The sequence below is a fragment of the Curtobacterium sp. MCBA15_016 genome (assembly GCF_001865105.1).
Taxonomy (GTDB): Bacteria; Actinomycetota; Actinomycetes; order Actinomycetales; family Microbacteriaceae; genus Curtobacterium.
On the sequence record NZ_MJGR01000028.1, the window covers coordinates 1 to 42,203 of the forward strand.

Genomic DNA, 42,203 nt, shown 5'->3' on the forward strand with positions numbered 1-42,203 from the left:
CGGAAACGTGGTTCGACGTGCGCCCGGCCCGCCCAGCCGCCGCGCGAGCCGCCAGCTGGCGCGCGGCGCGCAAGCGCGCGCCGCGCGCGCCCCGCTACGCGGACTTCTCGACGCGCTTCGCCCTCGGCCGCGGGACGATCGTCGGCGCAGCGTTCTCGAGCACCGACTCGCGGGTGATCACGACGCGTGCGACATCGTCGTCCGACGGCACGTCGAACATCACCGGCCCGAGCACCTCTTCGAGGATCGCCCGGAGCCCACGAGCACCCGTCTGCCGCAGTACCGCGAGGTCCGCGATCGCCTCGAGCGCACCCCGATCGAACTCGAGCTCCACCCCGTCGATCTGGAACATCCGCTGGTACTGCTTCACGAGCGCGTTCTTCGGCTCGGTCAGGATCTGCATGAGCGCCGACTGGTCGAGCTGCGACACCGTGGTCACGACGGGGAGACGCCCGATGAACTCCGGGATGAGCCCGAACTTGTGCAGGTCTTCCGGCAGGACGTCGGCGTAGAGGTCCTGCTGGTCGAGCGGGCTGTGCAAGGGTGCACCGAAGCCGATGCCCCGCTTGCCGACGCGCGACGAGACGATGTCCTCGAGCCCGGCGAACGCCCCCGCCACGATGAACAGCACGTTCGTCGTGTCGATCTGGATGAACTCCTGGTGCGGGTGCTTCCGACCGCCCTGCGGCGGGACCGAGGCGACCGTGCCCTCGAGGATCTTGAGGAGCGCCTGCTGCACGCCTTCGCCCGAGACATCGCGCGTGATCGACGGGTTCTCGGCCTTGCGGGCGATCTTGTCGACCTCGTCGATGTAGATGATGCCGGTCTCGGCACGCTTCACGTCGTAGTCGGCTGCCTGGATGAGCTTGAGCAGGATGTTCTCGACGTCTTCGCCGACGTACCCGGCCTCGGTCAGGGCAGTGGCGTCCGCGACGGCGAAGGGCACGTTGAGCCGCTTCGCGAGGGTCTGCGCGAGGTAGGTCTTGCCGCAGCCGGTCGGCCCGATGAGCAGGATGTTCGACTTCGCGATCTCGATGTCGTCGCGGTCTTCGGCTGCGGTGATCTGCCCCTGCGCGCGGATGCGCTTGTAGTGGTTGTAGACCGCCACTGCGAGGGAGCGCTTCGCCGGGTCCTGCCCGATGACGTACTCCTGCAGGAAGTCGAAGATCTCGCGCGGCTTGGGGAGCTCGAAGTCACCGCTGGCGGTGTCCTCGCCGGCTTCGGCCAGCCGCTCTTCGATGATCTCGTTGCACAACTCGACGCACTCGTCGCAGATGTACACCCCGGGACCGGCGATCAGCTGCTGGACCTGCTTCTGGCTCTTGCCGCAGAAGGAGCACTTGAGCAGGTCAGCGCTCTCTCCGATGCGTGCCATGTCGGTGCCCTCCTTGGTAGACCGATGCAGGTCGACGACCTGCCCGACTCGTACCGAGCCTAATCGCAACCGGTGACACCGACCGCGACGCCGAGCCGGTTTCGCCCGGCGCGTTCGCCCAGGGCGTTCGATCCTGCTACCGTGTCCACGACTTCTCTACAAGTTGTAGAAGCCGCAGTCGCGGGTCGGAGGACCCGCAGTCCCGGAAGGAACCCCATGTCCAAGCGCCTCGCCGTCGTCGGCACCGCGACCCTCGGCGTCACCGCTGCGATCGTCCTCGGCACCGCGGGTGTCGCCAGCGCCCACGTCTCGGCGACGGCCACCTCGACCGCGGCGAACTCGTACACGACGGCCACCTTCTCGGTCCCGCACGGCTGCGACGGCTCCCCCACGACGAAGATCGAGTTCCAGGTGCCGGAGTCCGTCATCGAGGTCACGCCGACCGTCAACCCGAACTGGACGATCACGAAGGCCACGGCGCCGTACACGAGCCCGTCGGCCTCTGCGGACGACGAGTCCGCCGAGGACGCGGGCGAACGCGTCACGAGCGTCACCTACACGGCGAAGACCCCGCTCCCCGCCGACGAGCGCGACACCTTCGCGCTGTCCTTCTCGCTCCCGGACGGCAAGCCCGGCGACCTCGTCGAGTTCCCGGCCCTGCAGACCTGCGAGAAGGGCTCGGTCGAGTGGAACCAGGAGCAGAAGGCCGGAGAAGCCGAGCCCGAGCACCCCGCGCCCTCGATCACGCTGACCGCGGCCGAGGCCACCGACGACGACGGTGACCCCGTCGCCGCCACCCCCACGGCCGCAGCGGCAGCGGAGTCCACGCCCGCCGACCCCGACCTCGTCGGACGCTTCCTCGGCCTCGGCGGCCTGGTGCTCGGAGCAGCCGCCCTGGTCGTCGCCGTCGCCGGCACCCGCCGTCGGAGCGCCTCCAAGTGACGGAGCGCGACACCTCGACGAGGCGCGTCACGACGACGGACCGCGTCACGTCGACGGAGCGGTCACCGCGCCTCCGGCGGGCCTGGAGGCGCGGTGCCGGTGTCGCCGCCACCCTCGCCATCGCAGGCGGTGCGGTCCTCGGCCTGGCCGGCCCCGCCAGCGCGCACAACTACATGATCGCCTCGACCCCGAAGGTCGACGGCACGCTGACCGCGCTGCCGAAGGCCTTCGAGATCACGACGAACGACAAGCTGCTCGACATCGACGACACGAACTCGGGCTTCGCCTACCGGATCGTCGGCCCCGACGGGAAGTACTACGAGGACGGCTGCCTCGACGTGGACGGCCCCTCGATGACCACGACGGCCGCACTCGGCGCCTCGGGGAAGTACACCGTCGAGTGGCAGATCGTCTCCGCCGACGGGCACACCGTGTCGGACGAGTACCGCTTCGCGTGGGACGCCCCCGCCGGGTTCACCCCGTCGAAGGGCTCGTCCACCCCGCCCGTCTGCGCCACGGCCGGCAGTGCGGCGAGTGCCAGTGCCGACACCACGGGCACCGCCTCGGGCGACACCGACTCCACGACGTCCGACGCCCTCTGGATCGGTGCCGGCGGCGTCGTGCTCGTCGGGCTCGTCGTCGCGCTCCTGCTGCTCCTGCGTCGTCGCCCCGCCCCCGCGGCCGACGACGACCCCACCGACGACTGACCCCATCGCACGACGAAGGCCCCGCACCGATCGGTGCGGGGCCTTCGTCGTGCGGGTCGCCGGTACTACTTGACGAGCGCCGGCAGGTTCTTGCGGCTCGTGAGGACCTGGTCGATCAGGCCGTACTCGAGCGCCTCTTCGGCGGACATGATCTTGTCGCGCTCGATGTCGTTGTTGACCTGCTCCGGCGTGCGGTTCGAGTGCTTCGACAGGGTCTCCTCGAGCCAGGTGCGCATGCGGAGGATCTCCGCTGCCTGGATCTCGATGTCGGAGGCCTGACCGCCGCCCTGCTGGACCGCCGGCTGGTGGATGAGCACGCGGGCGTTCGGGAGCGCCAGACGCTTGCCGGGGGTACCGGCAGCGAGGAGCACCGACGCCGCCGAGGCAGCCTGACCGAGGCAGACCGTCTGGATCTGCGGACGGATGTACTGCATCGTGTCGTAGATCGCCGTCATCGCGGTGAACGAGCCACCGGGCGAGTTGATGTACATCACGATGTCGCGGTCCGGGTCCATCGACTCGAGCACGAGCAGCTGGGCCATGACGTCGTCGGCCGACGCGTCGTCGACCTGGACGCCGAGGAACACGATGCGGTCCTCGAACAGCTTCGCGTACGGGTCCTGCCGCTTGTAGCCGTAGGCCGTGCGCTCTTCGAAGCTCGGCAGGATGTACCGATCAGTGGGGGCCGGGACGTTCTGCGCGCCACCGAGCATGGGGAGATGCATTCTCGTTTCCTTTTCTTCGGTGGGTGGGGTCAGGACTGGGCGTCGGGCTCGGCCGCGTCGGTGGGGGTCTCGCCGTCGCCGACGGTGCCACCACCGCCGATGACCTCGGTCGACGATGCACGGAGGTGGTCGACGAAGCCGTACTCGAGGGCTTCCTGCGCCGTGAACCAGTTGTCGCGGTCGTTGTCCTTGAGGATCTGCTCGATCGACTTGCCGGTCTGCTCCGCCGTGAGCTCGGCCATCCGCTGCTTCATGTCGAGGATGACCTTCGCCTGCGTCTGGATGTCGGCGGCCGTACCGCCGAACCCACCCGACGGCTGGTGCAGGAGCACGCGCGCGTTCGGGGTGATGTAGCGCTTGCCCGGGGTGCCCGACGAGAGCAGGAACTGCCCCATCGAGGCGGCGAGGCCGATGCCCACCGTGACGATGTCGTTCGGCACGAACTGCATCGTGTCGTAGATCGCCATACCGGCGGTGATCGAGCCACCGGGCGAGTTGATGTAGAGGTAGATGTCCTTCTCAGGGTCCTCGGCGGCGAGCATCAGCAGCTTGGCTGCGATCTCGTTCGAGTTGTCGTCGCGGACCTCGGAGCCGAGCCACACGATCCGGTCTCTCAGAAGGCGGTCAAAAACACTGGGGTTCAGTGTCGCTTCGGCCATGGAAAAGCTCCCGTTCAGTTGTCGCTTGTTGTCGAACTTATCGGGTGCAACGCACCACTTCTCGTCTGTTCGCTGTCGGCAATGCGGTGGTGCCGAAATACGGGACGGGAGGCGCGGTGCCAGCTGGCACCGCGCCTCCCGTCCGTCGTGCTGGTGGCGTCGAGATCGTTACTCGGCGTCCTCCGCAGGCGTCTGCGCGACCCCCGCCGTGAAGGCGGAGAGGTCGACGTCGTCACCGTTGGTGTCCTTGACGGTCACCTTGGAGAGGACGGTCGCGACGGCCTTGGAGCGCGCGACCTCGCCGACCATGCCCGGGATCTGCCCGTTCTGGTCGATGACCTTGATGAACTCGCCCGGCTCCATGCCGTACTGCGCAGCGGCCTGGATGAGGTACTGCGTGAGCTCTTCCTGCGAGACCTGGATCTCTTCCTTCTCGGCGATCGAGTCGAGGAGGATCTGCGAGCGGAAGGCCTTCTCGCTGGACTCGGAGACCTCCTTGCGGTGCTCGTCGTCCTCGAGGCGGTTCTCCTGCTCGAGGTGGCGGTGCACCTCGTCCTCGATGAGCTGCTCCGAGATCGGGATGTTGACGTCCTCGATGAGCTTCTCGACGAGCTTGTCGCGAGCCGCGGCGCCCTGACCGAAGGTCTTGGACTTCGCGATCTGCTCCTTGAGGTCCGCCTTGAGCTCGTCGATCGTGTCGAACTGGCTGGCGATCTGCGCGAACTCGTCGTCGGCCTCGGGGAGCTCGCGCTCCTTGACGGCGGTGACGGTCACGGCGATCTGGGCGATCTCGCCTTCGCGGTCGCCACCGACGAGCTTGGACTCGAAGGTGGTGGACTCGCCGGCGGTGAGGGACTCGAGCGCCTCGTCGATGCCCTCGAGCAGGTCGCCGGAGCCGATCTCGTAGGAGACGCCGGTGGCCGAGTCGACCTCGTCGTCGCCGATGGTGGCGGTGAGGTCGATCTGGGCGAAGTCACCCGTGGTCGCCGGGCGGTCGACCGTGACGAGCGTGCCGAAGCGGGTGCGCAGGTTCTGCAGCTCCTCTTCGATCTCGTCGTCCGAGACCTCGACCGCGTCGACGGTGAGCTCGTACTTGTCGTACTCCGGCAGGTCGAACTCGGGGCGGACGTCCACCTCGAAGGTGAGGACGAGGTCGCCCGTGAAGTCCTTGACGTTCGGGAGCTCGGCGACGTCGGCCTCGGCGCGACCGAGGATGCGCAGCTCCTGCTCCTCCACCGCCTGGCGGTAGAAGTTGTCGATGGCGTCGCCGACGGCGTGGTTCAGGACCTCGCCGCGGCCGACGCGCTGGTCGACGATCGCCGGCGGGACCTTGCCCTTGCGGAAGCCGGGGATGTTGATCTGCTCGGCGATGTGCTTGTACGCGTGGTCGATGCTCGGCTTGAGATCTTCCGGCGTCACGTTCACGGTGAGCTTGACGCGGGTGTCGCTCACCTTGTCGACGGTGCTGGTGGCCAAGGGATGTTCTCCTGTTGGTTGACGTTCGTGTGGTCCTGGTCGGGGCGACAGGATTTGAACCTGCGACCTCCCGCTCCCAAAGCGGGCGCTCTACCAAGCTGAGCTACGCCCCGTTTGACTGGGCCAGGGGTGTCCGCGCACGCCGGTGGGGCGCATGCGACGCCGATGAGTCTAGCGGTCCCCGGGCGCGCGGTTCCCGGCAGGTTCGGAGCCGTCGTCGGCGGCGCGTCGCAGGCCCGTCCGCCACCGCACGCCGACGACGACCTGCACGCCGAGCGCGGCCACCGCGAGCAGGATGCCGGCGACGATGCGCCACGCGTGCAGGAGCGCGTGCGCGGGCTGGGCCTGCGGGTCCCCGAACAGCTCCGGCCGCAACGAGAGGACGGTCGCGGCGAGGACGACCAGCACGTAGGAGAGCACCCGCGAGCGCTTGATCCGCCGGGCATCCCGGTCGCTCGGCGGGAGCACGACCCGGGACGACACGGTACGTGGTGACATGTCGGTGCTCGTTCGTCCGCTACGATGGTCGGGCTGCGCCTGGTGCGCAGGCGCGGGGATGTAGCTCAATGGTAGAGCCCCAGTCTTCCAAACTGGCCACGCGGGTTCGATTCCCGTCATCCCCTCCACTCCTCGCTCGCGGCCCTTCCGGGCCGTCGATCGGTGTGCGGTCAACCGACTGCAAGGAAATGTTTGCAAAGAACTGTTTGCAAACATCTCTTTGCGGTGTACGGTCGAGTCATGACCGACGAGACCCGCATCCTCGACGTCGCCGCCCTCAAGGCACTGGCGCACCCGCTCCGGGCGCGCCTGCTCGACCTGCTCTCCCAGAACGGCCCCTCGACCGCGACGTCGCTCGGCGCGAAGCTGGGCGAGTCGAGCGGCTCGACGAGCTACCACCTCCGGCAGCTCGAGCGCCACGGGTTCGTCCACGAGCTCCCCGACCGCGGCAACGCCCGCGAGCGCTGGTGGGAACGCACCGCCGGTCGGATCAGCATCGGCAGCCCCGACGAGGGCCCGGCCTCCCCCGCGCAGCAGACGGCGACGCAGCTCGCGAGCCTCGCCGTGATGGACGCCGAGAACGACCTGGTGCGCGAGTGGACCACCCGTGACCCCGACACCGTCCCGGCCGACTGGCGTGGCGTCTCGGGGTCGTCGACCTACGTCGCGCTCACTCCCGACGAGTACGGCGCGATGTGGCGGGAGTTCGAGGCCGTCATCGAGCGGTACCGCGCCATCCGCGGGCAGGCCGCCGATCTGCCCGAGGGCGTCCGTCGTGTGTTCGCCCAGGTCCGCAGCGTCCCGATCATCGACGAGGAGCCGACACCGTGACCATCTACCAGCCCCGCACGCTCCCGGTCCCGCCGATCTCGCCGGTCGAGGTCCTGACCAACCGACTCGGCACCGCGCTCGTCCGCTGGAGCCTTCGACACGCCGAACGCCGTGCCCTCCGAGCCGTCACGGCCCGCGAACGCGCTCTCCGTCGCGCGCTCGGTGAGCGGGCCCCGGCGATCACGAGCACGACGACCGACCTGGTCGCGGCCGAGCTCCGTCGGCGCTGGTGACCCGGCCGGCACGACCACCGTCCGCGGACCTCAGGGACCTGCGAGCTCGAGGGTGATCGCCGGTTCGTCGCCCAGCTCGACACCCGCGCGACGACGTTCCGCGGCCCGGAGGGGCACGAGGTACCCGCCGTCCCTCGGGAAGAGCGAGGTCGTCCAGGTCACCGACCCGATCGTCACGCGGGCGGGGATCACGCCCCAGCCGTAGGTGAGCATCGGAGCGAGGTCGTGGATCACCTCGGCGGCGTCCGGCGGCACGACGGCGTAGAAGAACGGCGCCGGGCCGCGCCACTCGATGACCTCGCCGGTGAACTGGAGCTCCACGTCGCGATCGTACGGCGCACCGCACGCGGACGGGCGGGTTCTGCCGCGTTCGTGACCGTTCCGGTTCACGATCCCCGGGTTCTGCGAACCAGAACGGTCAACGCGCACGCGCGAATCCTGCTCCAGCGACGGGAGGCGAGGGACGGGACGGACGCGCCCCGCGCCTCCTGGACCGTGCCGAGGAGACGCGGGGCGCGAGCCGCCGCACCGGACGCGACGTCAGTGGTACGTCGCGGCCTGCCCGTAGAGCACCTGCGTCATCGACGACACGTACGACGAGACGTCACCGTCCGGCAGGTTGTACGTCATGAAGACGCCGTACCCGTCGGCCTTCGTGCGCTGTGCGAGCGACACCGCGGTGGACTGCGCCGTGTTCTGGATGTCGACCGCGGCGGCGGACAGCTTCGCCTTCCCGAGGCCCGGGATCGACGGCGCCGAGTAGGTGCCGTAGTACGGGTTCCAGGCGTAGTCGAGCTTCGAGCCGATGGTGCTGCTCGACGACGAGAGCGACGAGGACGCCGGGCCGATGTCGTAGAACGAGATGAGCTTGCCGGGCATCTGGGCACGGAGCGCGGTGATGAGCCAGCCGATCGACTGCTGGTTCGGCTGCGGCGTGCCGTTCGTGCCGTAGTCCGAGTACTCGTCGTCGAGGTCGACCCCGTCGAGGCCGTACTTCGTGACCGTGGCGGTGACCTGGGACGCGAAGTCCGCGGCGGCTGCCTGGGTCGGGAAGTGGGCGATCCCGGCGCCCTGGTGGTTGCCGAGGATCGACAGCGAGACCTTGATGCCCTTGGCCTGCAGCGGCTTGATCTGCGTCGCCGCGGCGTCGAGCGTCGCCTGCACCTTGTCGTTGTTGTACAGAACGGCCTTCGAGCCGTTCCAGTTGATGTTCGCGGCGAAGATGATCGCCACGTCGAACGCGTTCGCCCCGTTCGCCAGCTGGTAACGGCCGACGTTCGCGAGCTGGTCGTTGTTGACCTCCACGTACGCGATGCTCGTGGGCCCGGACTTCGTCGCGCTGGTCGCAGACGCGGTCGCTCGCGCCGGGTCAGCCGACGCTGCAGACGGCACGAGTGGTGCCGCCACCATCGCGGCGATGGCCGCCACGATGCCGAACTTGATCGTCTTCTTCATCACATTCCTCCTTGAATGGGTCGGTCGTTCAGTTGTGTGGGAAGCGGAAGGTGCGGACCTCGTAGGCGTCGACGGCGAACGAGGACGCGTCGACGGTCCCGGCCGAGGCCAGTGGCTCTTCGAGCAAGGTGACCTCCGCCCCCGGACCGAACGGGCCGTCGACCACGATCCCGCCGGTCCCCCTCCGCCCGGACGGCTCGTACACCCGCACGACCAGGTCGCCGGACCGGTCGTCGGCGAGCTTGACGCTCGACAGCACGACGTCCCCGGAGACCTGCACGAGCGGGTCGAACCCGTGCCCACCGGTGGTCACCCGCGCAGCGGCGTTCATGACCAGGCCGGCCGCCGTCGCCCCGAGCTGGTCGGTGCCGATGACGAACCCGTACCGGTGCGTCTGCACGCCCTGGTCGGTCTCGGGGTCGGGGAACCGCGGTGCCCGCAGCAGTGAGAGCCGCACGGTGGTGGTCACGTGCCCGTCGACGGAGTCGCGCGTGGTGTCGAACCCGTGGATCGAGTCGTTCACCAGGGCGACGCCGAAGCCCGGCTCGGACACGAGCACGTAGCGGTGCATCGAGGTCTCGAACTTCGCGGCCTCCCACGAGGTGTTCGTGTGCGTCACCCGCTTCTGCGCCCCGAACTGCGTCTCGGCGACGGTGTGCTCGGCGCGGACGTCGAGCGGGAACGCGACCTTGAGGAACTTCTCGGTCTCGTGCCAGTCGGTCGTCTGGTCGAACTCGAGGGTGCGGGAGTCCGGCGCGAGCACGAGCTCCTGCCGGACCGTCGAGTCGCCGAACGCCCGCTCGACGACGACGCGCGCGACGCCGTCAGCGTCGACCGAACCGTGCAGCCCGGTGACCGACACGAGGTCCTCGACCCGGTTCCGGTAGTAGCGGTCGACGTCCCACGCGTCCCACATGTTCGGGAAGTCCTGGTGCAGCTGCAGCAGGTTCGCCGCCTGCCCCGGAGCGATCGCCTCGCGCCCGGTCGCCCGGTCGACGGCACTCGTCACGAGCCCCTGCGCGTCGACGACGACCCGGACGAGGTCGTTGGCGAGCACGTACCCGCCGTCCTCCTCGGTCAGTGCCACGGCGGTCGGCTCCGGCACGTCGGTCGCCAGGACCGCGCCCTGCGCGGGTGCGCCGGCCTGGAGGAACGGGGCCGGGTTCACGACGACGGCCGCATCCCCGGTACCGGCGAGCGCCGACAGCGCCTGGTCGATGATCGTGGTCAGGGCGCGGTCCGTCTCGGCGTACTTCGCGACCGCTTCGCGGTGCACCCACGCGATCGAGGTCCCCGGCAGGATGTCGTGGAACTGCTGGAGCAGGACCTGCTGCCAGAGCGCGTCGAGCTCGTCGTACGGGTACTCGAACTCGGTCCGGGATGCGGCGGTCGTGGCCCAGAGCTCGGCCTCGATGAGGAGCTGCTCGGAGCGGCGGTTGCCCTGCTTCGTGCCGTGCTGGCTGGTCAGGGTCGCGCGGTGCAGCTCGAGGTAGAGCTCCCCCACCCACACCGGCGGGTCGGGCAGCTCGGACTTCGCCCGGTCGAAGAACGTGTCCGGGTGCTCCCATCGGACCTTGGCACTCCCCTCGAGGTCGGCGAGGCGCTTCGCCGTGCCGGTCATCTCGCGGGTCGTGCCACCGCCGCCGTCGCCCCAGCCGACCGGCGCGATCGACCCCGAGGCGAGCCGGTTCTCGCGGAACTGCCGGGAGGCCTTCGCGACCTCGCTGCCGGACAGCCGCGAGTTGTACGTGTCCATCGACGGGAAGTGCGAGAACACCCGCGACCCGTCGATGCCCTCCCAGAGGAAGGTGTGGTGCGGGAACTTGTTCACCTGGTTCCACGAGATCTTCTGCGTGAAGAACCACTCGAAGCCCGCGCGACGCATGAGCTGCGGCAGGGCCGGGGAGTACCCGAAGCTGTCCGGCAGCCAGACCCCCTTCGGCCGGATCCCGAACTCGCGCTCGAAGAACCGCTGCCCCTGCGAGAACTGGCGGACGATGCTCTCGCCCGTCGGCATCACGGTGTCGGACTCGACCCACATGCCGCCGATCGGCAGGAAGCGTCCGGCCGCCACGGCGGCCTTGACCCGGGCGTAGACCTCGGGCCGGTGCTCCTTGATCCACGCGTACTGCTGCGCGCTCGACATGCCGTACAGGAAGTCGTCGGTCTGGTCGATGAGCTCGGTCATCGTCGAGGTGGTGCGGGCAACCTTGCGGATCGTCTCGCGGACCGGCCAGAGCCAGGCGGAGTCGATGTGCGCGTGCCCGACGGCGGAGATCGTGTGGGCGGAGGCCTCGGCGGGCGCGGCGAGGACGTCCGCGAGGGCCGCTCGGGCCTCGGGGGCGGTCGCGGCGATGTGCTGCAGGTCGAGCCGGTCGAGGGCGTCGTCGAGGGCCTGCAGGATCCGCATCCGCCGCGGTCCCTCCGGGAGCTCGGCCTGCAGTTCGAGCAGGACGTCGATGTCGAGCGCGAGTTCGTGCACCTCGGACTCGAAGACGGCGAGGTCCATCCGGCGACTCGTGTAGAGGCGCGTCGACGACGAGGTCTGGACGTCGCCCTCGTGCGTCGGGAGGAAGGGGTGGTAGTCGAGCAGGACGGGGTTCGACGCCGCCTCGACGAAGAGCTCGACGGTCTCGCCGCCGACGGCCTCCTCCGCGACGAGCACCCACTGGTTCCGGGGGTTGATCGACTTCACGGGCGTGCCGTCCGCGCGGTAGACGAGTCCCTCGCACTGGAACCCGGGCATGTTCTTGTCGAAGCCGAGGTCGACAACGGCCTCCACACGGCGGCCGGCCCACTCGTCCGGCACGGTCCCGGTCAGCCGGAACCACGTCGTCCCCCATGCTGCACCCCACGTCGTGCCCACCTCGTACGGCGTGAACTCGAGCGCGAGCCCGGCCGCGGGCGGGATCGGCTCCCCCGGCAGCTCGTGCCACGCGGTGTCGAGCGGCGTCGCGGTGGCGTGCACCGCCGGCAGGATGCGTTCGTCGAGGACGCGTCGCGCCCGGCCGGTGGTGAGGGGGATGTCGTCGTGCATGGGGACCTTCCTGTCGTGCGGTGGTGCTGGACGTGCGGGTGTGCGGGGTGTGCGGGGTGTGCGGCTCAGGCCATCGTGGCCGGGTGGGCCACCGACAGGAGCTCGGTGTGGGTGTCCTCGGGGACGTCGACGCACCGGGTGATGCCCCGGGCGGCGAGCAGCGCGTGGTCGTCGACCCGCGAGCGCAGGACCACCTGGGGACCGCGTCCGTCCGGGGCCGTCGAGGCGAGGGCGAGCCAGGCCGCGGCGAACCGGCCGCCCGGCGCGCAGTCGGCCCGGAGCCCGCCACGTGCGGCGCCGTCCGCGAGCACGTCGTCCAGCACGAGGGCGGTGGCCGGCGGCCCGGACACGGCACCGGTCGTGTCGGCCCGGCCGCGGGTGCCGTGCTCGCGGGCGAGAGCGGCGAAGGCCTCCCCCGCCGGCTTCAGCCGACCGTCGTTCGTGAAGAGGCCGAGGTCGTACTCGAGCTCCGGGAAGTCCGCGAGCGACCGCGAGACGTCGTGCGAGCACCACCACGTGACACCGAGCACGTGCTGCGCGTCGAGCACGTGCCGGATCGTCTGCTCGGTGAACGCGGCGGCGTCGGCGGGGTCGACCACGTTCGTCGGGGCGCCCACCTCCTGCAGCCAGTTCGGGCGCTCGGGGTCGCGGTTCCACGCGCTCGCGAGCTGCAGCAGGTACTCGCCGTGGCGGACCGAGCCGGCCCCGAGTGCGCCGTGCAGGGTCGCCGAGCCGTTGAACACCCACGAGTGCGTGACGGTCGCGTCGCCGTGGTCGGCCGCGTGTTCGGGGCCGAACGGCTGGGCGTCGTCGTACCAGGCCGCGTCGTACTGCGCGACGGTGACCAGGGGCCGTGGACGCGACCCGGTGCCGGGGCGGGCGGGCGGTGCCGAGCCGAGCCGCGCCTCCAGGCCGACCGGACTCGACAGCCCGGCCCGCGCCGCCGCGACCATCGCTGCCGCCCACGCGTGCCCCTGCTCCGCCGTGATGTCGTGCGGCGTCGGGTGCGGCGCGTGCGCGAACTGGTTCACCTCGTTGCCGATGGTGATGCCGAGCAGGTTCGGTTTGTCGGCGACGGACGCGGCGAGCGCCTCGACGTAGGCCGCCGTCGACGCGACCACGTCGGGGTCGGTGAACATGTTCCGGCGGTGCCAGCTCTCGAGCCACGAGGGCACGAAGTCGAAGCTCGACAGGTGCCCCTGCAGCGCATCGACGTTGACGTCGAGCCCGAACGAGCCCGCGATGTCGACGACCGTCGCGACGTCCCGGAGCGCCGACTGCCGGATGAGCGTCCGGTTCGGCTGCACGACCGGCCAGAGCGGGAAGATCCGCACGTGGTCCGCGCCGAGCGACGCGATCTGCTCCATGTCCCGCGCCGTGTCCGACGGCGAGAAGTCGAGCCACGAGTGGAACCAGCCGACCGAGGGGGTGTGGTTGACGCCGAAGCGCATCAGCCCTTCACCCCGCCCTCTTCGACGCCCTTGAAGAAGAACCGCTGCAGGATCGCGAAGATCACCGCGATCGGGATGAACGCGATCATCGTGCCTGCGGCGATCATGCGCTGGTCGGTCGCGAACGTGCCCTGCAGGTACTGCAGCCCGACGGTCAGCGTCAGCTTGTCCGGCGACTGCAGCACGATGAGTGGCCAGAGGAAGTCGTCCCACGCGCCGATGAACGAGAAGATCGCGATGACGGCGATGGTCCCCTGCACGGCGGGCAGCGAGATGTACCGGAGGCGCTGCAGGGCGTTCGCGCCGTCCATCACGGCTGCCTGGTCGATCTCCTCGGGGATCTGCCGGAACGCGTTGAACATGAGCAGGACGTTGAGCGCCGCGATCATGCCGGGCAGGGCGACGCCGACGAGGGAGTCGGCGAGGCCGAGGTCCTTCACGGTGACGAACTGGGAGATGATCGTCGCCTCGCCGGGGAGCACCAGGGTGGCCAGGAAGAGCCCGAGCACGGCCTTGCGGAAGCGCCACTGCAGCCGGGCGAGCGCGAAGCCCGCGAGGGTCGCGAACACGATGTTGCCGAGCACGTCGATCGCGGCGACGACGAGGGAGTTGCCGATGTACCCGAACACGGGGATCGCCTCTCCCACCCGCAGGTAGTTGCCGAAGGTCGGCTGCGTGGGGATGAAGGACGGGTTCGCCGTGTAGATGTCCTCCCCCGTGCCCTTGAGCGAGGTCGACAGCTGCCAGAGGAACGGGCCGATCGTGATGAAGAGCACCACGACGAGCAGGACGTAGCGGAGTACCTTCTCGCGGGTGGACATGACGCCCCACGCGGCGCGGCGCCGCTTACGTCCGTTGCGTCCGTTGCGCCCGTTGCGTCCGTTCGGTCGGGAGGCGCGGCTCCCGTCGGTCGCGCCGGTCACGTCCGGCGCGGGTGCGGCCGCGCCGGCGGCGCCCCCGAGGACGGGTTCGGTGGTCGAGGTCGTGTTGGTCACTTGTCCGCCTTGCTGTTCATCCGGGCGAGGGCGAGCATCGGGATGAGCGTCACGACGAAGAGCAGGAGGCTCAGGGCGGACGCGTAGCCGAGGTTGCCGGTGAAGCCGCGGGCGTACTGCTGGATGAGCATGACGAGCGAGTTGTCCTGCCCGCCCGGTCCGCCGGTGCCGTTGGTGAGGATGTAGAGCTCGCTGAACACCCGGAGCGCGCTCACGCACACGAGGATGCCGACGAGGGTCATGGTCCCCCGGACGCCGGGCATGGTCACGGACCAGAACCGGCGGACGGAGCCGGCGCCGTCGAGGGCCGCGGCTTCGTGCAGGTCCTTGCCGACGTTCCCGAGGGCCGCCAGGAAGATGATCATGTAGTACCCGAGGCCCTTCCAGACCGTCAGGCTGATCGCGCTGAAGACGAGCAGCCACCGGTCGGTGAGGAACGGGATGGAGCTCTGCACGATCCCGAGGGACTGCGCCATCTCGTTGATGACCCCGCGGTCGTCGAGGATCCAGTTCCAGATGAGCCCGACGACGACGGCGCTGGCGATCACCGGCGTGTAGTACGCGGTCCGGAAGAACGCGATGCCGGGGAGCTTCCGCTCGACGAGCACCGCCATGAGCAGCGGGAGCACCGTCAGCAGCGGCAGGCACACCGCCATGTAGATGACGCTGTTGAGGAGCGCCTCCCACACCTGCGGGTCGGCGAGCAGCGTCTCGAAGTTCTCGAGGCCCACCCACTGGCTCACGCCCCCGAGCGGGCTGGCGTTCGTGAACGACAGCCGGACGGTGTTGATCGACGGCCAGAGACTGAACGCGAGCAACCAGACGAGCGCCGGCAGGACGAGCAGCCAGGGCGTGAACCAGCGGTTGGCGCGCATCAGCTGTTCGCCAGCAGGCTGTTCATCTTGCTCTGCGCGGTCTGCAGCGCCTGCTTCGGCGTCGTGCCGCCCTTCATGGCCAGCGCGATCTGCTGGTCGAGGAAGTCGGTCATCGCCGAGTTCGCCTCGACCGGGTTGAGGTTCTTCGCCGTCTTCAGGGCGTCGTTGGCGAGCACGCGGGCCTTGGCCTCGACGGTGCCGTCGTCCTTCGAGAAGTACGGGTCGGACTGCGACGAGGTGGTCGACGGGAAGATGTTGACCAGGTGCGCGAAGGCCTCCTGGTTCTTCGCGTTCGTCATGAAGGCGGCGAGCGCCTCGGCCGTGGCGATGTGCTTGCTCTTCGCGCTGACGCTGAGGCCCTGCACGTAGAGCGGCGGGTTGTCGAGGGCCGACGACACGACGATGTTGCCCTTGAGCGAGGGGTTGTTCTTCTCGAAGTCGCTGATCGCGGTGGCGCCACCGGTGGTCCAGGCGACCTTGCCCTGCGTGAACAGGGTGGAGTTGCCGAGGTAGTCGGTGTTCAGGACGGACGAGGGCATCAGGCCCTCCTTGTAGGCCTTCGCGTACTTCGCGATGAGGTCGGCCGCCTTCGACGAGTTCGCGAAGGTGAACTTCGTGCCCTGGTCGTTGATGATCTTGACGCCGGCGAGCGAGAAGTCCGACAGGCCGGGCTTGCGGCTCATCAGGTAGTCGTCCGGGCACTTCTGGTGCATGGTCTCGGCCTGCGCGAAGAGCTCGTCCGTCGTCTTCGGCGGGTTGGCCGGGTCGAGGCCGCACTGCTCGAACATCGTCTTGTTCCAGTAGTCGACGTCCGTGTTGAGGTACCACGGGTAGCCGAAGGTGCCGTCGACGCCCTTGTAGTTGTACGCGGCGAGCGCGCCCTTGACGTAGGTGCTCGAGAGCTTCGAGTCGTCCTTCGCGACGTCCTGCAGGAAGCCGCGCTTGGCGAGGGGCAGGGCGATGTCCGGCGGCAGGTTGATCACGTCGGGCAGGGAGTTCGACGACGCCTGGCTGAGGACCTTGTCGGCGTAGCCGTCGCCGGGCTGGTCGACGAGCTTCACCTTCGCGTCCGGGTACTTCGCCTCGAAGTCCTTGATCACGCCGTTGAGGTAGTCCGTGTAGGTCGGGGTCAGCGCCCAGGTCTGCAGGGTGATCGATCCGTCGACCTTGCCGCTCCCGCCGCCGCTGCCGGCGCTGCTGCCGCTCGAGCAGGCGGTCAGCGCGAGGGCCGTGACGGCCGCTCCGGCGAGGATCGCGAGGGCGCGTCCCGTCGTCCTGCGTGTGGTGTTCTTCATCGCTCGTGACTCCTTCGTCGTGGTGCGCGTCGTGCTGAACCGGTTCAGTCCCCGTCACCGATCCGTGTGAATGGAGCGATGATTTCCGACTAAAGCGTTATAGTCAACCCCGTGGCCCAGAACCGTCGCACGACGATCGCCGACATCGCCGCACGAGCCGGCGTGTCCATCAGCGCGGTCTCGTTCGCGCTCAACGACCGCCCCGGCGTGTCCGACGAGACCCGAGCGCGGGTGCAGGCCATCGCCCGCGAACTCGACTGGCAGCCGCACACCGCCGCACGCGCCCTGGGTGGTGCGAAGGCCGGGTCGATCGGCTTCGTGCTGAACCGGCCGGCCCGGACGCTCGGCACCGAGTCGTTCTTCGGCGACCTCATCTCGGGGATCCAGCTCGGGCTGGCCGGCAGTCACGTCGGCATGAACCTCCTCGTCGCGCGGGACGCCGCCGAGGAGCTCCAGACCTACCGGGACTGGTGGCGCGGACACCGGGTCGACGGCGTGATCGTGATCGACCCCCGCCGCGACGACGACCGGCTCACGCTGCTCACCGAGCTCGGGATGCCCACCGTCGTCGTCGGGTCGCACCCCTCGGCCGAGCCCGCGGCACCGACGGTCTGGATCGACGACTCCGACGCGACCGACACCGTGCTGCGGTACCTGCACGCGCTCGGGCACCGGCGGATCGCGCACGTGGCCGGACGACCGGAGTTCGAGCACACGGCGATGCGGATCGACCGCCTCCGCGAGTTCACCGCGACCGAGGGGCTCGAGGACGCCGTGTCGATCCCGACCGACTACTCCGCCGAGGCCGGGGCGAGCGCGACCAGGTCCCTGCTCTCGCGGAGCGTCCGCCCCACCGCGATCGTGTACGACAACGACGTGCTCGCGGTCGCCGGGCTGGGCGTGGCGAGCGAGATGGGCGTGCGCGTGCCGGGTGACGTCTCGATCGTGTCGTTCGACGACTCGGCGATGGTCCGGCTCGTGCGGCCGTCGATCACCTCGCTCACGCGTGACACGGTCGAGCTCGGGCAGCGGGCGGCGACGCTCCTGCGCGAGCAGATCGACGCCGGCTCGCCGCTGCCGTCGCGCCCGGGGCCGTCGCTGACGCTCAGCGTGCGCGAGTCGACCGGCCGCGTGCGCCCCTAACCCCTCCGCCCCGCCGGCCCCGTCGACACGCCGATCTCGGGCGCCGCGTGCGCACGGGCAGCGCGGCCGACTTGACGCCGGTTCGAACACACGTTCGAATACTCTCGTGGGACGGCGTCGCGAGAACCGGTGGCAGCCCCCGGAACACCCGGAGGTCGAGCGTCCGCGCGCCTACTCCCTCTCCGAGGACGCCCGCGGTCCGGACGTCTGCCACGCCGTCACCCCCGTGCCGGTCTGGGCGTGGATCCAGTTCCCCACGTTCCACGTCCGCGTGAAGGCCTTCGCGAAGAGCTGGACCCGCGACGCCGTCCTCGTCGAGTGGGCGCAGTTCGGGCAGCAGGCGAACGCGTGGGTGTGGCGGTCCGCGGTGAAGCACCGCACCCTGCGTGCCGACGCGGCGCGGCGCAGTCCGCAGAACGCACCACGTTGACTTCCCCCGACATCGCGAGGATCGTTTACGGAACACCGGTACAGCAAGTAACTCACTGATCGAGACATTCGGTCCGAGTGCTGACGCTGGGAGGAGGCACCATGAAGAAGAGCGAGGTGCCGTCCTGGGTCGCCCACGTGCTCACCCCGCCCGAGGTCATCGCGGCCTACGTCGAACGACGGGTCAACGACCCGGCGTTGCTGACGGGTGAACACACGGAACCCACGTACGCGGACTTCCTGCGCGACGAGTAGACGGTCTTTCCGGAGGCGCGGCACACGTTCCGGACTCACGGAACGGGATCCGCGCCTCCCGTTCGACCGCCCCGACCACGACGCGCGGACAGCGTCACGCCCACGCTCGCGGCGGTGACGCACGCGAGGGCGACGACCTCGAGCAGCGCGAGCGCTTCGTGCAGGATCAGCAGGCCCGCGAGGGCCGCGATCGCCGGCCCGAGGCTCTGCAGGACCCCGAAGACACGGGTCGGCATCCGCCGGAGCGCGAGCATCTCGAGCGCGTAGGGCAGGACGCTCGACAGCACGGCGACGCCGCCGAACACGAGGAGGAGCACCGGTTCACGGACGACCCCGTCGACCGCCGACCGGAGCCCGAACGGCAGCGACACGAGCATCGCGACGAGCATCGACACGGCGAGCCCGTCCACGCCGGGGATCGCGGCGCCCACGTGCCGGTTCATGACGATGTAGCCCGCCCAGCACACCGCGGCGAGGACGGCGAACACGACACCGCCGACCGCGGTCACCGCCGCCGGACCGACCCCGAGCAGCACGACCCCGGCGAGCGCCAGCACCGCCCAGAGCACGTCGCGCCACCGTCGGGTGTGCACGAGGGAGAGGGCGAGCGGGCCGAGGAACTCGATCGTCACCGCGACCCCGATCGGGATGCTCGCGAACGCCACGTAGATGAAGACGTTCATGCCGCCGAGCGCCAGCCCGAGGCCGATCGCACCGAGCCACTGCGGCCGGGTCCAGTGCCGGACGCGCGGCCGGACCACGAGCGCGAGGACGACGGCCCCGATGACGAGCCGCAGTGTGGCGGCGCCGACCGAGCCGACGTCGTCGAACCGGGTCTTCGCGATCGCGGCGCCGAGCTGCACGGACACCATCGCCGCGAGGGCGAGGAGCGGCGCCGGGACGCGGTTCACCGGTGCGCCGTCACCCGAGGTAGGCGAGCACGGCGAGGACCCGCCGGTGGTCCTCGCCCGTGTCCTCGAGCGCGAGCTTGCCGAAGATGCTCGAGACGTGCTTCTCGACCGCGCCGGTGCCGATCACGAGCGCGCGGGCGATCGCGGCGTTGGTGCGGCCCTCGGCCATCAGCCCGAGGACGTCGCGCTCGCGCGGCGTGAGCGCTGCGAGCGGGTCACGGCGGCGGCTCATGAGCTGGGTGACGACCTCGGGGTCGAGCACGGTGCCGCCGGTGGCGATGCGGCGGACGGCGTCGTCGATCTCCTCGAGCCGGGTGACGCGGTCCTTGAGCAGGTAGCCGATGCCGGTCGCGCCCGCCGCGAGGACGTCCTCGGCGTAGGTGGCCTCGACGTACTGGGACAGTAGGAGCACGCCGGTGCGCGGAGCCCGGCGCCGGGTCTCGACGGCGGCGCGGACGCCCTCGTCGGTGAAGGTCGGTGGCATCCGCACGTCCATCACCACGACGTCGGGGGCACCGTCGGGGAGCGTGGCGAGGAAGGAGTCGGCGTCGGCGTACTGCCCGATGACGTCGATGCCCGCTTCGTCGAGCACGCGCGAGAGTCCTTCGCGCAGGAGCACGGCGTCGTCGACGACGACGGCCCGGATGCGTGCTGCATCCGGGCCGTCGCTCATGCCGACCAGCCTAGTGGGAGCGCGGACGCTCCCGGGGGCTCACGAGCGCGTCGTGGGCACGCCGTTCAGGGCGCCGAGCGGGATCCGTGCCGTCGCCTCGGTCGGACCGCCCTCGGGGCTCGAGACCGTCAGCTCGCCGTCGAGGGCGCGCATCCGACCCATCAGCCCCTCGATGCCGTGCCCCTCCTGCGGGCGGGCCCCACCGCGGCCGTCGTCGGTGACGCTGACCGTGAGGTACCAGAGTCCGGAGGCGTCGACCACGAGTCCGAGGTACACCCCGGCGGTCGAGGCACCGGCGTGCTTCGTGGTGTTCGTCAGCAGCTCGCTCACCGTGAAGTACACGTTGCGCTGGATCTCGGTCGCGAGCTCGAGCCCGTCGGGCAGGCGGACGTCCAGGCCGACGGGGATCGGGGTCCGGGCGACGAGGGCCTCGAGCGCGGCGACGAGCCCGCGGTCGAGCAGGATGGGCGGTGCGAACCCGCGGGAGAGTGCACGCAGTTCGTCGAGGGCGTCCTGGGCGTGTGTCGATGCCTCACCGATGAGCTGCTTCGCCTTCGCCGGGTCCTTGTCGAAGGCACGCTCGGCCGCGGACAGGTCCATGCGCAGGCGGACGAGTCGCTGCTGCGGGCCGTCGTGCAGGTCGCGCTCGATCTGGCGGAGTGCCTGGCCCTCGGCGGTGACGGCGCCGGCACGGGAGGCCTGGAGCCCGGCGACCCGACGCTCGAGCTGCTCCGCACGGAACCCGCCGAGCAGACCGAAGTCGATCCAGAAGTGCGCGATCACGGAACCGCGGGCCCACAGCGGGAAGAGCACCACCGAGGCGGCCATCGACAGGAGTCCGAGGAATCCGAAGCCCACGACGGACGTCATGTCCCACCCGAAGTACTGCGCGCTCATGCCGTTCACGAACGCGACCCCGGCGAGCCCGATCGGCCAGAGGAAGCCGGCGAGGAGCAGTGCCCCGGCGCCCACCGTGCAGAGCGCCGCGATCGGGTACACGACCGCCGCGTGCAGCAGGTACAGCCAGTAGTGCGGGTTGGCGACGGCCGAGCCCGTGCGCGTCCACCAGTTCTGCTGCCACCGGGGCGTCCAGTCGACCGGTCGGATCGGGCGGTTGTCGGCCCACCCGATGCGGAGCTTCTCGAACTGTCCGAGCCACCGCGCGACGAACAGCGCGATGAAGAACATCAGCAGGACGAACGGGTTGAAGAGGTCGCGGAAGCCGCCGCCGAAGATCGCCGCGGGGAACGCGGCGTAGAGCGTGCAGAGCAGCACCGCCGTCAGGGCCATGTAGCCGAAGTCGCGCGGCAGGCGCTTCCACGCCTCGCGGTAGAACGCGCCGGCGGTCATGCCCGTGCCCGATCCGGACCCGCCGGGCGCGGTCGGGTGTGCCGGCGGGACGCTCGGGCCCTGGCCGCTCGCGGGCGGCGTCGACGACCACGTCGGGGGCGTCTGGTTCGGCTGTGCGGGCATCGGTTCGGTGGCTCCTGGCGGGACGGAGTCGTGCAGCGGGACGGTCTCGGCCTGGTCGAGGCGGGCGGTGTCGGTCATGACACCAAGCCTCGCGATCACCGGCTCGATCCCCCATCCTGCCCCCTCCCGAACCGGAGGTGGGGTTATCCCCCGCACCGGCGTACCGTGTGGCCATGGGGAACACCACGGGGGTCCGGGTCGCGTCGGCGGCCGCCATTGTCGCAGCGCTCGTCTTCGGTGCCGAGGGGCTCGGCGACGCGTGGGGGGTCCTTGCCTTCGGCCCACCGGCGTTGCGGCTCGCCGGAACGGTCGTCGCCGGTGTCTGCGGAGCGGTCGTGCTCGTCGCCGCCCTGCGTTCCCGGGACCGCCGCGCCGTCGCGTTCGGGGTCGCCGTGCTCGCGTTCGCCCTGGCCTGGGCCGTCCCCGGGCCGATCGGCGACGGGCTGTACTGGATCGCCCGGGCGGCGCTCGTGGCGTTCGGCGTGCTGACCGTCCGTGGTCTGCGCGGACCGCAGCGCGTGCTCGGCTGGGTCGTGACGATCGCCGCGGCGCTGTGGTTCGTCGTGTCCGTCCTGACACAGACGGTCCCGCCGCCCTCCACCGCGCAGGAGGTCCTCGCCGTCGTGTACGCGGTCCCCGGCGTACTGCAGGCGGTCGCGTTCCTCGCGGCGGCCGTCCTCGTCGCCGTGCCCCTGCTCCGCCTGGTCGGTACCGGTGCGGGGTCGCTCTGGTCCTCCGCCGAGGTCCGCTGACCCGGACCGGTCCCCCGCTCAGACCAGACCCGCGGCGACCTCCGGCGTCTCCACCGGGATCGTCCACGGCTCCGACGTCATGCCGCCGCCGGCCCGGATCGACAGCACGGAGCCGTCGGCGTCGCGGCGGTACGTCACGTCCTCGTCGATCGACCCGAACCGGTTGCCGTGGGTCATCCGGAGCGTGTCCGCGTCGACGACCTCGAGCCGCGTCGGGGTGACGAGCGGCTCGGGTGCGGACGGGTCGACCTCGACGAGCCGGTCACCGATCCGGGCGATGTCGCTCACACCCCAGGGGTTCGCGAAGCGGCCGGTGAACGTGCTCGTGTCGACATCGGCCGGCACCGGGGTGCCCGGGGCGTCCGCGTCGGCCGCTGCGTCGAGGAACTGCACGATGGCGGTGGCGATGAGCGTCGCGGGGCCGGCCGCCGCGCTCGTCAGCACGGAGACGACGAGCCCGGACGCGGGGTCGAACAGCGACTGCGTGATGTGCCCGGGGAACCCGCCGGAGTGGCCGCGGACCTCTCGCCCGCCGATCCGGTCGACGATGAACCCGGCGCCGTACCCGCGTGCTGCCGGGTCCTCCGTGGCGCTCCACGCCTTCCGCTGGGCGAGCCGCTTCGAGTGGTCGTCGAGCAGGGTGCCGTGGCCGATGACGTGCTGCGAGAAGTACCGGACGAGGTCGGACGCCGTGCCGTGGAACCCCGTCGCCGCAGCCATCGCTCGCGTGTCGACGTGGTCGAGGCGGTGCCGGGTGCGCGCGGTGTGGAACCCGGAGTAGCCGACCACGAAGTCGTCCGCGCGGGCGGGGTCCCAGTCGGGACCGGTGTTCCGCAGCCCCAACGGCTCGGTGATCGACTCGCGGACGAAGTCGCCGTAGGACTGCCCGGAGACCGCCGCGATGACGAGTCCGAGCAGCGAGTACCCGAGGTTCGAGTAGTTGAACGACGAGCCTGCGGGGACCTTCTGGCCCCGGTCGAGGACGAGCGCGAGGAGCTCCTGTTCGTCCGGGAAGGGGCGCAGCTGCGACCAGTAGTCGCCGTCGTGGCCGTCCCGGATGACCCCGGCGCCCATCTCCATGAGCTCGCGGAGGGTCGCGTCGGCGAGGGGCGAGCCGCCGTCGACGAGTGCGGGGACGTACGTGCCGACCGTGTCGTCGAGCCGGAGTGAGCCCCGCTCGGCGAGCTGCAGGAGCGCGGTCGCGGTGAAGGTCTTCGAGTGCGAGGCGATGCGGAACAGGTCCGTCGTCCTGAGGCGCCGGCCGGCCTCGACGTCGGCGTAGCCCCAGGCCTCGTCGAGGAGGACCTCGTCGTCGTAGCCGATCGCGACCTGCACGCCGGGGATCCGGAGTTGCCACACCTTGTACGCGATCCACTCGCGGACGTAGGGCAGGACGGTCTCGTACGCAGCGCGGTTCGACATGCCCTCCACCCTCGCATGTGCCACGCTGGCGGGCATGCGACACACACCGCACTTCCTGATGACCGACGTCGACGAGGTGCGACGCCTCATCGGGGGCAACCCGTGGGCGACGATCGTCTCGCACACCGAGGCCGGGCTGGTCGCGTCGCACTACCCGTTCCTGCTCGAGACGCCCGCACCGGGCGGCGCTGCCGACCCCGACGAGCTCGTCCTGGTGTCGCACGTCGGCCGCCCGGACGAGGTGGCCCACGAACTCGGTCGACACGAGGTGCTCGTCGTGTTCCAGGGCCCGCACGGCTACGTCTCGCCCGCCTGGTACCCGCCGGAGCAGTTCGTGCCGACCTGGAACCACGTGACGGCGCACTGCTGGGGCACGCCGGAGATCCTGTCCGACGAGGAGAACTTCCGCGTCCTCGGCGAACTCGTCGACCACTTCGAGCGCGTGATGCCCGAGCCGGTCTCCCTCGAGGTCGACGAGGAGACGGCACGCCGGATGGCGAAGGGCACCGTCGGGATCCGCATCCGGGTCACCCGGTTCGACGCCCGCGCGAAGCTCTCGCAGAACAAGGCACCGGAGGTGGTGGACCGGATCGTCGCGGGGCTGCGCGGCGACGGTCCGTACGCCTCGCCGGCACTCGCCGACGAGATGGAGCGCGCCCACGCGGCACGCGCGGCGGCCCAGGAGGCGCGGTGAACGAGGTCCTGCTCCGCACCGTCCGACGGGTGGGCACGTCCGGCGCCCCGTCCGACGTCCGGATCGTCGACGGGCTGGTCACCGCGATCGCGCCGGCCGGCACGCTCGACCCCACGGACGCCGACACCGACGTCGTCGAGACGGCCGGCGCCTGGCTCGGTCCCGGTCTCGTCGACCACCACGTGCACTTCGACCAGTGGGCCCTCGTCCGCCGTCGCGTCGACGTGTCGGCCTGCGCTTCGGCGGAGGCGACCGCCGACCTGCTGGCGGAGGTGGCACGCACCGGTGTGGCGGACCGCGTCCTGATCGGCCACGGCTACCGCGACGGGATGTGGCCCCGCCCTGCACGACGTGCGCTGCTCGACCGGATCGAGCCGCGCCTCCCGATCGTCGTCATCAGCGGTGACCTGCACGCCGTCTGGTGCAACGCCGCCGCGCTGGAGCACTTCTCCGGCGTCGTCGGCCGCCCGCTCGTCGCCGGCGACGACGGGGTGCTCCGCGAGCAGGACGCGTTCGACGTGACCGGCGCGCTCTCCCGCGTGCCGGACGAGGTGCTCGACGGCTTCGTCGCCGACGCCGTCGAGGCGGCCGCCGCCCGCGGCGTGACCCGGGTGACCGACCTCGAGATGACCTTCGGACTCGACCGCTGGACCCGCCGTGTGCAGGCCGGCACGGACGGCCTCCGCGTCGACTCGGGGGTCTACCCGGCCGACCTCGACGCCGCGATCCGTCGGGGACTCCGCACCGGCGACGTGGTCGAGGGCACCCGCGGGCTCGTCCGGACGGGCCCGTTCAAGGTGATCACCGACGGCTCGCTCGGCACCCGGACGGCGGCGACGGCCTCCGGCGACGGCGTGCTCGTGTGGTCGTTCGACGACCTCGTGGCGACGGTCCGTCGGGCGGTCGACGCCGGACTCGTCCCCGCGGTGCACGCGATCGGCGACCGGGCGAACACCCTCGCACTCGACGTCTTCGAGGCGGTTGGCACACGCGGCACGATCGAGCACGCGCAGTTGCTGGCGGACACCGACCTGGAGCGGTTCGCACGGCTCGGGGTGGCCGCGTCGGTGCAGCCCGAGCACGCGATGGACGACCGCGACATCGCCGACCGCTACTGGGCCGGGATGACCGAGCGGGCGTTCCCGTTCGCGTCCCTCGACCGTGCCGGAGCTCGGCTGCTGCTCGGCTCGGACGCACCGGTCGCGCCGCTCGACCCGTGGGTGTCGATGGCCGCGGCCGTCGGACGCGACCGGGACGGCCGCGAGCCGTGGCACCCGGCCGAGCGCCTCGGCGTGCTGACGGCCTGGCGCGGGTCGACCGAGGGCGGTCGGGTCGGGGTGGCCGTCGGCGACGTCGCGGACCTCGTGCTGCTCGAGGCGGACCCGCTCGCGGCGACCGGGTCCGGGCCGCTCCGGCGAGCACGGGTGCTGGCGACCGCGATCGCCGGACGGTTCACGTACCGGGACGTCTGACCGGCGCTACTTCTGGTCCTTCGGGCACCAGTAGAGCTTGCGGCCGGCCATGTCGGCCATCCGGATCTCGGTGCCGCACACCCGGCAGGGTTCGCCCTGACGGTGGTAGACCCAGTGCCGGTCCTTGCGGGACCGGACGGCCTTCGCGTGCTCGCTCGTCGACAGGCCGTCCATGGTGAGCATGAGGCCGTCGCGGACGCCCTCGTGCAGGAGCTTCGACCAGTCGTGCCAGAGCGCCTTCGCCTGCTTGACGGTGAGCTGCTTGCCCGGCTTGTAGGGGTCGATGCGCTGCCGGAACAGCAGCTCGGCGCGGTAGATGTTGCCGATGCCGCTCACGACGGCCTGGTCCATGAGCAGCTGCCCGATCGCGACGTTCCGCTTCCGGACGTTGTCGACGAAGGTCTTCTCGGCCTCGGGCCCGTCGTCGTTGATCGGGTCAGGGCCGAGCTTGTCGAGCGCCTTCTGCACGCCGGCCGGGTCCTCGACGACGCACGCCGTCGGACCGCGGAGGTCGGCGACGGTGTCCTCGGTGAGCAGCCGCACGCGCACCTGTCCGACGGGGTCCGGCGGGAACGCCTCGATCGGGTCCTCGACCTTCTCCTGCTCGGCCATCCGGTAGCGGGCGAGACGGGGAGCGCCGATCGACGTCAGGGACTCCTCGCCGTCGTCGTCCGACAGCGCCCCGGCGGTGGAGAGGTCCCCCGCGAAGTCCCACGCCCCGTAGAGGCCGAGGTGGACCCGCAGGAACCGATCGCCCTCGAACTCGAGGAACATCTGCTTGCCGACGGCCCGGGCAGCGACCATGCGCGTGCCGTCGAGCTGGGCGGCGCCGGCGGCGAACCGTCCCTGCGGACTCGACACCTCGCAGCGTTTGCCGACGAAGTGCCGGGTGAACTGATTGGCGATGCGGTGGACGGAGTGACCCTCGGGCATTGCTCTTGTCTACTCGGCCTTACTGGTCGATCTGCTTGCCGGCGATCAGGCCGGTGGTCTCGTACTCGGCGAGCTGCGCGATGCGGCGGGCGTGACGCTCCTCGCCCGAGAACGGCTCGGCGATGAACAGGTCGACGAACCGGATCGCTTCGTCCTCGGTGTGCTGGCGGGCGCCGATCGAGATGACGTTGGCGTCGTTGTGCTGGCGGGCGAGGAGCGCGGTGGACTCGTTCCACACGAGCGCGGCGCGGACGCCCTCGACCTTGTTCGCGGCGATCTGCTCGCCGTTGCCGGATCCCCCGAACACGACACCGAGCGCCTGGACGCCCGCACGCTGGTCCTGCACCACGGCGTGCGCGGCGTTGATGCAGAACGAGGGGTAGTCGTCGAGCGCGTCGTACTCGGTCGGACCGTGGTCCACCACCTCGTGCCCGGCCTCCGTCAGGTGGGTGGCGAGGGTCTTGTTGAACTCGAGGCCGGCGTGGTCCGTTCCGAGGTGGATGCGCATGGGATCGATCCTATTCCTGCGACTACTGCCCCCGGACCACGACCACGACGTACCGCGTGGGCTCCTCGCCCGGGTTCCGGTAGACGACGTCGGCGGGGTCCCCGAGCTCGATGCGGTCCCCCGCGGCGAGCGGCGTCGGCTCGCCGCCGACGACGAGTTCGAGCACGCCGTCGACCACCCAGATGCAGTGGCGCAGGAACGCGTACGCGGACGCCGGGTAGGCCACTTCGCGGCCGGACGGGAGGCGCACCTCGGTGACGTCCGCGGGGAAGGCCGCACTCGAGACCGGTCGACGCCGGTACCCGGTCTCGGGATCGGTCCAGGAGTCGGCGGTCGCGCCGCGCTGGACGCCCCGCGCATCGTCGGGATCGGTCGCCCGGGGCACCTCGTGGTCGAGGGACTCGTCGAGGAGCTGTGAGACCGTGAGTCCGAACGCTCCCGACAGCCGCCCGAGGATGGTCGCCGTCGGGCTCGACACCCCGCGTTCGACGCGGTTGATCATGGCGCGGGAGACCCCGGACTCCTCGGCGAGCTCGGTGAGGCTCCACTTCCGCTCCGTGCGGAGGCGCTGCAGGCGCTCGCCGAGCCGTCGTTGGTCGGCGTCGTCCGCCGTTTCCGGTTCCGACTCCGGTGCGTCTACGATGTGAGACATGACGACAGCATATGCGACGAACGGGTCGGGTCCGGTCACCGTCCGGGAGTGCGAGCCGCGCGACCTCGACGTCGTCCACGCGCTGCACGTCGACGCCGTCCTGCACTCCACCGCCATCTGGCAGGAGGAGCCGCACCCGCGCTCGTACTTCGACGGCTGGCTCGCCGAGCGTCGCGCCGACGGCTACCCGGTCCTCGTCGCCGAGGTCGGCGGGCAGGTCGCCGGGTACGCGACGTACTCGCAGTGGCGGCCGCACCAGGGGTACCGGCTGACGGTGGAGCACAGCGTGTACGTCGTCGAGGCGTTCCGTGGGCGGGGCATCGCGACCGTCCTCATGGACGCCCTCGTCGCACGGGCACGGGCGGAGGGGCGGCACGTCCTGATGGCGGGGATCTGCAGCGAGAACGCCGGGTCGATCGCGCTGCACACCAAGCTCGGGTTCGACACGGTGGCCGTCGTGCCCGAGGTCGGACGCAAGTTCGACCGCTGGCTCGACCTGACGCTCATGCGGCTGCCGCTCGCCTGAGCCGGGCCGGCGGGGCGGGGCGGACGCGCGCCGCGCCTCCTGGCCCCCGAGCGCAACCAAAGCGCATCCGAACCGGACGTTCCCGCGGTTCGGGTGCACTCCGGTCGTGCGGCGACCATCCGCCCCGGGTGCCGAGCGGACGGTTCCCGTGGTCGCGGCGCGTGACGGCGCACAACCAAAGCGCATCCGAACCGGACGTTGTCGTGGTTCGGGTCCACTCCGGTCGTGCGGCGACCATCCGCGCCGGGTGACGCCCCCGCCGGGCCGACGTCAGTCGGTGGTGTCGAAGATCGGTCCGACGGTCCGCGAGCGCTTGAGCTCGAAGAAGCCCGGGTACTTGGCGACCGCGACGACGCCGTCCCAGAGGTCGAGCGCCTCCTGGCCTTTCGGCGCGGGCGAGATGACCGGGCCGAAGAAGGCGGTGCCCTCGACGGCGATGACCGGCGTGCCGACGTCCTGGCCGACCCGGTCGATGCCGTCCTGGTGGCTGGCGCGGACGGCCTGGTCGACCTCGTCCGTCCAGGCGTACTCGAGCAGGTCGGCGTCGAGGCCGAGCTCCGCGAGCACCGCCGGCACGACCTGCTCCGGGTCCTGCTCCTGGCGGTGGTGGATGTGCTCGCCGAGCGCGTCGTAGAGCGGCTTGACGATCTCCTGCCCGAGGCGGAGCCGTGCCGCGGTCACGATGCGCGGGTAGACCTGCCCGGCCACGAGCCGCTCGCGGTAGGTGTCTGGGACGTCCTGGTCCTCGTTGAGGACGAACAGGCTCATCACGTTCCAGGTGACGTCGAGGTCGCGGTGCCGGGCGACCTCGCCGACCCAGCGGCTCGTCATCCAGGCCCAGGGGCAGTTCGGGTCGAACCAGAACTCCACAGCGGTGCGGTCGGCGGTCGTCTTGTCCACAGTCGTGTCGGTCACGGATGCGAGCGTACGCGTGCTCGCTAGGCTGGAGGCGACCGTCCCGCCGGTGCACGACGCCGTGCCGGGACCCCCCTCACGCGGACAAGGACCGTCCGTGTGCAACCGCGAAGATGGAGCGTCCGTGCCCGGAGAGAACCTCACCCGAATCGAAGCCCAGGAACGTGCCGCGATCGTCGACGTGCAGACGTACGACGTCGAGCTCGACCTGACCCGCGGTGCCGAGACGTTCGGCAGCACCACGCGGGTGCGCTTCACCGCCACCGCCGGTGCGTCCACGTTCATCGACGCCATCACGAAGTCGGTGCACTCGATCACGCTGAACGGCACGGCGCTCGACGTCGCCGCCGTGAACGACGGGGTCCGCATCCAGCTCGACGGCCTGCAGGAGCAGAACGAGCTCGTGGTCGTCAGCGACGCGCTCTACACGAACACGGGCGAGGGCCTGCACCGCTTCGTCGACCCGGTCGACGACGAGGTGTACCTGTACTCCCAGTTCGAGGTGCCCGACTCGCGTCGCATGTTCGCCGTGTTCGAGCAGCCCGACCTCAAGGCCGAGTTCACCTTCACCGTGACGGCGCCGTCCCGGTGGCAGGTCGTCTCGAACTCCCCCACGCCCGAGCCGCACGTCGACGGCGACATCGCCACGTGGGCCTTCCCCCCGACGGCGAAGATCTCGAGCTACATCACCGCGCTCGTCGCCGGCCCGTACGAGGTCGTGCGAGACGAGCTGACGAGCCGCGACGGCCGGACCATCCCGCTGGGCGTCTTCGCGCGGAAGTCGCTGGCCGAGTACCTCGACCCCGAGTACGTCTTCGAGACCACGAAGAAGGGCTTCGCCTACTACGAGGAGAAGTTCGACGTCCCGTACCCCTTCGAGAAGTACGACCAGCTGTTCGTGCCGGAGTTCAACGCCGGCGCCATGGAGAACGCCGGGGCCGTCACCTTCACCGAGACCTACGTCTTCCGGTCGAAGGTGACCGACGCCATCAAGGAGCGCCGGGTCGTCACGATCCTGCACGAGCTCGCCCACATGTGGTTCGGCGACCTCGTCACCATGAAGTGGTGGAACGACCTGTGGCTCAACGAGTCCTTCGCCGAGTGGGCCTCGACGATCGCCACGGCCGAGGCCACCGAGTGGACCGAGGCGTGGACCACGTTCCAGGCGATGGAGAAGTCCTGGGCCTACCGCCAGGACCAGCTTCCCTCGACGCACCCGATCGTCGCGACGATCAACGACCTCGAGGACGTCCAGGTCAACTTCGACGGCATCACGTACGCCAAGGGCGGCTCCGTCCTGAAGCAGCTCGTGGCGTGGGTCGGCATCGACGCGTTCTTCTCGGGCGTCTCGGCGTACTTCAAGAAGCACCACCACTCGAACACCGAGCTGCGCGACCTGCTCGTCGAGCTCGAGGCCACCAGCGGCCGTGACCTCTCCGAGTGGTCGAAGGCCTGGCTCGAGACCGCGGGGGTGAACACGCTCCGCCCCGAGATCGAGGTCGACGAGTCCGGCGCGATCACGTCGTTCGCCGTGCTGCAGGAAGCGCCGGCCGACTACCCGACGCTCCGTCCGCACCGTCTGGCGATCGGCGTCTACGCCGTCACGCAGGACTCGGACGCACCGTTCGGCGCCGACACCGCGTCCTCCGGCGGCAAGCTCGAGCGCGTGCACCGCGTCGAGATCGACGTCGACGGTGCCCGCACCGAGGTCCCGGAGCTCATCGGCGTGCAGCGCGGCGACCTCGTGCTCCTCAACGACGACGACCTCGCCTACGCCAAGATCCGTCTCGACGAGCACTCGCGCCGGACCGCCATCGAGCACCTCGCCTCGATCGCGAACCCGCTCGCCCGCTCGATCGTGTGGGGCGCGATGTGGGACGCCACGCGTGACGCCGAGTCGCCCGCCAGCGACTACGTCCGCCTGGTGCTCGGCAACATCGCCACCGAGACCGAGTCGACCACGATCCGCACGACGCTCTCGCAGCTGCTCCTGACCGCGCGCAACTACGTCGCGCCGGCGAAGGTCGACCAGACCGTGCGCACCGTCGGCGACACGCTCTGGAACCTCGCGTCGAGCGCCGAGGCCGGTTCCGACGCGCAGTTCCAGTTCGTGAAGTTCTTCGCGCAGATCGCCTCCACGCCCGAGCACGTGGCCACCCTGAGCGGCCTGCGCGACGGTTCGGTGACGCTGAACGGGCTCGAGATCGACACCGACCTGCGCTGGGAGCTGCTCGAGGGCCTCGTGCTCGCGGGTGCCGCCTCCGGCGCCGAGGTCGACGCCGAGCTCGCTGCGGACAAGACCGCGTCGGGCGAGCAGGCCGCCGCGCGCGCCCGTGCGACGATCCCCACGGCCGAGGGCAAGCTCGCCGCGTTCTCGTCGCTCGTGGACTCGTCCGAGCTGCCCAACGCGATCGTGCGCCAGACCACGGTCGGGTACCAGCACGTGAACAGCCCGGTCGTGCTCGAGGGGCTCGTCCCGAAGTACTTCGACGTGCTCACGCGCATCTGGGCCGAGCGCAGCTACCACATGGCCGACACCATCGTCTCGGGGCTCTACCCGGCGCCGCTCGCGTCGGCCGAGCTGCGGGACGCTGCGGCCGCGTGGCTCGAGGCGCACCCGGAGACCCCGGCGCTGCGTCGCATCGTGTCCGAGAGCCTCGCGGGGACCGAGCGTGCCCTGCGGGTCCAGGCGGCGGACGCCTGAGTCTCGGATGAGGATCGGCGGGGTCCTGGCGTTCCCCAGGGGACGCCAGGGCCCCGCCCTCTAGCATCGACCGGATCATGACCTTGGTTGCAGTTCCCTCCCCGACCCCGTCAGGCCCGGCAGAGGCCGTCTCGCAGACGTTCGGCGAGTTCGTCGAAACCTGGCACATCCCGATCACGATCGTCATCACGATCCTCGCCGCGCTGGTCCTGCGGATCATCCTGCGGCACTCGATCAAGGGCGTCGTCGACCGCGTCGTGAACGGCGTGAAGAAGCGTCAGGGCGCGACCGACACGCAGGCACTCATCGCCTCGCCGATCCAGACCGCCCGCGTCGTCCAGCGCACCCGCACGCTCGGCAGCGTGCTCGAGAACCTCGCGACGGTGATCGTCGTCGTGCTCGCACTCGTCGTCATCATCCCGCTCGTCATCCCGAACGCGGCCGTCGGGATCGTCGGTGGCGCCTCGCTCGTCGCCGCCGGGCTCGCGGTCGGCGCACAGAGCATCGTGCGCGACCTGCTCTCCGGCGTGTTCATGATCCTCGAGGACCAGGCCGGCGTCGGCGACGTCGTCGACACCGGCCAGGCCACCGGCGTCGTCGAGAACGTCGGGCTGCGGGTCATGCAGATCCGCGACGTGAACGGCATCCTCTGGTTCGTGCCGAACGGGCAGATCCTGCGCGTCGGCAACCTCTCCCAGGGCTGGTCGCGCGTCCTCGTCGACATCACGGTCCCGTACGACACCGACATCGACGCCGTGCAGGACGCCCTCCTCAAGGCCGCGGTCACGATGTCGCAGGAGCCCCGGTGGCGCCAGCGCATCGTCGAGAAGCCGGAGATCTGGGGGCTGCAGTCGATCACGGACGCCGGCATGGTGTTCCGGCTCGTGGTGAAGACGCGGGCGTCCGAGCTCGACGTCGTCGGCCGCGAGCTCCGCGTCCGGCTGAAGCACGCCGTCGACGAACTCGGCGTGACCCTGCCCGCCATGGCGATGATCATGCCCGCCGGGTGGGAGAACGCGACCTCGATCAACGGTCTCCGCACCGTGCGGACCCAGCCCACGCCGGCGCCGACCAAGCCCCGGCGCGGCCGCAAGAACGTCCTCGGTCAGCCGATCCGGACCGACGACCCCGACGCCGGGAAGGACCCACGATGACCGACCCCACCCCGCCCGCACAGCCGATCACGCTGCGGGTCGGCGAGCACGGCGCCTCGGCCACCGGCTCCCTCTTCGAGCGCATCGGCGGCGCACCCACCTTCGACCGGCTCGTCCGGCGCTTCTACGAGGGCGTGCAGCAGGACGACGTCATCTGGCCGATGTACCCGGCGGACGACCTCGAGGGGGCGATCTGGCGCCTCTCGGCCTTCCTGCAGCAGTACTGGGGCGGCCCGGGGACCTACAGCGAGGAACGCGGGCACCCCCGTCTGCGGATGCGGCACATGCCGTTCCGGATCACGTCCGAGGCCCGTGAGCGCTGGCTCCACCACATGCGCGAGGCGGTCGAGTCCCTCCAGCTCGCGCCCCTCGACGAGGCAGAGCTCTGGGCCTACCTCGACCGGGCGGCGCACGCCATGACCAACACGTTCGACTGACGGACGTGCGCGGCTGACGGACTGGAGGCGCGGTGCCAGCTGGCGCCGCGCCTCCAGTCCGTCACCGGTCGCGTCAGCGGACGTAGGAGCCGTCGGCGAGGTCCTCGACGAGCGGGGGCCGGGTCGGGTTCCACCCGAACGCGCTGCGCGCGTGGGCGCCAGAGGCCTCCTGGTGGAGCAGCAGCGCGCCGGCGTACTCGGTGCCCAGACGCTCGCGGCTGGCGTCGACGCTCTCCGCCACGATCGGCGAGCCGTGCGCTCCCGCCTCCGCGATCTCGCGGACCGTCGGGTTGTCCCCGGTGGCCGCGACGACGTAGCCGTCCTGCTCACCGCGGTGCAGGGCGAGGACGTAGAGCTCGCCGAGGTCGTCGGTGTGCACCGTCGTCCAACGCTGCGAACCGTCACCGACGAGTCGGACCTCGTGCTCGCCGTCACCGACGAACATCGCGGGGATGCCGGCGCCGCGGCCGTACACGATGCCGGGGGCGATGATCGTCGTCCGGACGATGCTCGCCCGCACCGTCGCCTCGTTCGGCACGCGCCAGGCGGTGAGTGCCGGCGGTGACAGCGGCGACTGCTCGGAGATGTCGGTCGAGTCGCCGAAGGTGAAGATCCCGCCGGTGTGCACGAACGGCTTCGGGGTGCCCTCGAGTGCCGTGAGCACGGTCGCGATGAAGTCCGCGTCGATGCCCTGGGCCGAGGCCGTGTGCACGACGGCGTCCGCCTCGTGTGCGAGCCGGCGGACGACGTCGGTGTCGGTGACGTCACCGACGAGGGCGCGGCCACCCGCGTCGCGGACCGCCTGCGCCTTCTCGTCCGTGCGGACGAGGGCGGTGACCTCGTGCTCGTGGGCGACGAGTGCGCGGAGGACCGAGGAACCGATGTACCCGGACGCGCCGGTGAGGAAGACGTGCATGGGGCCAGCCAACCACGACCGGTCCGGGAACCGGCTGCCTACGAGTTGAGGGTCCAGGCGCGACGCTTGACGAGCACGTGCCCGCGCGAGGTGGTCAGGCGGCTCCACGGGCCGGTCTCGAAGAGCCGCACCGGGTCGTGGCCGAGGAAGCCGAGGCTCTCCCCCGCGAAGCCCGCGCCGGCGGGGACGTGCTCGATGCCCGCGACCGGACGGCCCCAGACCTCTGATCGGACCTTGCGGACGATGGCCTCGCCGGCGTTCGTCGGGACGGCGTCGGCGACCTCGGCGATGCCGTCGCGTGCGGCACGGCGGAGGAGCTCCGGCGAGACGTCGGGCAGCGGGACCCAGCCACCGCGGGGCGGGGAGATCGCTGCCCAGGTGACGGTGTGGACCTCGAGCGGGAGCTCCACCTCGATCGGGGTCGCCCGGGTGGGGTCGGCGCCGTCGGCGTGCTCGGCGTCGTGCGCGTCGGCGAGCAGCCGCAGGCGTTCCTGCAGCGAGGCCAGCGGGACGACCGCGTCGACGGTCGCCGGCTGCGCGAGCGAGAACGTGCGCAGGCCGAGGACCGTCGGCAGTTCGTCGAGCAACCCGAGCGGGTAGAGGATCGCGGTGTAGACCGCGAGGACGCCGGAGTCCGCGATGAGTCGGACGGAGCCGTCCTCGATGCGGGCGGCCCGTCCGAGGTAGGTGCGCAGGTCCCCGAGGGAGGCTGCGTCGGGAAGCGTGAACGAGGTGCCCATGTCACCCAGCAGCCTACCGGGCACGGCTCGGCGCCGGGGCGTTCGTAGACTGCTCGGTGTGAACGGCGAACCGGACTTCCTGCGGACCCTCAGACTCGAGGACACCGGCGCGAGCACCGGCGAGACCATCCTCACCGGCGCGAGCCACTGGTCCCCCGGCGGCCGGGTGTTCGGCGGGCAGGTGCTCGCGCAGTGCATCGTCGCCGCGCAGGCCACCATCGAGGACCGCGACATCCACTCGATGCACGGCTACTTCCTCCGCCCCGGCGACATCGACGTCCCGATCACCTTCGGTGTGGAACGCATCCACGACGGGCGGTCGTTCGCCGCGCGGCGGGTGCAGGCCTACCAGCGCGGTGTGCCGATCTTCTCGATGATCGCCTCGTTCCAACGCCCGGACGTCGGCGTCGAGCACCAGGACCCGTTCCCCGTCGACGTGCCCGAACCGGAGTCCCTGCCCTCGGCCGCGTCGATCCTGTCGGCCATCGACCACCCGGTCGCTCGGGCGTGGGCCGAACGCTCCATCGACCTGCGGCACGTCGAGGGCCCGGTGTTCGTCGACGTGCAGGGCGAGCACATCGCCCACCAGGCGGTGTGGTTCCGCGTCGACGGCGACCTCCCCGCCGACCCGGCGCTGCACCGTGCCGTCCTCGCCTACGCGAGCGACCTGTCCATCCTCGAGCCGATCATGCGGCGTCACGGGGTGGCCTGGGGTACCCCCGGTGTGAAGAGCGCGAGCCTCGACCACGCGATGTGGTGGCACCGTGACGGCCGGGCCGACGAGTGGGTGCTCTACACGCAGGAGTCCCCGAGCGCGCAGGGCGGTCGGGGACTCGCGTTCGGGCGGATGTTCTCGCCGGACGGACGGCTGCTGGCATCGGTCGCGCAGGAGGGGATGATGCGCGTCCCGCGCTGACCCGGCCGACGGTGCTGCAGTCCGTCCTACGGGCGGGAGAACTCCACCGGGGCTTCGACGTAGGCGGCGCACGCGTCCCGCTCGGCCTCGGTCAGCCGACGCGGACGGTTGCTGACGGCGTCGACCATCACGAGCGCGGTCGTCGCCCGGGTGTACAGCACCGCGGGCTCGTGCCCGACCGGCGACCAGACCTCGTACGAGACGTCGATGCTCGCGCCGCCGAGCCGCCCGATCCACATCTGGATGTCGAGCGGCTGCCGCAGGTACGGGATCGACGCGAGGTACTCGAGACGCTGCGCCGCGATCACGGTCATGGTACCGGAACCCGGCCGCCCGTCGATGATCGGCTCCGGGACCGACCCGTCCGGAGCGCGCTCCTCGGGGTCGGGTCCCCAGAACCCCACGATGCGCGCCTCTTCCAGGAGGCGCAGCATCGCGGAGTTGTTGACGTGACCGTAGGCGTCGATGTCGCTCCACCGCATGCGGACCGGAGCGTGCAACCGCGCCACGGTCAGTCGCGGGTGAGCTTGCGGTACGTCGCCCGACCCGGCTTCGCCGCGTCGGCGCCGAGCCGCTCGATCTTGTTCTCCTCGTACGCCTCGAAGTTGCCCTCGAACCAGTACCAGTTCGGCGTGCCGTCCTCGTTCAGGCCTTCCCACGCGAGGATGTGCGTCGCGATGCGGTCGAGGAACCACCGGTCGTGCGTGATGACCACGGCACAACCCGGGTACTCGAGCAGCGCGTTCTCGAGGCTGCCGAGGGTCTCGACGTCGAGGTCGTTCGTCGGCTCGTCGAGGAGCAGCAGGTTGCCGCCCTGCTTGAGCGTCAGCGCCAGGTTCAGACGGTTGCGCTCACCACCGGAGAGCACCCCGGCCTTCTTCTGCTGGTCCGGACCCTTGAACCCGAACTGCGACACGTACGCACGCGACGGGATCTCGGTCTTGCCGACCTGGATGTAGTCGAGTCCGTCGGACACGACCTCCCACAGGTTCTTGTTCGGGTCGATGCCACCACGGCTCTGGTCGACGTACGAGATGTCGACCGTGTCGCCGATCTTCAGCGTGCCGCCGTCGAGCGGCTCGAGGCCGACGATCGTCTTGAACAGCGTGGTCTTGCCGACGCCGTTCGGGCCGATCACGCCGACGATGCCGTTGCGGGGCAGCGTGAAGGACAGGTCGTCGATGATGATGCGCTCGCCGAACTGCTTGTGCAGCTTCTCGGCGTCGATGACCTGCGAGCCCAGGCGCGGGCCGACGGGGATGACGATCTCCTCGAAGTCGAGCTTGCGCGTGCGCTCGGCCTCGGTGACCATCTCCTCGTAGCGGGCGAGACGGGCCTTGGACTTCGCCTGGCGGCCCTTCGTGTTGCTGCGGACCCAGTCGAGCTCCGAAGAGAGGCGCTTCGCGAGCTTGGCGTCCTTCTTGCCCTGGACCTCGAGCCGGGCGCGCTTCTTCTCGAGGTAGGTCGAGTAGTTGCCCTCGTACGGGTAGAGACGACCGCGGTCGACCTCGGCGATCCACTGTGCGACGTGGTCGAGGAAGTACCGGTCGTGGGTCACGGCCAGGACGGCACCGTGGTACTGCTGCAGGTGCTGCTCGAGCCAGAGGACGGACTCGGCGTCGAGGTGGTTGGTGGGCTCGTCGAGGAGGAGCAGGTCCGGCTTCTGGAGCAGCAGCTTGCAGAGCGCCACACGACGCTTCTCACCACCGGACAGGTGCGTGACGAGCTCGTCCCCCGGGGGGCACTGGAGCGCGGCCATGGCCTGCTCGAGCTGCGAGTCGAGGTCCCACGCGTCCGCCGCGTCGATGTCCTCCTGCAGGGTGCCCATCTCGGCGAGGAGTGCGTCGAAGTCGGCGTCCGGCTCCGCCATCTGCGCGGAGATCTCGTTGAAGCGCGTGATCTTCGCGTGGATCTCGCCGACGCCTTCCTGCACGTTCTCGAGCACCGTCTTCGACTCGTCGAGCTCGGGCTCCTGCATGAGGATGCCGACGGTGAAGCCCGGGGTGAGCTTCGCCTCGCCGTTGGACGGCTGGTCGAGACCCGCCATGATCTTCAGGATCGTCGACTTGCCCGCACCGTTCGGCCCGACGACGCCGATCTTGGCGCCGGGGAGGAACGACATCGTGACGTCGTCGAGGATCAGCTTGTCGCCGACCGCCTTGCGGGCGCGGACCATCTGGTAGATGTACTCAGCCATATCGCGCCAAGTGTACTGACAGTGCGGGGCGTCCGTCTGCCCGGTCGCCGGTTCGCCGGATCACGCACGGGGGCTGTTGCGCTCGCCGACTTCGACGTACCGTTTCCCCGCTCCGCACCGGGAGCACGGTCGATCGACCACCGGAGAGGATCAGGACATGTTCACCAAGCGTCTGCGCCGTCTCGCGCTCCCCCTCGCGGGAGCCACCGCGCTCACCGTCGCGCTGCTCGCCCCGGCGACGGCTGCCTCGGCAGCGTCGCCGGTCCCGCGCGGAAACCCCTACGTCCAGTACACCGCGCACCTCATCGAGAGCGGCTCGGGCACCGGGTACTCGTCGTACATCAACGTCCACGACGCCCACAACAACGCGTTCGCCGTGGGGATCCAGTCCGACACCGCCTCGTCCGTGAGCAAGGGGCAGCCCCGGTTCATCTGGGAGCGGGTGCAGAACGGCAAGTTCACGTACGGCTACATGGGCGGCGCCTCGCACAGCAAGACGTCGGTGGGGCTGCGCTGGTACAAGAACGACGTCGCGTCGGTCATCCTCAACAACCGCACGGTCGGCACGATCGCCCTGAACCTCGACGGTCGGCTCTTCTTCAACGCCGAGGCGAACGCCCGGCTCAACGGTGACGTCGTGCACTCGCAGGTGAACGACATCTCGATCAAGGTCGGCGACTCGTCCGGTCGGACGGGGCTCGCCGGCACGTGGAACACGAGCTTCTCGTTCCACGGGCTCAAGGCGAAGCAGACGAACAGCCCGAAGGTCCAGGGTGCGAGCTTCTCGATCGACGGACGGGTCTCGGGGCTCCCCCGCGGCGGCAACTGGGACACCACCGAGGTCGCGGGCATCGCGATGATCGCCCAGAACTGGCGGTAGGCGCCCGGGAGCGGGGACGGGGACCGGCTCAGGCCGCGGCACGCTCGTCCCCGTCCACCACCGGGTCGACGCCGACGACGACGTCGAACTCGTGACCGATCGCCGCCGCGGCGTGGCGAGCGGCCTCGGCGCCGTCGGGCAGCTCCTCGCGGACGTCCGGCTCCGACGGGTCGGGGTCGACACCCGGCACGGGGGTGCGGTCCGTGCCCACCGCGCCGACCTCGCCGGTGACCGGGTCGACGTTCGGCAGGACGCCCGAGGTGCTCCCCGGAGGCGCGGTCGCCTCACCCGTGTGCCGCGGGACGCGCACCCAGTTGCTGATGCCCCAGGCGAGGTCGTGCCCGAGTGCCTCGGCGTCGATCTCGACGGAGGTGCCGCCGCGACCGTCCCGCTCCCACGTCCGGATGCGGATGCGCCCGGTGACGACGATGCGGTCGCCCTTCTTCAGGGAACGGTGCACGTTGGCCGCGAGCGATCGGAACGCCGTGACGGTGTACCAGTTCGTGGCGCCGTTGGTCCAGGTCGAGGTCGCCCGGTCCCAGCGTCGGGACGGCGAGGCGAGGCGCATGCTCGTGATGGCGATGCCGGTGTCGGTCACGAGGTGACGTGGCTCGGTGGCGATGATCCCGCAGACGGTGATGGTGTCGTTCATGCGTCGATCGTCATCGAGTCCCGGGTCGCGGAAGCGACCCGGGGCTCGATCTGTGACTGGATGACTCGATCAGGTGCGTTGTGGAGGACGAGTCCCCCGCGCCTCCTGGTCGAGACGTGGGCACCGCGCGTTCAGTGCGCGCGGAACTCGGGTCGGTCCGCCAACGGGCCGAGCGCTGCGTGCACGGCACCCTTCGCCGACTCGAGTGACGGGTACGTCCCGCCGCCCGCGCTCCGACCGTAGAGCTCGACGCGGAACCCGCCGTCTGCTCGGTGGATGCTGCCGACCGCTCCCGCTGGTCCGACCGCGACCCAGGTCCCGGTGTTGTTCGTCATCGTTCGACCACCTCCTCGTGGCCCCGACGTCCGGAGTCTCAGGACGCCAGGATGTACTGACTGTAGGCCTTGCGGACCTTGTTCACCTTGGGCAGCGCCACCGCGAGGCAGTAGCCCTGACCGGGGTTCTTCGCGAAGAAGTCCTGGTGGTACTCCTCCGCACGGTAGAAGGTACCGAGCGGTTCGATCGTCGTCACGATGCCGCCGTCCCAGATGTCCGAGGCGCGCGCGATCGCCCGCTCGAACAGGGCCTTCTGGTCGTCGTCGGCCGGGAACATCGCCGAGCGGTACTGCGTGCCGACGTCGGCGCCCTGGCGGTTCAGCTGCCGCGGGTCGTGCAGCGTGAAGAACACGTCGAGGATGACGTCGGCCGGGATGACCGTCTCGTCGAAGGTGACCGCCACCGCCTCGGCGTGACCGGTCGTCCCCGTGCACACGGACTCGTACGAGGGGTTCTCGACCTCGCCGCCGACGTAGCCGGACACCACGTCCTGCACGCCCTGGAGCGTGCGGTACACGGCGTCGAGACACCAGAAACATCCACCTGCGAGCACGAACGTCGTCATGGCCGCAACCTACCGCTCCCCGCTCGGAGCGAGCCATGACCGGGGCACGCCTCCTCCACAACGCGCACTCCCCCGGCAGCGCTCCCCGGATCGTCCGAGCGCACTCGGCGTGTCGGTGGTCGGCCGTACCGTCGGGGGCACACCGACGAGCAGGAGGCACCACGATGCAGACGACGAACGAACCGGTCTTCCGGATCCGTACCGCGCCCGTGGCCCGCTCGCGCGGCGACCTCCGGATCCTCGACGTCCGCGACGACCTCAGCCGCGTGACCCGGGCGAACGGCGAGATCGTCGGGTACGTGGACCGCGTCGACGTCGCCGGGGGCACCGCCTACCGCGCCCGTCGGTACGTGTCGACCGAGCGACGCTTCGTCGAGCTCCCGAACGTCTGGTCGGCCGACGACGCGGTGGACTGCCTGCGCTGGGGTTGATCCGGCCTCACCGGACGACATGATGTTCCACATTGGAATCATGTCCGGTCGGATGCGCGGAACGCCGCCCGACCTCCCCGATGCCTGACCGTTTCGTGAGTAGGGTGCGCGCATGGACTGGTGGAACGACCTGACCGACTGGATCTCGTCCGACAACGGCTGGCGCGTGATCTCCGGCGCGCTCATCCCGTTCGTCGCGATCGTCGTGGCGGGCGTCATCGCGGCGCTCATCGGCCGCGGGGCGACGAAGCGGGTCGTGGCGATGCAGGAACGCGAAGCGCGGAACGCCGCCGTCGCGGGCATCGTCTCGGCTGCACGCAAGGCCGCGACCTGGGGTTCCCTCGGGCACGACGAGCGCGCGTACGCCGACCACCTCGCCGAGGACGCCGACATCCGACTCCGGCTGCTCCCCGTTGCGGGTGCGCCCCTCGCGGCGAACTGGACGCAGCACGAGATCGCGGACATCAAGAAGAACTCCTCGACCTTCAGCTTCCAGGCGGAGCAGTCGCTCGCCGAGTTCCGTGACCGCATCCTCGAGTGGCAGGCACGACCGAACCGGGCGCGCAAGCTCTTCAAGAGCGACCTCGAGCGCTGGAAGTTCGATTCGCCCGACCCCGACGCCGAGCTGATCACGCGGCAGCAGGACTGGAACGCCGACCAGGCCGCCCCCGCGCGACCCACGGACGCTGGTACGACCACCGCCGTCCCCGCCGAGCGCCCGACGCCGACGACGACCTCCCTCCGGCCCGCTCCGGCGAGCACGCCCGCCCCGTCGAGCACGGCCGCCGCAGCCCCCGGCACCGGCGCCGCCTCCGGCGCTGCTGGTGCAGGCTTCTCGGTCACCCGCGGCGGCTCCGCACCGGTCGACCCGAACGCGACGACGCCGATCTCGGACACCTCCAGCACGAACCGGACGACCCCGATCTCTGACACGAACGCCACGCGCGCGTACGGCGACGGCGC

The 42,203-nt window shown here is 70.6% G+C and carries 45 protein-coding genes and 2 tRNA genes; 19 read left to right on the forward strand and 28 right to left on the reverse strand.

Going from position 1 to position 42,203, the window contains the following annotated elements:
- Nucleotides 1-94: 94 nt before the first annotated feature.
- A complete protein-coding gene (gene clpX / locus BIV03_RS12080) occupies nucleotides 95-1,375 on the reverse strand; it encodes an ATP-dependent Clp protease ATP-binding subunit ClpX (protein ID WP_022907244.1) in 1,281 nt (426 codons plus the stop codon).
- A gap of 216 nt (nucleotides 1,376-1,591) precedes the next feature.
- Here clpX and BIV03_RS12085 point away from each other — a divergent pair, with 216 nt between their 5' ends.
- Together BIV03_RS12085 and BIV03_RS12090 are read left to right on the forward strand one after the other, a co-directional pair.
- Nucleotides 1,592-2,317, forward strand: coding sequence for a YcnI family protein (locus BIV03_RS12085; protein WP_070416571.1), 726 nt, complete (start codon nucleotides 1,592-1,594; stop codon nucleotides 2,315-2,317).
- Nucleotides 2,314-3,024, forward strand: a complete 711-nt coding sequence (locus BIV03_RS12090; protein WP_083403401.1) for a copper resistance protein CopC — start codon at nucleotides 2,314-2,316, stop codon at nucleotides 3,022-3,024. Before BIV03_RS12085 ends, BIV03_RS12090 begins: the two co-directional genes overlap by 4 nt.
- Nucleotides 3,025-3,089: 65 nt before the next feature.
- Here the strand turns inward: BIV03_RS12090 and BIV03_RS12095 are convergent, their stop codons facing one another.
- The 5 genes from BIV03_RS12095 to BIV03_RS12115 form a co-directional block, all read right to left on the reverse strand.
- On the reverse strand, nucleotides 3,090-3,749 hold the full coding sequence (locus BIV03_RS12095; RefSeq protein WP_070416572.1) for an ATP-dependent Clp protease proteolytic subunit: 660 nt from the start codon (nucleotides 3,747-3,749) through the stop codon (nucleotides 3,090-3,092).
- A 29-nt stretch (nucleotides 3,750-3,778) separates the two neighbouring features.
- Nucleotides 3,779-4,408 (reverse strand): ATP-dependent Clp protease proteolytic subunit, encoded by a 630-nt coding sequence (locus BIV03_RS12100; protein ID WP_070416573.1) that lies wholly within the window; start codon nucleotides 4,406-4,408, stop codon nucleotides 3,779-3,781.
- A 168-nt stretch (nucleotides 4,409-4,576) separates the two neighbouring features.
- Entirely contained in the window at nucleotides 4,577-5,884 is a 1,308-nt protein-coding gene (gene tig / locus BIV03_RS12105; RefSeq protein ID WP_070416574.1) for a trigger factor, read from the reverse strand.
- Nucleotides 5,885-5,920: 36 nt separating this feature from the next.
- Nucleotides 5,921-5,997, reverse strand: a tRNA-Pro gene (locus tag BIV03_RS12110).
- 58 nt (nucleotides 5,998-6,055) lie between these two features.
- Nucleotides 6,056-6,382, reverse strand: coding sequence for a hypothetical protein (locus BIV03_RS12115; RefSeq protein WP_139201957.1), 327 nt, complete (start codon nucleotides 6,380-6,382; stop codon nucleotides 6,056-6,058).
- Nucleotides 6,383-6,436: 54 nt separating this feature from the next.
- Between BIV03_RS12115 and BIV03_RS12120 the strand changes: the two genes are divergently transcribed.
- The 3 genes from BIV03_RS12120 to BIV03_RS12130 all read left to right on the forward strand — a co-directional run bounded on the left by BIV03_RS12120 (nucleotide 6,437) and on the right by BIV03_RS12130 (nucleotide 7,446).
- Nucleotides 6,437-6,510: transfer RNA gene (locus BIV03_RS12120), tRNA-Gly, on the forward strand.
- 112 nt (nucleotides 6,511-6,622) lie between these two features.
- Nucleotides 6,623-7,213: a transcriptional regulator gene (locus BIV03_RS12125; RefSeq protein WP_071295888.1), complete on the forward strand. Its 591-nt coding sequence runs from the start codon at nucleotides 6,623-6,625 to the stop codon at nucleotides 7,211-7,213.
- Nucleotides 7,210-7,446 (forward strand): hypothetical protein, encoded by a 237-nt coding sequence (locus BIV03_RS12130; protein ID WP_071295889.1) that lies wholly within the window; start codon nucleotides 7,210-7,212, stop codon nucleotides 7,444-7,446. Before BIV03_RS12125 ends, BIV03_RS12130 begins: the two co-directional genes overlap by 4 nt.
- A gap of 30 nt (nucleotides 7,447-7,476) precedes the next feature.
- Here the strand turns inward: BIV03_RS12130 and BIV03_RS12135 are convergent, their stop codons facing one another.
- From BIV03_RS12135 to BIV03_RS12165, 7 genes are all read right to left on the reverse strand, one after another.
- Nucleotides 7,477-7,767, reverse strand: coding sequence for a DUF1905 domain-containing protein (locus tag BIV03_RS12135; protein ID WP_071295890.1), 291 nt, complete (start codon nucleotides 7,765-7,767; stop codon nucleotides 7,477-7,479).
- A gap of 219 nt (nucleotides 7,768-7,986) precedes the next feature.
- Nucleotides 7,987-8,901: an endo-beta-N-acetylglucosaminidase H gene (locus tag BIV03_RS12140; RefSeq protein ID WP_071295891.1), complete on the reverse strand. Its 915-nt coding sequence runs from the start codon at nucleotides 8,899-8,901 to the stop codon at nucleotides 7,987-7,989.
- Between the two features lie 28 nt (nucleotides 8,902-8,929).
- Nucleotides 8,930-11,938 carry a glycoside hydrolase family 38 C-terminal domain-containing protein gene (locus tag BIV03_RS12145; protein WP_071295892.1) on the reverse strand — a complete coding sequence of 1,003 codons (3,009 nt, stop codon included), beginning with the start codon at nucleotides 11,936-11,938 and terminating at the stop codon, nucleotides 8,930-8,932.
- A gap of 65 nt (nucleotides 11,939-12,003) precedes the next feature.
- Nucleotides 12,004-13,389, reverse strand: a complete 1,386-nt coding sequence (locus tag BIV03_RS12150; RefSeq protein WP_071295893.1) for a cellulase family glycosylhydrolase — start codon at nucleotides 13,387-13,389, stop codon at nucleotides 12,004-12,006.
- Nucleotides 13,389-14,384, reverse strand: a complete 996-nt coding sequence (locus BIV03_RS12155) for a carbohydrate ABC transporter permease (RefSeq protein ID WP_217637382.1) — start codon at nucleotides 14,382-14,384, stop codon at nucleotides 13,389-13,391. Before BIV03_RS12155 ends, BIV03_RS12150 begins: the two co-directional genes overlap by 1 nt.
- Entirely contained in the window at nucleotides 14,381-15,259 is an 879-nt protein-coding gene (locus tag BIV03_RS12160; protein ID WP_071295894.1) for a carbohydrate ABC transporter permease, read from the reverse strand. Before BIV03_RS12160 ends, BIV03_RS12155 begins: the two co-directional genes overlap by 4 nt.
- The gene (locus BIV03_RS12165) at nucleotides 15,259-16,554 is read right to left on the reverse strand and encodes a sugar ABC transporter substrate-binding protein (RefSeq protein ID WP_071295895.1); all 1,296 of its coding nucleotides are present in this window, start codon (nucleotides 16,552-16,554) and stop codon (nucleotides 15,259-15,261) included. Before BIV03_RS12165 ends, BIV03_RS12160 begins: the two co-directional genes overlap by 1 nt.
- Nucleotides 16,555-16,665: 111 nt before the next feature.
- Between BIV03_RS12165 and BIV03_RS12170 the strand changes: the two genes are divergently transcribed.
- From BIV03_RS12170 to BIV03_RS19655, 3 genes are all read left to right on the forward strand, one after another.
- Entirely contained in the window at nucleotides 16,666-17,697 is a 1,032-nt protein-coding gene (locus BIV03_RS12170; protein WP_083403402.1) for a LacI family DNA-binding transcriptional regulator, read from the forward strand.
- A gap of 106 nt (nucleotides 17,698-17,803) precedes the next feature.
- A complete protein-coding gene (locus BIV03_RS12175; RefSeq protein WP_070416587.1) occupies nucleotides 17,804-18,127 on the forward strand; it encodes a hypothetical protein in 324 nt (107 codons plus the stop codon).
- 101 nt (nucleotides 18,128-18,228) lie between these two features.
- Entirely contained in the window at nucleotides 18,229-18,381 is a 153-nt protein-coding gene (locus BIV03_RS19655; protein ID WP_156794738.1) for a hypothetical protein, read from the forward strand.
- Between the two features lie 35 nt (nucleotides 18,382-18,416).
- Here BIV03_RS19655 and BIV03_RS12180 read toward each other — a convergent pair whose 3' ends face one another.
- Genes BIV03_RS12180 through BIV03_RS12190 form a run of 3 tightly spaced genes read right to left on the reverse strand, consistent with a single transcriptional unit; the run spans nucleotide 18,417 to nucleotide 21,516 of the window.
- The gene (locus BIV03_RS12180) at nucleotides 18,417-19,292 is read right to left on the reverse strand and encodes a DMT family transporter (protein ID WP_083403403.1); all 876 of its coding nucleotides are present in this window, start codon (nucleotides 19,290-19,292) and stop codon (nucleotides 18,417-18,419) included.
- Between the two features lie 10 nt (nucleotides 19,293-19,302).
- Nucleotides 19,303-19,965, reverse strand: a complete 663-nt coding sequence (locus BIV03_RS12185) for a response regulator transcription factor (RefSeq protein WP_071295897.1) — start codon at nucleotides 19,963-19,965, stop codon at nucleotides 19,303-19,305.
- A gap of 39 nt (nucleotides 19,966-20,004) precedes the next feature.
- Entirely contained in the window at nucleotides 20,005-21,516 is a 1,512-nt protein-coding gene (locus BIV03_RS12190; RefSeq protein WP_071295898.1) for a sensor histidine kinase, read from the reverse strand.
- Between the two features lie 95 nt (nucleotides 21,517-21,611).
- Here BIV03_RS12190 and BIV03_RS12195 point away from each other — a divergent pair, with 95 nt between their 5' ends.
- Nucleotides 21,612-22,190: a hypothetical protein gene (locus BIV03_RS12195; protein WP_071295899.1), complete on the forward strand. Its 579-nt coding sequence runs from the start codon at nucleotides 21,612-21,614 to the stop codon at nucleotides 22,188-22,190.
- An 18-nt stretch (nucleotides 22,191-22,208) separates the two neighbouring features.
- Here the strand turns inward: BIV03_RS12195 and BIV03_RS12200 are convergent, their stop codons facing one another.
- Entirely contained in the window at nucleotides 22,209-23,612 is a 1,404-nt protein-coding gene (locus BIV03_RS12200; protein ID WP_071295900.1) for a serine hydrolase, read from the reverse strand.
- Between the two features lie 34 nt (nucleotides 23,613-23,646).
- Between BIV03_RS12200 and BIV03_RS12205 the strand changes: the two genes are divergently transcribed.
- Together BIV03_RS12205 and BIV03_RS12210 are read left to right on the forward strand one after the other, a co-directional pair.
- A complete protein-coding gene (locus BIV03_RS12205) occupies nucleotides 23,647-24,306 on the forward strand; it encodes an FMN-binding negative transcriptional regulator (RefSeq protein ID WP_071295934.1) in 660 nt (219 codons plus the stop codon).
- On the forward strand, nucleotides 24,303-25,778 hold the full coding sequence (locus tag BIV03_RS12210; RefSeq protein WP_071295901.1) for an amidohydrolase: 1,476 nt from the start codon (nucleotides 24,303-24,305) through the stop codon (nucleotides 25,776-25,778). The genes BIV03_RS12205 and BIV03_RS12210 overlap by 4 nt, the downstream gene beginning before the upstream one ends.
- Before the next feature lie 6 nt (nucleotides 25,779-25,784).
- Here the strand turns inward: BIV03_RS12210 and BIV03_RS12215 are convergent, their stop codons facing one another.
- From BIV03_RS12215 to BIV03_RS12225, 3 genes are read right to left on the reverse strand one after another with little or no spacing between them, the layout of a single operon-like run.
- Nucleotides 25,785-26,711: an Fpg/Nei family DNA glycosylase gene (locus tag BIV03_RS12215; RefSeq protein WP_071295902.1), complete on the reverse strand. Its 927-nt coding sequence runs from the start codon at nucleotides 26,709-26,711 to the stop codon at nucleotides 25,785-25,787.
- Nucleotides 26,712-26,730: 19 nt separating this feature from the next.
- Nucleotides 26,731-27,219 carry a ribose-5-phosphate isomerase gene (locus BIV03_RS12220; RefSeq protein WP_070416594.1) on the reverse strand — a complete coding sequence of 163 codons (489 nt, stop codon included), beginning with the start codon at nucleotides 27,217-27,219 and terminating at the stop codon, nucleotides 26,731-26,733.
- Between the two features lie 22 nt (nucleotides 27,220-27,241).
- Nucleotides 27,242-27,871 carry an XRE family transcriptional regulator gene (locus BIV03_RS12225; protein WP_083403404.1) on the reverse strand — a complete coding sequence of 210 codons (630 nt, stop codon included), beginning with the start codon at nucleotides 27,869-27,871 and terminating at the stop codon, nucleotides 27,242-27,244.
- On the opposite strand from BIV03_RS12225, the gene BIV03_RS12230 reads away from it, so the two are divergent.
- Entirely contained in the window at nucleotides 27,870-28,397 is a 528-nt protein-coding gene (locus BIV03_RS12230; protein WP_070416595.1) for a GNAT family N-acetyltransferase, read from the forward strand. The two genes, BIV03_RS12225 and BIV03_RS12230, sit on opposite strands and share 2 nt — an antisense overlap.
- A gap of 270 nt (nucleotides 28,398-28,667) precedes the next feature.
- Here the strand turns inward: BIV03_RS12230 and BIV03_RS12235 are convergent, their stop codons facing one another.
- Entirely contained in the window at nucleotides 28,668-29,228 is a 561-nt protein-coding gene (locus BIV03_RS12235) for a disulfide bond formation protein DsbA (protein WP_217637385.1), read from the reverse strand.
- Between the two features lie 208 nt (nucleotides 29,229-29,436).
- Here BIV03_RS12235 and pepN point away from each other — a divergent pair, with 208 nt between their 5' ends.
- The 3 genes from pepN to BIV03_RS12250 all read left to right on the forward strand — a co-directional run bounded on the left by pepN (nucleotide 29,437) and on the right by BIV03_RS12250 (nucleotide 33,607).
- Entirely contained in the window at nucleotides 29,437-32,016 is a 2,580-nt protein-coding gene (gene pepN, locus BIV03_RS12240; protein WP_071295904.1) for an aminopeptidase N, read from the forward strand.
- Nucleotides 32,017-32,093: 77 nt separating this feature from the next.
- A complete protein-coding gene (locus BIV03_RS12245) occupies nucleotides 32,094-33,170 on the forward strand; it encodes a mechanosensitive ion channel family protein (protein WP_071295905.1) in 1,077 nt (358 codons plus the stop codon).
- Complete coding sequence (locus tag BIV03_RS12250; protein WP_254790877.1) at nucleotides 33,167-33,607, forward strand: globin; 441 nt, start codon at nucleotides 33,167-33,169, stop codon at nucleotides 33,605-33,607. Before BIV03_RS12245 ends, BIV03_RS12250 begins: the two co-directional genes overlap by 4 nt.
- Before the next feature lie 73 nt (nucleotides 33,608-33,680).
- Here the strand turns inward: BIV03_RS12250 and BIV03_RS12255 are convergent, their stop codons facing one another.
- Both BIV03_RS12255 and BIV03_RS12260 read right to left on the reverse strand, forming a co-directional pair.
- Nucleotides 33,681-34,523, reverse strand: coding sequence for an NAD(P)H-binding protein (locus tag BIV03_RS12255; RefSeq protein WP_071295906.1), 843 nt, complete (start codon nucleotides 34,521-34,523; stop codon nucleotides 33,681-33,683).
- Between the two features lie 38 nt (nucleotides 34,524-34,561).
- Complete coding sequence (locus BIV03_RS12260; RefSeq protein ID WP_071295907.1) at nucleotides 34,562-35,263, reverse strand: hypothetical protein; 702 nt, start codon at nucleotides 35,261-35,263, stop codon at nucleotides 34,562-34,564.
- A gap of 58 nt (nucleotides 35,264-35,321) precedes the next feature.
- Here BIV03_RS12260 and BIV03_RS12265 point away from each other — a divergent pair, with 58 nt between their 5' ends.
- A complete protein-coding gene (locus tag BIV03_RS12265; RefSeq protein WP_071295908.1) occupies nucleotides 35,322-36,179 on the forward strand; it encodes an acyl-CoA thioesterase II in 858 nt (285 codons plus the stop codon).
- 26 nt (nucleotides 36,180-36,205) lie between these two features.
- On the opposite strand, the gene BIV03_RS12270 is transcribed toward BIV03_RS12265, so the two are convergent.
- Both BIV03_RS12270 and ettA read right to left on the reverse strand, forming a co-directional pair.
- On the reverse strand, nucleotides 36,206-36,661 hold the full coding sequence (locus BIV03_RS12270) for a thioesterase family protein (RefSeq protein WP_070416602.1): 456 nt from the start codon (nucleotides 36,659-36,661) through the stop codon (nucleotides 36,206-36,208).
- A gap of 29 nt (nucleotides 36,662-36,690) precedes the next feature.
- Nucleotides 36,691-38,376: an energy-dependent translational throttle protein EttA gene (gene ettA, locus BIV03_RS12275; protein ID WP_071295909.1), complete on the reverse strand. Its 1,686-nt coding sequence runs from the start codon at nucleotides 38,374-38,376 to the stop codon at nucleotides 36,691-36,693.
- Nucleotides 38,377-38,533: 157 nt separating this feature from the next.
- Here ettA and BIV03_RS12280 point away from each other — a divergent pair, with 157 nt between their 5' ends.
- A complete protein-coding gene (locus tag BIV03_RS12280) occupies nucleotides 38,534-39,256 on the forward strand; it encodes a hypothetical protein (RefSeq protein ID WP_070416604.1) in 723 nt (240 codons plus the stop codon).
- A 28-nt stretch (nucleotides 39,257-39,284) separates the two neighbouring features.
- On the opposite strand, the gene BIV03_RS12285 is transcribed toward BIV03_RS12280, so the two are convergent.
- The 3 genes from BIV03_RS12285 to msrA all read right to left on the reverse strand — a co-directional run bounded on the left by BIV03_RS12285 (nucleotide 39,285) and on the right by msrA (nucleotide 40,809).
- Entirely contained in the window at nucleotides 39,285-39,908 is a 624-nt protein-coding gene (locus BIV03_RS12285) for a single-stranded DNA-binding protein (RefSeq protein ID WP_071295910.1), read from the reverse strand.
- Between the two features lie 131 nt (nucleotides 39,909-40,039).
- Entirely contained in the window at nucleotides 40,040-40,243 is a 204-nt protein-coding gene (locus tag BIV03_RS12290) for a hypothetical protein (RefSeq protein WP_070416606.1), read from the reverse strand.
- A 38-nt stretch (nucleotides 40,244-40,281) separates the two neighbouring features.
- On the reverse strand, nucleotides 40,282-40,809 hold the full coding sequence (gene msrA / locus BIV03_RS12295; protein WP_070416607.1) for a peptide-methionine (S)-S-oxide reductase MsrA: 528 nt from the start codon (nucleotides 40,807-40,809) through the stop codon (nucleotides 40,282-40,284).
- Between the two features lie 164 nt (nucleotides 40,810-40,973).
- Between msrA and BIV03_RS12300 the strand changes: the two genes are divergently transcribed.
- Nucleotides 40,974-41,240, forward strand: coding sequence for a hypothetical protein (locus BIV03_RS12300; protein ID WP_070416608.1), 267 nt, complete (start codon nucleotides 40,974-40,976; stop codon nucleotides 41,238-41,240).
- Nucleotides 41,241-41,352: 112 nt separating this feature from the next.
- On the forward strand, nucleotides 41,353-42,203 hold an 851-nt coding region (locus BIV03_RS19660), incomplete at its 3' end, for a hypothetical protein (protein WP_071295911.1).

Coding starts and splice junctions, on each gene's coding strand:
- clpX (WP_022907244.1), bottom strand. CDS start 1,375: ATGGCACGCATCGGAGAGAGCGCTGACCTGCTCAAGTGCTCCTTCTGC.
- BIV03_RS12085 (WP_070416571.1), top strand. CDS start 1,592: ATGTCCAAGCGCCTCGCCGTCGTCGGCACCGCGACCCTCGGCGTCACC.
- BIV03_RS12095 (WP_070416572.1), bottom strand. CDS start 3,749: ATGCATCTCCCCATGCTCGGTGGCGCGCAGAACGTCCCGGCCCCCACT.
- BIV03_RS12100 (WP_070416573.1), bottom strand. CDS start 4,408: ATGGCCGAAGCGACACTGAACCCCAGTGTTTTTGACCGCCTTCTGAGA.
- BIV03_RS12115 (WP_139201957.1), bottom strand. CDS start 6,382: ATGTCACCACGTACCGTGTCGTCCCGGGTCGTGCTCCCGCCGAGCGAC.
- BIV03_RS12125 (WP_071295888.1), top strand. CDS start 6,623: ATGACCGACGAGACCCGCATCCTCGACGTCGCCGCCCTCAAGGCACTG.
- BIV03_RS12140 (WP_071295891.1), bottom strand. CDS start 8,901: ATGAAGAAGACGATCAAGTTCGGCATCGTGGCGGCCATCGCCGCGATG.
- BIV03_RS12145 (WP_071295892.1), bottom strand. CDS start 11,938: ATGCACGACGACATCCCCCTCACCACCGGCCGGGCGCGACGCGTCCTC.
- BIV03_RS12150 (WP_071295893.1), bottom strand. CDS start 13,389: ATGCGCTTCGGCGTCAACCACACCCCCTCGGTCGGCTGGTTCCACTCG.
- BIV03_RS12160 (WP_071295894.1), bottom strand. CDS start 15,259: ATGCGCGCCAACCGCTGGTTCACGCCCTGGCTGCTCGTCCTGCCGGCG.
- BIV03_RS12165 (WP_071295895.1), bottom strand. CDS start 16,554: ATGAAGAACACCACACGCAGGACGACGGGACGCGCCCTCGCGATCCTC.
- BIV03_RS19655 (WP_156794738.1), top strand. CDS start 18,229: ATGAAGAAGAGCGAGGTGCCGTCCTGGGTCGCCCACGTGCTCACCCCG.
- BIV03_RS12185 (WP_071295897.1), bottom strand. CDS start 19,965: ATGAGCGACGGCCCGGATGCAGCACGCATCCGGGCCGTCGTCGTCGAC.
- BIV03_RS12190 (WP_071295898.1), bottom strand. CDS start 21,516: ATGACCGACACCGCCCGCCTCGACCAGGCCGAGACCGTCCCGCTGCAC.
- BIV03_RS12195 (WP_071295899.1), top strand. CDS start 21,612: ATGGGGAACACCACGGGGGTCCGGGTCGCGTCGGCGGCCGCCATTGTC.
- BIV03_RS12200 (WP_071295900.1), bottom strand. CDS start 23,612: ATGTCGAACCGCGCTGCGTACGAGACCGTCCTGCCCTACGTCCGCGAG.
- BIV03_RS12205 (WP_071295934.1), top strand. CDS start 23,647: ATGCGACACACACCGCACTTCCTGATGACCGACGTCGACGAGGTGCGA.
- BIV03_RS12215 (WP_071295902.1), bottom strand. CDS start 26,711: ATGCCCGAGGGTCACTCCGTCCACCGCATCGCCAATCAGTTCACCCGG.
- BIV03_RS12220 (WP_070416594.1), bottom strand. CDS start 27,219: ATGCGCATCCACCTCGGAACGGACCACGCCGGCCTCGAGTTCAACAAG.
- BIV03_RS12230 (WP_070416595.1), top strand. CDS start 27,870: ATGACGACAGCATATGCGACGAACGGGTCGGGTCCGGTCACCGTCCGG.
- BIV03_RS12225 (WP_083403404.1), bottom strand. CDS start 27,871: ATGTCTCACATCGTAGACGCACCGGAGTCGGAACCGGAAACGGCGGAC.
- BIV03_RS12235 (WP_217637385.1), bottom strand. CDS start 29,228: ATGACGAGCCGCTGGGTCGGCGAGGTCGCCCGGCACCGCGACCTCGAC.
- BIV03_RS12245 (WP_071295905.1), top strand. CDS start 32,094: ATGACCTTGGTTGCAGTTCCCTCCCCGACCCCGTCAGGCCCGGCAGAG.
- BIV03_RS12250 (WP_254790877.1), top strand. CDS start 33,167: ATGACCGACCCCACCCCGCCCGCACAGCCGATCACGCTGCGGGTCGGC.
- BIV03_RS12255 (WP_071295906.1), bottom strand. CDS start 34,523: ATGCACGTCTTCCTCACCGGCGCGTCCGGGTACATCGGTTCCTCGGTC.
- BIV03_RS12260 (WP_071295907.1), bottom strand. CDS start 35,263: ATGGGCACCTCGTTCACGCTTCCCGACGCAGCCTCCCTCGGGGACCTG.
- BIV03_RS12270 (WP_070416602.1), bottom strand. CDS start 36,661: ATGCGGTGGAGCGACATCGACGCCTACGGTCACGTCAACAACTCCGCG.
- ettA (WP_071295909.1), bottom strand. CDS start 38,376: ATGGCTGAGTACATCTACCAGATGGTCCGCGCCCGCAAGGCGGTCGGC.
- BIV03_RS12280 (WP_070416604.1), top strand. CDS start 38,534: ATGTTCACCAAGCGTCTGCGCCGTCTCGCGCTCCCCCTCGCGGGAGCC.
- BIV03_RS12285 (WP_071295910.1), bottom strand. CDS start 39,908: ATGAACGACACCATCACCGTCTGCGGGATCATCGCCACCGAGCCACGT.
- BIV03_RS12290 (WP_070416606.1), bottom strand. CDS start 40,243: ATGACGAACAACACCGGGACCTGGGTCGCGGTCGGACCAGCGGGAGCG.
- msrA (WP_070416607.1), bottom strand. CDS start 40,809: ATGACGACGTTCGTGCTCGCAGGTGGATGTTTCTGGTGTCTCGACGCC.
- BIV03_RS12300 (WP_070416608.1), top strand. CDS start 40,974: ATGCAGACGACGAACGAACCGGTCTTCCGGATCCGTACCGCGCCCGTG.